Origin of the sequence: Caldovatus aquaticus, from assembly GCF_019458025.1 — a bacterium.
In the GTDB taxonomy this organism is placed as follows: domain Bacteria; phylum Pseudomonadota; class Alphaproteobacteria; order Acetobacterales; family Acetobacteraceae; genus Caldovatus; species Caldovatus aquaticus.
Genome location: NZ_JAHZUY010000025.1, coordinates 1 through 46497, shown reverse-complemented (window position 1 = coordinate 46497; position 46497 = coordinate 1). Strand labels below are relative to the sequence as shown.

Below are 46497 nucleotides of genomic sequence, written 5' to 3'. Positions count from 1 at the left end.
AGGCGGCGCCCGCCGCCGCCGGCGCGAAGGAACCGGCCGAACGCGCGCCCCGGCCCGAGCGCAAGCGGCCCGAGCGGCCGGCGGCGGCCGAGGGCGAGCGCGCCGGGCGCGGCCGCGGCGAGCCGCGCGCGGCGCCCGCGGCGCGCGAGGAGCGCGACCTCGGCCCCAGCGTCCGCGGCTTCGGCGACGCGGTGCCGGCCTTCATGACCATCCCGATCCCGCGCCCGCGCCGCGGCGCGGTGGAGTCGCCCGAGGCCGAGGCGGCCTGATCCGTTCCGCGGCGGTGCGGCGCCACCCCCGCCGCCGCCGGCCGCACCGGTCCGCGCGTTGCCAGACCTCGCCGGCGGGGGCATGTTCCGCGCCCGCCCGCCGCCCGAGACGCCGGACCGAGCGAGGAGATGCCGATGACCGACACCGCCGCCACCAGGCGCTCCGCCCCCGCCTTCGCCTGGGACGACCCGCTGCTGCTTGATGCCCAGCTGAGCGAGGACGAGCGGATGATCCGCGACTCCGCGCGCCAGTTCTGCCAGGAGCGGCTGATGCCGCGCATCCTGGAGGCCAACCGGCACGAGCGCTTCGACCGCGCGATCATGAACGAGTTCGGGGAGATGGGCTTCCTCGGCGCGACGCTCACGGGCTACGGCTGCGCCGGCGTCTCCTACGTCGCCTACGGGCTGATGGCGCGCGAGGTGGAGCGGGTGGATTCCGGCTACCGCTCGGCCTTCTCGGTGCAGTCCTCGCTGGTGATGTTCCCGATCCACGCCTACGGGTCGGAGGAGCAGAAGCAGAGGTACCTGCCGAGGCTGCGCAGCGGCGAATGGGTCGGCTGCTTCGGCCTGACCGAGCCCGATGCCGGCTCCGACCCCTCGGCGATGCGCACCCGCGCGCGCAGGGTGGCGGGCGGCTGGGTGCTCTCCGGCTCCAAGACCTGGATCACCAATGCCCCGATCGCCGATGTCTGCCTCGTCTGGGCCAAGGACGACGAGGGGCGGGTGCGCGGCTTCCTGCTGGAGCGGGGGATGAAGGGCCTCTCGACGCCGAGGATCGAGGGCAAGTTCAGCCTGCGCGCCTCGGTCACCGGCATGATCATGATGGACGAGGTGTTCGTGCCGGAGGAGCACCGCCTGCCGGGCGTGCAGTCCCTCGCCGGCCCGTTCTCCTGCCTCAACCGCGCGCGCTACGGGATCGCCTGGGGCGCGATGGGGGCGGCCGAGTTCTGCTGGCACGCGGCGCGCGAGTACACGCTGAACCGGAGGATGTTCGGCCGCCCCCTCGCCGCGACCCAGCTGATCCAGAAGAAGCTCGCCGACATGCAGACCGAGATCGCGCTCGGCCTGCAGGCGGCGCTGCGCGTCGGGCGGCTGTTCGACGAGGGCCGGGCGGCGCCGGAGATGATCTCGCTCGTCAAGCGCAACAACTGCGGCAAGGCGCTGGAGATCGCCCGCATCGCCCGCGACATGCACGGCGGCAACGGGATCGTGGACGAGTACCACGTGATCCGCCACGTCATGAACCTCGAGACGGTCAACACCTACGAGGGCACGCACGACGTCCACGCGCTGATCCTCGGCCGCGCGCAGACCGGGCTGAACGCCTTCGGCGGGTGAGCGGGGAAGGCGTCGAGCTCGCGATCGTCCGCCTCGGCGCCGCGGGGGACGGCGTCGCCGCGCTGCCCGACGGCACGCCGGTCTTCGTCGCCGGCGCCCTGCCGGGCGAGCGGGTGCGGGCGCGCCTCGCCGGCCGCCGCGGCGAGGGCCTGGCGGCGCGGCTCGAGGCGGTCCTCGCCCCGAGCCCCGAACGCGTCGCGCCTCCCTGCCCGCTGTTCCGCGCCGGCTGCGGCGGCTGCGCGCTGCAGCACTGGGCCGACGCGCCCTACGCCGCCTTCAAGCGCGCGCGCGTCGCCGAGGCGCTGCGGCGCGCGGGCTTCGCCGATCCGGCGGTGGCCGAGCCCGCCCGCACGCCGCCGCGGAGCCGCCGCCGCGCCGATCTCGCGCTGCGCCGGGCCGCGGACGGCAGCGTCGTCGTCGGCTTCCATGCCCGCGCCAGCGCCGCGGTCCTCGACCTCGCCGCCTGCGAGATCCTCGATTCGCGCCTGTTCGCGCTGCTCGATCCGCTGCGAGCGGCGTTGCGCGGCCTTGCCGCGCTGCGGCGCGAGGGCTCGGCGATCGTAAACCTGCTCGACGGCGGCCCCGATCTGCTGCTGCGCACCGACGCGCCGCTCGGCCCTGCGGACCGCGCCGCACTCGCCGCCTTCGCGCAGGCGCAGGCGATCCCGCGCATCGCCCACGCCCACGGCGCGGCGGCGCCGGAGACCGCGGCGCAGCTCGCCCCCGCCACCATCCGCTTCGCCGGGGTGACGGTGGCGCCGCCGCCCGGCGCCTTCCTGCAGGCGAGTCGAGAGGGCGAGGCGGCGATCGTCGCCGCGGTGCTCGCCGGCCTGCCGGAACGGCTGCCCCCGCGTGCCTGCATCGCCGACCTCTATGCCGGCGTCGGCACCCTCACCTTCCCGCTCGCGACGCGCGCCCGCACCGTCGCCTTCGAGGGCGCCGCCGAGGCCGAGGCGGCGCTCGCGGCGGCGGCGCGCCGCGCCGGCGCGCGGGTCGAATCGCGGCGCCGCGACCTCGCGCGCCAGCCGCTGACGCCGGCCGAGCTGGCCCGGTTCGCGGTGCTGGTGCTCGACCCGCCGCATGCCGGCGCGGCGGCGCAGATGGCGCAGATCGCCCGCGCCGGCAGCGGCGCTGCGCTGCCGCCGCGCGTGGTCTACGTCTCCTGCAACCCGGCGGCGCTCGCCCGCGACGCCGCCGTGCTGCGCCGCGCCGGCTATGCGCTGCTCTCGGCCACGCCGGTGGACCAGTTCTTGTGGTCGGCGGAGGTCGAGGCGGTCGCCGTCTTCGCGCGCGGCCGCGACCGCCGCGCCTGAGCCGCGGTCGCCGCCGCGGGCGCGCCCGGCCGAAGGCGGCGCGCGAGCCGCTTCCGCCCGCCTTTGCGCACGGCGAGGGCGCCGCTCCCTCGTGCCGGAAGCGGATGCACGCCTTCGGCCGTCTCCGATCCGTCCGCGCTCCGCTCTAGCGCGGCTCCGTCCGCGACAGGTAGAGCATCACCGCGCCGCCGCGGCCGAGGATCTCCTCCGCTGCGCAGGGCCGCGCGCGGCCGTCGCTGCCCACCACGCGCAGGGGGAAGCAGCGGGCGAACTCGCCGAGTAGGCCCGCCGGCTCCGTCACCCGGCGCGCGTCGAATTCCAGCAGCACGCGAAGCCGCGGCTGCCGCGCAAGCAGCCCCTGCATGCCGCGCCAGATCGCCTCCTCCGCGCCCGGCGCGTCGATCTTGACGAGATCCACGCGCTCCGCCGCGAAATCGTTCAGCGCGACGGTCGGCACCGCGTACGCCTCCCGCTCGCGGTCGGTGGCCGGTCCCGGCGGCGTGTCGGGCAGGACATGGCCCGCCTGGGGATCGGAGCGCGGCACGCTGAGCCACGCCCTGCCGCCGCCGCGCGCGCCGACCGCCGCGGCATGCGCGCTGACCTGGGACAGCCCGTTCAGCGCCAGGCTGCGCGCCAGCAGCGCATGCATCCTCGGGTTCGGCTCGAAGGCGCGCACCCTGCCTTCCGGCCCGACGAGATCGGCGAACAGCACGCTGTAGTAGCCGTAGCCCGCGCCGACGTCGAAGGCGGTCTCGCCGCGGCCGAGATTGCGGCCGACGAACTCCGTGACCCAGTATTCCCAGAACCCGTCGAGCAGCAGATGCGGCGCAAGGCCCGCGTCGCCGCCCTCGACGAGCAGCTTGTGGCGCGCGAGCACGCGGCAGAGCAGGGTGCCGTCGGGCAGCGGGAGGGGCTGGGCGTGGGCGCGGATCACCGCCTCCACCTCGCGCCTGTTGCCGAGCCGCAGCAGCTCGGCGAGCGAGAAGGATTCGCGCCGGCCGTGCGCGTAGCGGCTGCGGAGCAGGGCGAGCTCGGCGCGGATGTGGAACATCTCCTCGCGCAGCGCGGCGAGTTCCCGCCGCAGGCGGCGCCGTTCCGCCGCCCCCGGCCAGGCGCGCAGCACCCGCGCGAGGAGGCTCCTCGCGGAACCGCCGCGCGGGGGCCCGGCGGCGGGAACGACCGTCTCGAAGCGATGCGGGCTCTGGCTCGACACGCGCGGCGGGGGCCCCTCTCCGGATGGATGCCGTGGATTCCTGCGACAGCCGGGCAGGCGAGCGCGCAGCGGCTTCCGCGGCCCGGCCCGCGAACGGCCGGCGCCCGGGCGCGGCGTCTCTCCTGCTAGCCCAGCCTCGCCGGTCCCTCAATATCCCGCGAGGCGAGGGAGGAGGGCCCGGCGAGCGAGGCGGCCATGCCGGCGGAATCGCTTGTGATTCCCGCCGCCGCTCTTCCACCCTTGCCCGAGCCCAACATGCCTCGGGAGGATCAGCGATGACCGCTTCCGCCGCGACCCGCGCCGGGCGCCGTGCCCTGCTGCTCGGCTCCGCGAGCCTGCCATGGGCGATCGCGATGCCGGTGCCTCCGCGCGGCGCCGCGGCGCAGGAGCAGGCCGCGACGCAGGCGCCGGGCTTCTACCGCTTCAAGGTGGGCTCCTTCACCGTCACCCAGGTGCACGACGGCTTCTTCCGCCGCCCGGTGGAGGGGTTCGTCCGCAACGCGCCGCTCGCGGAGGTGCAGCGCGTGCTGCGCGAGGCCTTCCTGCCGACCGACCAGCTCACCATCCCCTTCACGGTCACCTTCGTGGACACGGGGCGCCAGCTCGTCGCCTTCGACACCGGCAGCGGCGGCCAGCTCGCGCCGACGGCGGGGCAGCTCGCGGCGAACATGCGGGCCGCGGGGCTCGATCCCGCGCGGGTCGGGCTGGCGGTGATCAGCCACTTCCACGCCGACCACATCAACGGGCTGACCACGCGCGAGAACGAGGTGGTCTTTCCCAACGCCGAGATCGTGGTGCCGGAGGCCGAATGGCGCTGGTGGACCGACCCCGGCAACGAGACCCGCAGCCCGGAGGGGCAGCGCGCCAACTTCGCCAACACCGCGCGGCGCTTCGGGCCCTACCGGGGCAGGGTGCGGCAGGTGGCGGACGGGGCGGAGGTGGCACCGGGCATCCGCGCCGTCGCCGCCCATGGCCACACGCCGGGCCATACCTGCTACCTGGTGGCCGACGGCAACGACCAGATGATGTTCGTCGCGGACACGACCAACCGGCCGGAGCCGCTGGCCCGCCGTCCCGATTTCCACCCCGTCTTCGACTTCGATCCGGTGATGGCCGAACAGACCCGGCGGCGCATCTACGACCAGGTGGCGACCGACCGGGTGCGCGTCGCCGGCTTCCACTTCCCCTTCCCCGCCACGGGCCACCTGGCGAAGGAGGGCAACGGCTACCGGTTCGTGCCGGCGGAGTGGTCGAGCGCGGTCTGATCCGCGGCGCGCCGCGCGCGGCGCGCCGCTCGCTTGAAACGCCGCCCCGGCTGCGCGAAAAGCCGGCTGCCATGGACGCGCTGATCGCCGGCTATCGCCAGTTCCGTGCCCGACGCTGGCCGCAGGAGCGCGAGCGTTACGCGGCGCTCGCGCGGCACGGCCAGCAGCCGCGCGCCCTGGTCGTGGCCTGCTCGGACAGCCGCGTGGACCCGGCGACGGTATTCTCGGCCGCGCCGGGGGAGCTGTTCGTCGTCCGCAACGTCGCCAGCCTGATCCCGCCCTACCGGCCGGACGCCGCCTACCACGGGACCAGCGCGGCGCTGGAATTCGCCGTGCGCGTGCTGCGCGTGCCGCTGCTCGTCGTCATGGGCCACGGCCAGTGCGGCGGCGTGCGCGCGCTGCTCGAGGGCGCGCCGCCGGAGGCGGCGGACTTCGTGGCGCCCTGGATGCGGATCGCCGATCGCGCGCGCGAGCGGACGCTGCGCTGCGCGCCGGCGGAGGCGCGCCAGGAGGCGTGCGAGCACGAGACCGTGCGCGTCTCGCTCGAGAACGCGATGACCTTCCCGTGGGTGCGCGAGGCGGTGGAGGCGGGGCGTCTTGCGCTGCACGGCTGCTGGTTCGGCATCGCCACCGGCACGCTCGCCGTGCTGGGACCCGACGGCGAGTTCGCGCCGGTCGCGCCCGCCTAGCGCCGATCGCGGACGCCGCCCGCCGGCCGCAACGGGCACCGGCCGAACCGGCGGGCCGGATGCCGCCGCTTGCAGCCCCGCGGCCTTTTCCGGCGCCCTGCTAGAACGCGACGCCGAGCCGCAGGCCGATGCTGTTCAGGCCGTCGTTGTGCCGCGCCAGGCCGGCGTTCGAATCGTGGTCGAGGACGATCGAGGCCGACAGGTGCCGCGTGATCCGGTAGCCGATCTCGCCACCCACCCGGAACAGCAGGTTTCCGCCCAGGCTCCGGCGATAGGGCGAGGCGCTGGCATGCTTCCCATCATTGACCGAGCCGCCGAAGAAGAGATCGAGCCACAGGCGGTCGCCCGGGCGCAGCAGGTCGTGCGCCAGCGGCGCCGTCCAGGTGAGCCCGAAATATCCCTTGCTCGTCCCGCCCCCGGTGTTGGCACTGAAGCCGAGATGCGGCCGCGGCGTGGCGAGCCGGCGCAGGAAGGGCGAGGCCCCTTCGGTCAGCCGGGCGGGGACCGGAGAGACGAACAGGATCTCGCCGTTGATGTCGGCGCCGCCCTCCCGCGCGCCGAAATTGTGCGCAAGGACGCCGAGGCGCATTTCGCTGAACAGGCCGCCCAGGCCCTCGGCCGCCCGCATCCGCGGCGAGCCGTCCTCGGCTCGTGCCGCCTGGCCGGCGAGGAGGACCGCTGCAAGGCACAGCCTGGCTCCGCGCACCGGCGCCGCTCCCCGCGCGACAGGGTGGGACAGGCCGCCATCCGTAACGGCACGGCGCTCGGCGCGCAACCGGCGCGGCCCGCGCCGTCCCTGCCGGGCGGGGCTCGTCCCTCGCGCGCTCCGCGGATCCCCGGACGCCGGGGGGCGGCCCGCCGCCGGGCGCCGCGCCGCCGCGTCAGACGTGGAAGCTCTCGCCGCAGCCGCAGCGGCCCTTCTCGTTCGGGTTGCGGAAGACGAAGCCGGCCGACAGCGGCCGCACCTCGTAGTCCATCACCGTGCCGACCAGGAACAGCGCGGCCTTGCGGTCCACGAGGACGGTCACGCCGTTGTCGGTCACCGTCTCGTCCCCCGGGCCCGGGGCGTCGGCCCAGGAGAGGTCGTAGGAGAGGCCCGAGCAGCCCTTGGTCTTGACGCTGACGCGGAGGAGCCGGCCGTGCTCGCCCGTGGCGTAGAGGGCGCGCAGCCGCTCGGCGGCGGCGTCGGACAGGCGCATCAGGGGGGGCAGGGCGCGCTGCGGGCGGGCTGGGGTGTCGGTGCTGGCGCTCATGGCGGAAATGCCTGCGTCCCTCAGTACATGTTCAGCGCGAGGCGGGCGTCCTCGCTCATCCGGCTCGGGTCCCAGGGGGGGTCCCAGACGACCTCGACCGCGACGTCGGTCACGCCGGGGACCATGCGCACCGCCTCCTCCACCTGGCCCGGCAGTTCCTGGGCGGAGGGGCAGGAGGGGGTGGTGAGCGTCATCTCGATCTTCACCTTCCCGTCGTCGGCGATCTCGATCGCGTAGATCAGGCCGAGCTCGTAGATGTCGACCGGGATCTCGGGGTCGAACACCGTCTTGAGCATCTCGACGACCTTCTCCTCGTCCACGCGCGCGGGCGCGGGCGGCGGGGCCTCGCCTTCCGGCGTCCAGGCGGCGTGGACGGGGGCGGCGGGCTGCTCGGTGGCGGCGGCCTCGTCACTCACTGGTCGCCTCCTTGCTCCCTTCGAGCGCGGCCTTCAGCGTGTGCCAGGCCAGGGTCGCGCACTTCACCCGGCTCGGGAATTCGTGCACCCCGGAGAGCGGCGCGAGCCGCTCCATGTCCTCGGCGAGCGCGCCGTCGCATTCCGGGCAGGCGCCGGTCATGGCGAGGGTGCGGACCTTCTCGCCGAGCGCCTTCGCCTGCTCGGGCGTCTTGCCCTTCACCGTCTCCGTCAGCAGCGAGGCGGAGGCCATGGAGATGGCGCAGCCGCGGCCCAGGAAGGCGGCATCGGCGATGCGGCCGTCCGGCGCGAGCTTGAGCCACAGCTCCAGCCGGTCGCCGCACAGCGGGTTGTCGCCGCGCGCGGCGCGGTCGGCGTCCTCGAGCCGGCGGAAGTTGCGCGGCCTGCGGCCGTGGTCGAGGATCACTTCCTGGTAGAGGTCGCGCAGGTCGTCGAACATCAGGCGAAGAACTCCCGCGCCCTGACCAGGGCGTCGGCGAGGAGGTCGATCTCCTCGCGCGTCGTGTAGAGGCCGAAGGAGGCGCGGCAGGTGCCGCCCTCCAGCCCGAAGCGGGCGTGCAGCGGCTCGGCGCAGTGCCGTCCGGCGCGCACGGCGATGCCGGCGCGGTCGAGCAGCGTCGAGAGGTCGTGCGGATGGGCGTTGTCAAGCACGAAGGAGAACACGCCGCCGCGGTCCCGGGCGCGGCCGAGCAGGGTCAGGCCCTCGACGCCGGAGAGGCGGCGCATCGCGTGGTCCACCAGCGCCCGCTCGTGCGCCTCGATCGCCGGCAGGCCGATCGCCGCCACGTAGTCGAGCGCGGCGTGCAGGCCGACGGCCTCGATGATGGGCGGGGTGCCGGCCTCGAACTTCGCGGGCGGCGGGGCCCATTCGCTGCGCTCCAGCGTCACGCCCGCGATCATGTCGCCGCCGCCGAGGAAGGGCGGCATGCGCTCCAGGTGCTCGAGCCGCGCCCAGAGCACGCCGATGCCGGTGGGGCCGTAGAGCTTGTGGCCGGTGAAGCAGTAGAAGTCGCAGCCGATCGCGCGCACGTCCACGCGCCGGTGCACCGCCGCCTGGCTGCCGTCGAGCAGCACCTTCGCCCCGTGCGCGTGCGCCAGCGCGACGATCCGCTCGGCGGGCGTGACGGTGCCGAGCACGTTCGACATGTGCGTGACGGCGACGAGGCCCACCTTCCCGTCGGCGAGCTTCGCCGCGAGGTCCTCGAGGTCGAGCTCGCCCTCGTCGGTGACGCGGCAGACGCGCAATTCGATCCCCCGGCCGTCGTCGCGCAGCATCTGCCACGGCACCAGGTTGGCGTGATGCTCCATCTCGCTGACCAGCACCGCCTGGCCGGGCCGCATCACGCCGCGGCCCCAGGAATGGGCGACGAGGTTGATCGCCTCGGTGCTGTTGCGGGTGAAGACGATCTCGCGCGGATCGGCGGCGTTGAGGAAGCGGGCGGCGGCGGCGCGCGCCGCCTCGTAGGATTCGGTCGCCACCTCGCTCAGGTGGTAGGCGCCGCGGTGGACGTTGGCGTAGGCCGTCTCCATGCAGCGCACCATCGCCTCGATCACCGCGCGCGGCTTCTGGGCGGAGGCGGCCGAATCGAGGAACACCAGCGGCTTCCCGCGCACGGTCCGCGCCAGGATCGGGAAGTCGCGGCGCACGCGCGCGACGTCGAGCGCCGGGGCGGGCTGCAGGGCGACGCTCATGCCGCGAGGCCCTCCTCCTGCCGCGCCCACCAGCCGGCCACGGCGGCGTCGAGCGCGCGCCGCAGCGGCTCGTCGGTGACGCCCTCGACCGCCTCGTGCAGGAAGGCCTCGACGAGCATCGCGCGCGCCCTGCCCTCCGGGATGCCGCGGCTGCGCAGGTAGAAGACCTGCTCGGGGTCGAGCTCGCCCACCGTGGCGCCGTGGCTGCACTTCACGTCGTCGGCGTAGATCTCGAGCTGCGGCTTGCTGTCCATCTCCGCCTCGGGCGAGAGGAGCAGCGCCCGGTTCATCTGGTAGCCGTCGGTCTTCTGCGCCGCCTGGCGGACCAGGATCCGGCCCTGGAACACGCCGCGCGAGCGGCCCATCAGCACCGTATTGTAGGTCTGCCGACTGGTGCAGGAGGGCGCGGCGTGCTCGAGCGCCGTCGTGGTGTCCGCGTGCTGCTCGCCGGCGAGGAGCTGGGCACCGTTCATGTGGCAGGCGGCGCGCGGCCCGACGAGCGCGACATGGATCTCGTTGCGCACCAGCCGGCCGCCGGCGTTGAGGGTGAAGTTGTCGTAGGTGGCGCCGGCGGCGACCCGCGCATAGACCGTCGCGAGCTGGAAGGCCCGCGCCGCCTCCTCCTGCAGGCGGCCGTGCGTCAGCCGCGCGCCCTCCGCGAGCTCGATCTCGAACACCGGGTTGTGCAGGTAGCGCGCGCCCTCGGGCGCGGTCGCGGCCTCGATCAGCGTCAGCCGCGCGCCCCTGCCGAGACGGATCAGGTGGCGCGGGTGGAAGGCGGCGGGGCGTTCGCTCGCCGTCGCCAGCGAGAGCAGCTCCAGCACGCCGCCGTCCGCGCCCTCCGGCAGTTCGAGCAGCAGCCCGTCCTCGAACAGCATGGTGTTGAGCGCCGCCATCGGCTCCTCGGCCGGCCGGGCGAGCGCGCCGAGGCGGCCGGCGAGGGCGTCGAGGCGCTGCGCGAGGGCGCCCGCCGCGAAGGGCAGCCCGTCCAGCGAGGAGAGGTCGGCGCGGAACCGTCCGTCCACGAACACCGCCCGCGCCCCGGCGCGGGCCGGCGGCAGGTCCAGCGCATCGTCCACCGGCGTCAGCGGCTCGTCGAAGCCGGCCGCCGCGACCGGCTGGAGATCGGTGTACTTCCACGCCTCGACGCGGCGCGTCGGGAAGCCCTGGGCGCGGAACGCCTCCGCCGCCTCGTCGCGCAGCGCGGCGAGCCAGGGCAGGCGCGCGCCCGGCAGGCGTTCGCGCAGCCCCTCGAAGCGGTGCAGGAAGCCGGCCGCGCCCTTCGCGTGCGTCACGAGGTTCATGCCGCCTGCGCCTGGAGCGCGGCGTAGCCCTCGCGCTCCAGCTCCCTCGCCAGCTCCGGCCCGCCCGAGCGCACGATGCGCCCGTCCACCAGCACGTGCACGCGGTCCGGCACGATGTGGTCGAGCAGGCGCTGGTAGTGGGTGATGACCAGCGCCGTGAAGTCCGGCCCGCGCATCGCGTTCACGCCGTCGGCGACGATCCGCAGCGCGTCGATGTCGAGGCCGCTGTCGGTCTCGTCGAGCACCGCGAGCCGCGGGCGCAGCAGCGCCATCTGCAGGATCTCGTTGCGCTTCTTCTCGCCGCCGGAGAAGCCGACGTTGACGCTGCGCTTCAGCATCTCCTCCGGCATCGAGAGCGCGCGCAGGCGCTCCCGCGCGAGCCGCAGGAACTGCATCGCATCCAGCTCCGGCTCGCCTCGCGCGCGGCGGATCGCGTTCAGCGCCGTGCGCAGGAAGGTGGCGTTGCCTACCCCCGGCAGCTCCACCGGGTACTGGAAGGCGAGGAAGAGGCCCGCGGCGGCGCGCTCCTCCGGCTCCAGCGCGAGCAGGTCGCGCCCGTCCCAGGTCACCGACCCGCCCGTGACCGCGTAGCCCTCGCGCCCCGCCAGCACGTAGGCGAGCGTGGACTTGCCCGAGCCGTTCGGGCCCATCACCGCGTGCACCTCGCCGGTCGGCACCGTCAGGTCGATCCCCTTGAGGATCGGCTTGCCCTCGACCTCGGCGGTCAGTCCCTCGATCTTCAGCATGTTCAGCCCACCGAACCCTCAAGCGAGATCTGCAGCAGCTTCTGCGCCTCGACCGCGAACTCCATCGGCAGTTCCTTCAGCACCTCGCGGCAGAAGCCGTTGACGATCAGGCCCACCGCGTCCTCCTCGGAGAGGCCGCGGCTGCGGCAGTAGAAGAGCTGGTCCTCGGCGATGCGGCTGGTGGTCGCCTCGTGCTCCACCTTCGCGCTCATGCAGCGGTTCTCGATGTAGGGCACGGTGTGGGCGCCGCAGCGGTCGCCGATCAGCAGGCTGTCGCACTGGGTGAAGTTGCGCGCGCCGACGGCCTTCGGGCTGATCCGCACCAGGCCGCGATAGGTGTTCTGCCCGTGCCCGGCGCTGATGCCCTTGGAGATGATCGTGCTCCTGGTCCGCGGGCCGAGATGGATCATCTTCGTGCCCGTGTCCGCCTGCTGGAAGTTGTTGGTGATGGCGACGGAGTAGAACTCGCCCACCGAATCCGACCCCTGCAGGATGCAGGACGGGTACTTCCAGGTGATGGCGGAGCCGGTCTCCACCTGCGTCCAGCTGATCTTGCTCCGCGCGCCGCGGCAGGCGCCGCGCTTGGTGACGAAATTGTAGATCCCGCCCCGCCCCTCGGCGTCGCCGGGATACCAGTTCTGCACCGTGGAGTACTTGATCGTCGCCTCGTCGTGCGCGACCAGCTCCACCACCGCGGCATGGAGCTGGTGCTCGTCGCGCATCGGCGCGGTGCAGCCCTCGAGGTAGCTGACGTAGCTCCCCGCCTCGGCGATGATCAGCGTGCGCTCGAACTGCCCCGTGCTCTTCGCATTGATGCGGAAGTAGGTGCTGAGCTCCATCGGGCAGCGCACGCCCTTCGGGATGTAGACGAAGGAGCCGTCGGTGAAGACCGCGCTGTTCAGCGCGGCGTAGAAGTTGTCGGCCGGCGGCACGACGCTGCCGAGGTACTTCCGCACCAGCTCCGGATGCTCGCGCACCGCCTCCGAGATGGAGCAGAAGATGATCCCCTCCTTCTCCAGCCGCTCCCTGAAGGTGGTGGCGACGCTCACGCTGTCGAACACGGCGTCCACCGCCACCGGCGCGCGCGGCGCCCCGTCGGGCGAGGTGGCGACACCCGCGAGCCACTCCTGCTCGCGCAGCGGGATGCCGAGCTTCGCGTAGGTCTTCAGCAGCTCCGGGTCCACCTCGTCGAGCGACTTCGGCCGCCGCTTCGGCGCGGCGTAGTAGTGGGCGTCCTGGTAGTCGATCGGCGGGAACCGCACCGCCGCCCAGCGCGGCTCGCTCATCGCCTGCCACGCCTTGAAGGCGCGCAGGCGCCACTCCAGCAGCCACTCGGGCTCGCCCTTCTTGGCGCTGATGAAGCGGATGATGTCCTCGTTCAGCCCCTTGGGGGCAAACTCCGTCTCGATCTCCGTCTCGAAGCCCCACTTGTAGGTGCCCTCGGTGACGGACCGGACGGTCTCGATCGTCTCGTTGACGGCTGGCATCGGCGATGACCTATGCGGTGGCGGCGATGGCCGCCGGACGGGTGGGCGGGGCCGCCGGCGGCGCGGCGGGCCGCGGCGCGGCGAGGTCGGCGACGGTGATGCCGGACAGCGCCTGCCGGATGGCGCGGTTGACCGGGTCCCAGCGGCCGCGGACCGGGCAGGTGTTCTCCGCCTCGCAGAGCCCGACCGCCGAGTCCACGCAGGCGGTGAGCGCGATCGGCCCGTCCACGGCGGCGATCACCTCGGAGAGCGGCAGCTCGGCGAGCGGCCGGCTCAGGCGGTAGCCGCCGCGGGCGCCGCGCAGCCCCTCGACCAGCCCGGCGCCGGCCAGGATCTTGAGCACCTTGGCCACCGTCGGCTCGGCGATGCCGGTCGCGGCGGCGAGGTCCGGCGCGGCCTGCACGCCCTCCCCCTCCAGCCGCGTCAGCAGGACGACGGCGTAATCCGTCAGTTTCGAGAGACGCAGCATGGGATGGGCCTCGCGGGCCGGCCTCCTCAATCCGTACTGTCCTGGTCCGGATTGCAGATGCGCCCGCCCCCGGGGGAAGTCAAGCGCCCCCGGCCGCTTGCCCGCGCGCGACCCGCCCCGCATGCTCGCCGCGTGCTCTTGCGCACCGGGAAGGAGAAGGACGGGCCATGCCGACGCTCCGCGCCGACGACGGGGTCGAGCTCTACTACGAGGAGGTCGGCTCCGGCACGCCGATGGTCTTCGTCCACGAGTTCGCGGGCGACCTGCGCTCCTGGGAGCCGCAGCTCCGCTTCTTCGGCCGGCGCTACCGCTGCGTCGCCTTCAACGCCCGCGGCTACCCGCCCTCCGCCGTGCCCTCGGACCCGCAGGCCTATTCGCAGGACCGCGCCACGGACGACATCGCCGCGGTCATCAAGGGGCTGAACCTGGCGCCGGCGCATGTGGTCGGCCTCTCCATGGGCGCCTTCGCGACGCTGCATCTCGGCCTGCGCCATCCGGAGCTCGCCCGCAGCCTGGTCGCCGCCGGCGTCGGCTACGGCGCGGAGCCCGGCAAGCGCGCGCAGTTCCGCGCCGAGGTCGAGGCCACCGCCGCCCGCATCAGCGCCGAGGGCATGGCGAAGATGGCCGCGGTCTATGCCCGCGGCCCGACGCGCCTGATCCACGCGGAGAAGGACCCGCGCGGCTATGCCGAGTTCCAGGCCCAGCTCGCCGGGCACTCCACGGAGGGTTCGGCGCTCACCATGCTCGGCGTGCAGCGCGAGCGGCCCTCGCTGTTCGACCTCGCGGACCGGTTCCGGGCGCTGCGCCTGCCGACCCTGGTCCTCTGCGGCGACGAGGACGACCCGACGCTGGAGCCGGGCCTGTTCCTCAAGCGCACCATTCCCGCCGCCGCGCTGATGGTGCTGCCGAAGTGCGGCCACGCGATCAACCTGGAGGAGCCGGACGCCTTCAACCGTGCCGTGCTCGACTTCGTCACGCTGGTGGATGCCGGCCGCTGGACCGCGCGCATCCCGGGCACCCTCGGCGGGACGATCATCGCCGCGCCGGAGAAGCGCTGAGGGCACAGGCCGGGACGCGGCCCCGCGCGGCCGTGCCCCCGCGCGGGACCGCGCCGCGCCGCCCGCCTCCCCGCTCTTCGCGCCGGCGGTGACGGTGCCGCCGATGGCGGCCGGCGGCCTGCCGGTCGGCATGCAAGCGTCGGGCCGGCCGCACGCGGGGGCGCGTGCCGGCGCTCGCGCGCCCGCTGCTCGGGAACGCGCGCCGGCGGCGGCGCAGCGCGGCGGGCTGCCGCGCCGGCACGCAACCGGAAGCGTCCGGCCGTGTTGCGGTGGCACCACGAAAGGACACTGCGCCATGAGGCCTTCGTCGGCTCTCGGAGCGGCGCTGCTGGCGGCGCCTCTCCTCTTCCTCGCCCCCGCGGCGGCCCAGCCCGAATCGGGGCTGGTCTCCTCCCAGTCTCTTGCCCCGGCGTCGGTGCGCCTGGTGCAGCAGCGCCTGCGCGAGATCGGCGTCTATCAGGGCGCCCTCGACGGCGTCTGGGGGCCGGACAGCCAGGCGGCGCTGGAGCGGTTCCAGCAGGGCCGCAGCCTGCGCGTCACCGGCCAGCTCAACCAGGCGACGGTCGCGACCCTCGGATTGCGGCCGGCGGACCTGCTCGCGGCCGGGTCCGGCGCGGCCGCGACCGGCGCCGACGCGGCCCCGGCCGCCATGGCCGCGCCGCTCAGCGCATTCGCCGTGCGCAACGTGCAGGCGCGGCTGCGCGCGATGGGGTTCTATCGCGGCCCGGCGGACGGGATCTGGGGTCCCGGCACGCAGGCCGCGGTGGAACGGTTCCGGCAGGGGCGCGGCCTGCAGGCGAACGGCCAGCTCAACCCGGAGACCGCCCAGGCGCTCGGGCTCGATCCGAACAACCTGGAGGCGCCGCCGATCCGGGTCCGGTGACGGGACCCGGCGCGGCCCGCTTCAGAGCCGCACCCGCTCCGGCGCCACCCGGCGCAGCGCCTCGGGCCAGATCACCGCGGCCGGCGTCACCTCGCGCCCGAGACGCCCCATGCCGCGGAGCTGATCGATCGCGAGCTGCACGTTCGCCGCCGTGTCCGGCGACAGCTCCAGCCGATGGTCCACCTTGGTCATCAGCTCCGCCACCAGTGCCCGGTCCTGGCGCAGGAAGCGCGCGACGTGGCGCACCGCCTGGTCGCGGTCGGCGCGGATCAGCTCGGTCGCCTCGATCATCGCGCGCAGGAAGCGCTCGGTCGCCGGGCGGTTCGCCTCCGCCCAGCCGCGGTTCATGTAGATGAAGTTGCGGATGATCTGGATCGTCTCGTTGCTGACCAGGATGCGGGTGTTGGGGATGGCACGCAGGCCCCGGGTCAGCCAGGGCTCCCACACCGCGTAGGCGTCGATGTTGCCGCGCTCGAGCGCGGCGACCATCTCCGGCGCCTCGACGTTGACGATCGTGTAGTCGGCCGGGTTGAGGTTGAGCTTGCTGACGACCGAGAGCCAGAAGGTCTCGCTCCCGGTGCCGCGCGCGACTCCCACGCGCCTGCCCTTCAGCTCCTCCATCGAGGCGATGTTGCGCCCGAGCACGCCGATCCAGCGCAGCAGCGCCACGCCCTCGGCGACCACCACCACGTTCGGGTCCACGATGTGGGCCGAGACGCCGGCCTGCTCGGCGCCGTAGGCGGCGTTGATCTGGTTGCCGATCAGGAAGGCGACCATGGCGCTGCCGGAGGGGCCGGTGTTGACCGTGACGTCGAGCCCGTTGCGCTCGAAGATCCCGCCCTCCCTCGCGACGTAGAACTGCGCGAAGGAGGGGTCCACGCCGGTGGCGATGGTCATCCGGATCGGCGCCTGGGCGCGGGCCAGGGCGGGCGCCGCGAGCAGCGGCAGGGCGGCGAGGGCCGATCGGCGGGTGAGCATGGCGGGCGTCCTCCCTTGTCGGTTCACATCGTCGGGTTGAAGCGCCCGGCGAAGGCGCGGATGGCGAGGCGGAACAGCCGGTCGGTGGCGAAGCCGAGCAGGCCGAGCGCGACGAGGGCGACGAAGATGTCCTCGATCTGCATGAACAGCCGCGCGTCCCAGAGCATCTTGCCGAGCCCGTCGTTGGAGGCCACCAGCTCCGCCGCGACGATGGTGACGAAGCTGTTGGCCATCGCGAGGCGCATGCCGGTGAGGATGTAGGGCACCGTCGCCGGCAGGGCGACCAGCCGGAACACCTGCAGGCGCGTCGCGCCGAGGCACTGCGCGGCGCGGATCTTGTCCCGCCCGACCGCGCCCACGCCGGCGGCGGTCGCGATGACGACGACGAAGACCGTGGTGTAGGCGATCAGGAAGACCTTGCTCTCCTCGCCGATGCCGAACCAGATCACCGCCACCGTGATCATCGCCACCGCCGGGATGAAGCGGAAGAACTCGGTCCAGGGCTCGAGCAGCGCGCGCACCGGCCGGAAGCTGCCGATGGCGAGGCCGATCGGGATGCCGGCGGCCGAGCCGATCAGGAAGCCCTGCAGGATGCGCCGCAGCGAGGCGCCGACCTGCTCCTGCAGGATGCCGTCCGCGATCAGCGCCGCCGCCCGCTCCAGCACCGGCAGCGGCGGCGGGAACAGGGCGGAGCGCACCAGCAGCGTCGCCGCCAGGTGCCAGAGCGCGAACAGCAGCGCGAAGCCAGCGAGATAGCCGGCGACGGTGGCGGCGCGGCCGTTCATGCCCGCACGATCTCCTCGTGGATCAGCGCGTGCACCCGGCGGAAGACGTCCATGAAGGCGTCGGAGGTGCGCTCGCGCGGGAAGGGCAGGTCCACCGGCAGCACCGCCTTGAGCGTGCCCCCGGGCCCGCGCGTCATCACGCCGATGCGCGTGGCCAGGGCGCAGGCCTCCTCGATGTCGTGGGTGATGAACAGCACGGTCTTGCCCGTCCCCGCCCAGATGCGCGAGAGCTCGCCCTGCAGCGTCGCGCGCGTCAGCGCATCCAGCGCGCCGAAGGGCTCGTCCATCAGCAGGATGCGCGGGTCGTTGGCGAGCGCGCGGGCGATCTGGATGCGCTGCTTCATCCCGCCCGAGAGCTCCGCGGGGTGCTTGCCCCCCTGCCCGGCGAGGCCGACCAGCTCGAGGAAGCGCTGCGCGTGCGCCCGCCGCGCGCGCCGCCCCATCCCGCGCAGCCGCGGGCCGAAGGCGACGTTGTCGAGCGCGCTCAGCCAGTCGTAGAGGCTGTCGTGCCCCTGGAAGACCACGCCGCGGTCCGCGCCGGGCCCCTTCACCTCCCGCCCGTCGAGCAGGATGCGGCCGGCGGTCGGCGGCTCGAACCCGGCGACCATGTTGAGCACCGTGGTCTTGCCGCAGCCCGAGGTGCCGAGCAGGCAGAAGAACTCCCCCTCCGCGAGGTCGAGGGTGAAGTCGCGCACCGCCTCCCAGGCGCCGCCGCGCCCGCGGTAGGTCTTGCCCACGCCGTCGAGGGAAACCAGCGCCACGCGCCCGCCCCCTTGCGTCCCAGGATGCACTGTAGGCGAAGGACGCGGGCCGGCAACCGGGCTTCACGCGCCCCCGGCGCCGGGTCTAGAACGGGCGGCGCAGCAGCAAGCGGGGAGAGGCCAGCATGATGCTCGAAGGCAAGGTCGCCGTCGTCACCGGCTCCGGCGGCGGCATCGGGCGGGAGATCGCGCTCGCCATGGCCGCGGCCGGCGCCAAGGTGATCGTCAACGACGTCGGCGCCAGCCTCTCGGGCGAGGGCCCGACCTCCTCCACCCCCGCCGAGCAGACGCGGGCGCTGATCCGCCAGCGCGGCGGCGAGGCCGAGATCTCGACCGACAGCGTCGCCGACTGGGCCAGCGCGCAGAAGATCGTCCAGGCCGCGTTCGACCACTTCGGCCGCATCGACATCGTGGTCAACAACGCCGGCATCCTGCGCGACCAGATCTTCCACCGCATGACGCCGGAGGAGTGGCTGGCCGTCATCGGCGTGCACCTGAACGGCAGCTTCTTCGTCAGCCGCGCCGCCGCGCCGCACTTCCGCCAGCAGCAGTCCGGCGCCTACGTCCACATGACCTCGACCTCGGGCCTGATCGGCAATTTCGGACAGGCCAACTACTCCGCGGCCAAGCTCGGCATCGCCGCGCTGTCGAAGTCGATCGCGCTCGACATGGCGCGCTTCAACGTCCGCTCCAACTGCATCGCCCCCTTCGCCTGGTCGCGCATGACCAGCTCGATCCCGGCCGAGACGCCAGAGCAGAAGGCGCGGGTCGAGAAGATCATGAAGATGGGGCCGGAGAAGAACGCGCCGCTCGCCGTGTTCCTCGCCTCCGACGCGGCGAAGGATGTGACCGGCCAGATCTTCGGCACCCGCCACAACGAGATCTTCCTCTTCTCCCAGCCGCGCCCCGTCCGCTCGATCCACCGCGCCGAGGGCTGGACGCCGGAGGCGATCGCCGAGCACGCCCTGCCGGCGCTGAAGCCGGCCTTCGTGCCGCTCGAGCGCAGCGGGGACGTGTTCAGCTGGGATCCGGTCTGAGGAGACGCGCCGCCCTCGCCGCCGCGCTGCTCCTCGGCGCCGCGGCGGAGGCGCCGCCCGAGCTGGTGCGGGCGGCGGAGCTGCTGCCGCCGAGCGGGGAGTTCGCGATCATGCGCCTCGCCGCCGTCTGCGCCTTCGCGCCGGGGATCGGGCATCTCGACCGGCTGCCGGCGGCGCAGCCCTGGACCCGCCCGGCCGCGCTCGTGCTGCTGGGCGGCCTGCCCGGGCAGCCGCCCGGCGTGCGCGCGGTGCTGATGCGCCCGACCCGCGAGGCGCTCGCCCGCCGCGCCGTGGCGGAGGCGATCGCCGCCGGCGAGGCGCGGCCGCTCGACCGCCGCCTGGCGCCGCTCGCCGCCGCCGAGGCCGCGCGCGCCGCCTATCTCGCGCTGTTCGTCCCGTCGCCGGCCGAGGCCGGCGCCACCGCCGCCTGCGCCCTGCCAGGACCACGCCCGTGACCAGTCCCGCCCCTTCCCTCGCCCAGGCCCTTCTCAACCCGCGCCGCATCGCCCTGATCGGCGCCTCCGGCGACCCCTCCCGCATCACCGCGCGGGCGCAGATCTACCTGCGCAAGCACGGCTTCGACGGCGCGCTCTATCCGGTGAACCCGCGCGCCGAGACGGTGCTCGGCGAACGCGCCTACCCCTCGCTCGCCGCCGTGCCGGGGCCGGTTGACTTCGCCTACATCCTGCTCGGCACCGCCCAGGTGGAGGAGCAGATCGCCGCGGTCGCGGCCAAGGGCGTGCCGGTCGCCTGCGTGCTCGCCGACGGCTTCGCCGAGGCCGGTCCCGAGGGCCGGGCGCGGCAGGAGCGGCTGGTGGCGGCGGCGCGCGCCGCCGGGGTGCGGCTGCTCGGCCCGAACTCGATGGGGGTGATCAACCTGCGCGCCCGCACCGCCCTCAGCGTCAACGCCGCGCTCGAGGCGGAGAGCCTTCCCGCGGGCCGCCTCGCGCTGGTCTCCCAGTCCGGCTCGATGATGGGGGCGATCCTCTCGCGCGGCGCGGCGCGCGGGATCGGCTTCTCGCACCTGATCGGCACCGGCAACGAGGCCGACCTCACCGCGGGCGAGATCGCCGCCCTGCTCGCCGAGGAGCCGGAGGTGGACGCGATCCTCCTGTTCCTCGAGGCGATCCGCGCCCCGCACCACTTCGCCGCCGCCGCGCGCCGCGCCCACGCCGCGGGCAAGCCGATCATCGCCTACAAGCTCGGGCGCAGCCCGTTCGGCGCCGAGCTCGCCAGCAGCCACACCGGCGCGCTGGCCGGCTCGGACGCCGCCGCCGACGCCTTCTTCCGCGCCCACGGCATCGCCCGCGTCACCACCTTCGAGGCGCTGCTCGAACTGCCGGCGCTGCTGATCGGCCGCCGCCCTCTGCCGCGGCCGCAGCGCGCGGTCGGCGTGATGACGACGACGGGCGGCGGCGGGGCGATGGCGGTGGACTGCCTCGGCGTCGCCGGGATCGAGGCGCGCGCGCCGGACGCCAGGGCCGCCGCGCTGCTCGCCGCCGAGAACCTGCCGCATCACGGGCGGCTGATCGACGTCACCCTGGCCGGCACCAGGCCCGAGCGCGTCGCCGCCGCGCTCGGCGCGCTGCTCGCGGCGGAGGACACCGATCTCGCGCTCTCCGTCGTCGGCTCCTCGGCGCAGTTCCGCCCGCACGACGCGGTGGCCGGCATCGTCCGCGCCGCCGAGGCGGCGGGGCGCGGCGGCAAGCCGGTCGCGGCCTTCCTGGTGCCGCAGGCCGACGCCTCGCTGCGCCTGCTCGCCGAGGCCGGCATCCCCGCCTTCCGCACGCCCGAGTCCTGCGCCGATGCGATCCGCGCCTGGTGCGAGTGGCGCGCGCCGCGCGAGGCGCCGCCGCTCGCGCCGGTCGCGCACGCCCTGCCGGCGGCGCCCGACGAGGCCGACGCGCGCCGCCTCTTCGCCGCCCTCGGCCTCGACACGCCCTTCGCCGTGGCGCCCGATCCCGAGACCCTGCCCGCCGACGCCCGCTTCCCGGTGGCGCTGAAGATCCTCTCCCCCGACCTCGCGCACAAGACCGAGGTCGGCGGCGTGGCGCTGAACATCCCCGACGCCGCGGCGCTGCAGCGGGAGGCCGCCGCCATGCTCGCGCGCGTGCGCGCCCGCGCGCCGGCCGCACGGATCACCGGCTTCCTCGTCCAGCCCATGGCCGGGGGGCTCGCCGAGGCGATCCTCGGCTTCCGCCGCGACCCGGAGGTCGGTCCGCTGGTGCTGCTCGGCGCCGGCGGCGTGATGGCCGAGCTGTGGCGCGACACCGCGCTCCGCCTCGCCCCGGTCACGGAGGCCGAGGCGCGGGAGATGATCGCCGAGGTGCGCGGCCTGCGCCCGCTCGCCGGCTGGCGCGGCCTGCCGCGCGGCGACCTCGAGGCGCTCGCCCGCGCCGTCGCGGCCTTCTCCCGCCTCGCCGCGCTGCCCGAGATCGCCGAGGCGGAGATCAACCCGCTGATCGTCGGCCGCGAGGGCGAGGGCGCCGCCGTCGCCGACGCCTGGGTGGTGCGCGCCTAGGGGGGGCCCTTCCCGCGCGCCGCGTCGGGTGCGAGGCTGCGCCTCATGGACCCCGTCGCCCTCCTCGCCGCCCGCTATGGCGCCGCCCCCTTCGCCCCGCCCGCCGAGCTGCCGGCGGCGCTCCTCGCGCTGCTGGACCGGCGCGTGACGCGGCGCTACCGGCCCGATCCGGTGCCCGAGCCGCTGCTCGACACGCTCCTCGCCGCCGCCCAGTCGGCGCCGAGCAAGTCGGACCTGCAGCAGTACAGCATCGTCGTCACGCGCGATCCGGCGAAGATCGCCCGGGTGGCCGACTGGATCGGCACCATGCCCTGGATCAAGGACGCGCCGGTGTTCCTGCTGTTCTGCGGCGACATGCGGCGCGGCCAGCGCCTGTGCGCGCTGCACGGGCGGGAGCACGCGAACAACGGCCTCGACACCTTCCTCAACACCGCGGTGGACGCGGCGCTCGCCATGGGCGCCTGCATCGCCGCCGCCGACGCCGCCGGGCTCGGCACCTGCCCGATCAGCTACGTGCGCAACCATCTCGAGAGGATCGCGCCGCTGTTCGGCCTGCCGAAGGGCGTCTATCCCGTCGCCGGCCTCACCCTCGGCTGGCCGGAGGCGCGCAATCCGCCCTCCGTGCGCCTGCCCCCGCGCGCCGTGATCCACCGCGAGCGCTACGACGACGCGGCGCTGCCCGATCTCGTGCGCGAGTACGACGCGCGCCGCCCGCCGGCGCGCCCGCGCTATCCCGAGATCCACGGTCCCGCCCCGGAAGGCTGCCGCTGGAGCGAGAACGCCGCGCGCCAGCTCTCGGTGCCGGAGCGCTACGGCTTCGCCGCCTGGCTGCGCGGCCGGGGCTTCGACCTTGCCTGACGACGCGCCGCGGCACGGCGCCCGCGAACCGCCCGCCGCCGACAACCCCGGGGGCGCCGACGCCGAGGGCACGCGCCCGCCGCGCGCGCGCCCGGTCCGGCCGCGCCATGCGGCGACGCTGATCCTCTGGCGCGCCACCTCCCGGGGGCCGGAGGTGCTGATGGGCCGCCGCCACGCGCGGCTGCGCTTCATGCCGAACCTGCTGGTGTTCCCCGGCGGCCGCGTGGACCGCGCCGACCACCGCGCGCCGGCGATCTCGGAACTGCGGCCGGGGACGCGCCGCCTGCTGGAGCTGCGCGCCCCGCCTTCGCTCGCCCGCGCGCTGGCCGTCGCCGCGGTGCGCGAGCTGTTCGAGGAGACCGGCCTCGCGCTCGGCGCGCGCCGCGGCGACGGGGTCGCCGCCGATCTCGCCCGTCTCGACTATCTCTGCCGCGCGGTCACGCCGGCGGACCGCCCCATGCGCTTCAACGCGCGCTTCCTGATCGCCCCCGCCGAGGCGGCGGAGGGCGCGATCGCCGGCTCCGGCGAGCTCGAGGCGCTGCGCTTCTACCGTCTCGACGAGCTGGCGGCGCAGCCGGTCGCCACCATCACCCGCCTCGTGCTCGCGGAGTTCCGCGCCTGGCTCGCCATGACGCCGCGGCAGCGCGCGCGGCGGCCGCCGATCGTGTTCAGCGGCCAGGACCGGCGGCGGCCGGAGCGGACCGGCCGGCGCTGAGCGCCCGGCCTACCGCGCCGCCCAGCCCGGCCCGTCGCGCACCACCTGGCCCTCGCGCTCGAGCTTGAGCAGATGCGCGAGCAGGCTGCGCGCGGCGCCGCGCACCAGGCGCGGGTCGAGCTCCGGCCCGTACACCGGGCCGACCAGCGCCTCCGCCGTCGCGCCCGGCCCGGCGCGGCGCAGCGCCTCGAGCACCATCGCCTCGCGCGCGCGCCGGTGCGCGGCGAGCGCGGCCAGGTAGGCCTGCGGCTCCGGCAGCGGCGGCCCGTGGCCGGGCAGGTAGAGCCGGTCGGCCTCGCCGCGCGCGGCGAGCCTGGCGAGGCTTTGCATGTAGGCCGCCATGTCCCCATCCGGCGGCGAGACGACGGTGGTGGACCACGCCATCACGTGGTCGGCGCTGAACAGCACGCCGGAGAGGCCCTCCGTCTCCAGCGCGAAGCACAGGTGGTTGGCGCAGTGGCCGGGCGTGTGCAGCGCGGTCAGGCGCCACTCCGCCCCCTCCAGCACCGCCCCGTCGGCGAGGCGCACATCGGGGACGAAGGCGCGGTCGCCCCCCTCGCCGCCCTCGCCCGCGGGCGTCGCGTGCGGGCCGAAGCCGTGCGTCGGTACGCCGCCGCCGAGCGCCGCGACCAGCCCCGGCACGCCTTCCGAATGGTCGCGATGCGTGTGCGAGACGAGGATGCGGGCGATCCGCTCTCCAGCGGTCGCGCGCAGGATCGCCGCGCGGTGCGCCGGCTCCTCCGGCCCGGGATCGAGCACCGCGACGTCGCCGCCGCGCCCGATCAGGTAGGTGTTGGTGCCGCGGAAGGTGAACGGCCCGGGGTTGGGGCAGAGGATGCGGCGCAGGCCGGGCGCGATCTCCTCCACCGCGCCGGGCGCGAGCGGGTCCTCGCGCCGGAATGGGATGCTCATGGGGCCTGTCCTTTCCTCTGCCGCGCCCGGACCAGCTCGCGGTGCAGGATGTAGAGCCCGGCGGCGACGATCAACACCGCGCCGAGCAGCGTGGCGAGCGTCGGCCGCTCGCCCCACAGCACCCAGCCGAGCGCCACCGACCAGAGGATCGAGCTGTAGGAGTAGGGCCCGAGGGCGGAGACCTGCGCGCTGGCATGGGCCTCGGTCAGCAGCACCTGGGCGACGCCGCCGACCAGGCCGATGCCGAGGATCAGCAGCACGTCCCCCCAGCCCGGCGTGACCCAGACGAAGGGCAGGGCGGCGGCGGTGAAGGCGGTCATCAGCAGCGACTGCCAGAGCACGATCGTCGCGCTGCTCTCGGTCGCCGAGAGCTGGCGCACCAGCAGCGTCGTCCCGGCCGAGAACAGGCCGTGCAGCACCGCGACGGCGACGCCGAGCTGCACCAGCGGCGGCATCGCCGCGCCGCCCTGGAACGCCCCCTTGCCGAGGGCGATCACCAGGATGCCGGCGAAGCCCACCAGCACCGCCGACCAGCGGTGGACGCCGACCCGCTCGCCGAGGAAGGGGATGGAGAGGACGGTGACGAACAGCGGCGTCGTGTAGGTGAGCGCCGTCTGCTCGGCGAGCGGCAGAACGGTGAGCGCGAAGAAGCTGCTCGCCATGGCGAGCGTGCCGGTGCAGGCGCGCAGCAGGTGGCCTGGGAAGCGCCGCGTGCGCAGCAGGGCGGCGATCTCCCCCGGCCGCCGCACGCGGCGCAGCGCGATCGCCATCACCACGGGGATGGCGAAGGCGTTGCGGAAGAACATCACCTCGACGAAGGGGATGCGGCCGCCGAGCTCCTTCACCATCGCCGACATGACGGTGAACAGCGCGGTGGCGGCGAGCATCAGGGCCGCGCCGCGGCGGATGTCGTGGCGGAGCGGGGAGGTCACGGCGCCGCCGCGCGCGCGCCACGGCCGGCGGCCGCCGCCGCGCGCCGTTCCTGCGACCGGCGCACCCGCTCGCGATGCACGGTGTAGAGCCCCGCGGCGACCACGATCGCCGCGCCGCCGAGCGTGGTCCAGGACGGCACCTCGGCCCAGATCAGGAAGCCCAGCACCCCGCCCCAGAGCAGCGGACTGTACTCGAAGGGCGCGAGGACCGAGACCGGCGCGAGCGCGAAGGCGCGGCCGAACAGCAGATGCGCCAGCGCGTTCACCGCGCCGAAGCTCGCGAGCGCCAGCGTCGCGCCGAGGCTCGGCACCCAGGCGCCCGAGGGCGGCGGCAGGACCGGCAGTAGCGCCAGGCCCGCCGGCACGTGCGCGATCATCAGCCAGAAGGCGATCGCGGCCGGCGTGTCGGTGCGCGCGAGCACGCGGGTCCAGATCCGCGTCACCGCCATCGCCGCCACCGCGGCGAGCAGCACCGGGGTCTCGACGCGCCAGAGATCGCCGCTCGGCTGCAGCATCACGAGCACCCCGCCGAAGCCGACCAGGGTCGCGCTCCAGCGCCGCCAGCCGACGCGCTCGGCGAGCATCGGGATCGCCAGCACTGTCATCAGCAGCGGCGCCGCGGCGGCCACGGCATAGGTGTCGGCGAGCGGCACGCCTCGCGCCCAGGCCCAGTACCAGGCGGCGGAGACGCCGGTGTGCAGCAGGCTGCGCGCCGCGAGCAGGCGGCGGTCGCGCGGGAACAGGCCGCGCCCGCGCGCCATCAGGGCAACGCAGGCCGCCCCGATCACGCCGCGCCAGATCATCGCCATCGCCGTCCCGACCTCGGGCAGCGCCCATTTCACCGCCGCGTCGGATGCGGAGATGATGAGGTAGGCGAGCGCCACCAGCGCGATGCCGCGCACCGCCTCCTCGGCGCGCGGCGGCGGCAGGGAGGCAGCGCGGCGGGCGGCCAGGGCGGCGCCCGGCCCTTCAGGCAAGCCGCGCCTCGACCTGCATGCAGGTCGCGCCGGTCTCGTCGCGCGTCTCGGCCCGCGCGGTGGTGCCTTCCAGCAGGCCCACCAGGTCGAGCCGCCGGTCGGCGAAGCACGGCCGCCGGCCGCGGAAGGAGAGGGCCGCCAGCCGCGCCCCCGCCGGCAGGCGGTCGAGCAGGTGGTGGGCGAGCAGCGTCGCCTGCAGCGGACCGTGCACGACGAGGCCCGGATAGCCCTCCACCCGCGTCACGTAGGGATGGTCGTAGTGGATGCGGTGGCCGTTGCCGGTCAGCGCCGAATAGCGGAACAGCAGCACCGCGTCGGGGACCAGGCTGGCGGTGAAGGCGCCGGGCGGCGGCGGGGGCGCCGGCTCGGCGGGCCGCACCGCGGCGCCTTCCGTGCCGCGATAGACGATGTCCTGCTCCTCGGTCAGCGCGAGGCCGCGCGGCCCCGAGATTTCGTGGCGCACGGTGACGAACACCAGCCGGCCGGAGCCGCCGGTCTTCTCCTCCACCTTCAGGATGGTCGAGATCCGCCGCACCCGGTCCTCGGCCCGCAGCGGCGCGGCGCCGAATTCGAGCCGCCCGCCGGCCCACATCCGCCGCGGCAGATCGTGCACCGGGGGGAGGAAGCCGCCGCGGCGCGGGTGGCCGTCCGGGCCGAGCTCCTGCGGCGGCCTCCAGTCCTGGAACAGCATCCAGTGCCACAGCGGCGGCAGGGTGCCGTCCGCCGGCGCGGCGCGGCCGAGCGTTGCCGCCATGCCGGCGATCAGCCGCGGGTCCACCCGGTCCTCGCGCGTCTCGCTGCGGCCGACGTATTCCTGGTAGGGCAAGGCGCTACTCCTCCCGCACGTACAGTCGGTATCCCTCGATCTCGCCGGCCGGCCGATAGCGCTGCCAGGTCTCGGCGAACAGGGGGTGGCGGGCGAAATACTCCACGAAGTCGAATTCCCGCCCGCACCACGGGATGCCGGGATTGCGCGAGACCAGCACGGCGGCCGGCAGCGTGCGCGCGAAATCCTCCGCCACCGTGCGATAGACGAAGAATTCGGCGCGGCTCATCTCCCACGTCTCGCGATAGCGGGCGCCGTTCTCCGGGCAGGTGCGATAGACGCCCTGCAGCAGCCACAGGTTCATGGTCCGCAGCGTGGAGCGCGCGTGCGCGTAGTTCAGCGCCGGATAGACCGGGTAGATGTCCGGGCTCAGCACCAGCAGGCGCTCGCCATAGGCCTCGCGCTTGACGAAGGCGGCGATGCGCCCGGCGCGGTCGCCGTGGAACCACAGCTCGCGCCACGGCGCCTCGCCGCCGCGCGCGGCGTAGAGGCCGAGGCCGAGGGCCGCGATCGCCGCCGCCGCCTGCGCCACGCCGGGGCGCGCGGCGACGCCCGCCGGCAGCACGCGGTCGAGCCAGCGCGCCAGGGCGGCGGCGGCCGCCCCCGCGGTCAGCATCGTCACCGGGACCGCGTGGTAGGTCCATCCCTTGTGCTGCACGACGGCGGAGGCGAGCGCGCCGCACGCGGCGGCGGCGAGCGCCTGGGCCAGCGGCCCGGCGCCGCGCCGCAGCGCCAGCGGCAGCACCAAAGCGAGCGCCAGCGCCGCCGGACCGAGGATCGGCGAGAACAGCACCTCCCAGGTGCCGAACTGCGCCAGGTCCAGGTAGTAGGCCCAGACCAGCGGCACCACGTGGCCGAAATAGTCCGGGAAGAGCAGCGGGATCGCCGCGAGATAGGCGAGCCAGACCGCCGCCATCAGCCAGGGCACCGGATCGCGCAGCGCGCGGGCCGGGCCGCGGCGCAGCAGCACCACCGCCTCGACCAGCGCCGGCACGGCGAGGAAATGCGGCTTCAGCGCGAAGCCGAGCGCGGCGAGGACCGCCACGCCGGCCGCCAGGCGAGCCGGCGGGGGCGAGTGGCCCTCGATGCGCCGGGCGGCGAGCGCGCAGTAGGGCAGCGCGACGACCGCCATCAGGTGCTCGCGCTGGCCGAAGTCGTAGCCGGCGACGACGCAAAGCAGCGGCACCATCGCCTCCAGCACCGCCGCCTCGACCGGACCCGGCCGCGCCGCGCCGGCCGCGCCGCGCAGCAGGGCGAGGGTCAGCCGCCAGCACAGCGCGCAGAGGCCGAGCGCCGAGAGCAGCAGCGCCTGCACCCCGTCGAGCGGCGTCCAGGCCGCCAGCGCCGCCGGCACCAGGTTCAGCACGAAGATCAGGGGCGGGTTGACGTCGATCAGGTCGCGGTAGAGGCGTTCGCCCGCGAGCCAGCGCTCGGCGAAGTCCAGCACCGCCGCCACGTCGTGGTTGAGCGGCGGCGCCAGGATCACGAGCAGGTAGAGCACCGCCGGCGCGAACGCCGCCCAGCGCAGCATCCGCGCGCGCGCGGCGGCGGCGAGATGGCGGCCCTCGAGCGCGCCGGCGTCCGCCCCCGCGAGGCCGAGCCCGGCGGCGACGGCGGCGCCCTCGTCGCGCGCGGCGAGGGCGGCGGCCTGGGGCTCGAGGCCCGGAGGGCGCTGGGGCGGGGTCATGCCGGCGATGGAATTTCCGCTGCGTGTCCCGGTGTGTGCAACCGCTTTGCGGCGCCGCGATGGCAGGGATCCGCCGCGGCCGGACGCCCCGGGGCCGGCCGCAAGCGGCCGTGCCGGCACCCGCGTCTTGTCCGCCGCCCGGACGGGTGCCACACACCCGCCCGTGGAGACGGCCGAATACGACCTGATGGACGCGGTCGAGGACCGGATGTGGTGGTATCGCGCCGTCCACGCCCGCGTGATCGACGCGCTGGCCCGCCGCCCCGGCGATCCGGCGCGGCCGCTGCTGGACGCCGGCTGCGGCACTGGCGGGCTGCTGCGCCGCCTCGCCGCGGCGCTCGGCGGGCGGCCGCTGGTCGGCCTCGAGTACCAGGAGTTCGCGGCGCGGCGCGCGCGGGCGAAGTCCGGCGCCGTCGTCGTGACCGGCGACGTCAACGCCCTGCCCTTCCCGGACGGCGCCTTCGGCGCCGCGGTCAGCGTGGATGTCCTGTGCCACCGCCTGGTCTCGCCGGAGCGGGGCCTCGCCGAGCTGCGCCGCGTCCTCGCCCCGGGCGGGACGCTGGTCCTCAACCTCCCCGCCTTCGAATGGCTGAAGAGCGCGCACGACCGGCGCGTGCACAACGCCCGCCGCACCACCGCCCGCGCCGCCCGCGCCGCGCTCGCCGCCGCCGGTTTCGCGCGCATCGAGGCGCGCTACTGGAACGCCCTGCTGCTGCCCCTGATGATCGTCCAGCGCAAGCTGCTCGCGGTGCGGGAGGAGGCGGCGAGCGACGTCGCCCCGTATCCGCCATGGTTGGACCGCATGCTGCACGGCGTCACGTCGCTGGAGCGGCGGCTCGCCGCGCTCGGCCTCCGCTATCCGGCCGGAGGCTCGGTCCTGCTGGTCGCGACACGGCCGTGAGGGAGGATGCCCGAAGCCATGACCATGCCTGACGCCGCGGGCGGCGCCGACCCGGCGCCCCCCGTCGGCCTCTCGATCGTCATCCCGGTCTATCGCGGCGAGGCGACGATCGGGACGCTGGTCGAGGCGCTCTCCGCGCTGCGCCCGGCGGGCGGGCTCGAGATCGTGCTGGTGAACGACGGCAGCCCCGACAATTCCGGCGCGGTGTGCCGCGCGCTGCGCGACCGCGCGCCGGTGCCCGTCACCTACATCGAGCACGCCCGCAACTTCGGCGAGCACAACGCGGTGATGACCGGCCTGCGCCACGCGCGCGGCGCCTACGTCATCACCATGGACGACGACCTGCAGAACCCGCCGGAGGAGGTGGTGCGCCTCTACGACCATGCGCGCCTCGGCGGCTGGGACGTCGTCTACACCCGCTACGCCGAGAAGATGCACGAGACCTGGCGCAACCTCGGCAGCCGCTTCGCCAACTGGGTGGCCGACCGGCTGCTCGAGAAGCCCAAGGGCCTCTACCTCTCCTCCTTCCGCTGCATGAACGCGCTCGTGGTGCGGGAGGTGACGAAATACCGCGGCCCCTACCCCTACGTGGACGGGCTGATCATGCAGGTGACGCAGCGCATCGATTCGATCGAGGTGAAGCACTACGCCCGCGCCGAGGGCCGCTCCAACTACACGCTGCGGCGGCTGGTGCGGCTGTGGCTGAACCTCGCGACCAATTTCTCGGTGCTGCCGCTGCGCCTCGCGGTCTTCGCGGGCGCGGCGATGGGCGTGCTCGGCCTGATCGGCGCGGCGATCGTGATCCTCGAGGGCCTCTCCGGCGAGACGCCCTCCGGCTGGGCCTCGACCATGACCATGATGCTGCTGATCGCCGGCGTGCAGTTCCTGATCCTCGGCGTGCTCGGCGAGTATGTCGGGCGCGCCTTCCTCTCCGCGAACGGCAAGCCGCAGGGCGTGGTGCGCGAGGTGCTGCCCCCGCGGCCGGCGGCGCCCGATGCCCCGCCCGCCGCGCCGCACCGCGCCGCGCCACAGCCGGCGCGCGATCCCGTGGGTGCGCCGTGAGCGCGGCGCTGCCCCACTGGCTCGCCCTGGCGGCCGCGATCGGCACCTCGCTGGTCGGCCAGGTGCTGCTCAAGGTGGGCGCCTCGGGCTCGGTCCGCGCCTCCGCAGGCTTCCTCGACCAGCTCCTCCGCTGGCAGACGCTGGTCGGGCTGGTGTGCTACGGCGGCGCGGCCCTGCTCTACATCGTCGCGCTGCGGCGGATCCCGATGTCGGTGGCGCTGCCCTGCACCGCGGCGAGCTACGTGGCGATCGCGCTGATCGGCCATTTCGGCTTCGCCGAGCCGATGGACGCCCGGCGGGTGGCGGCGATCGCGCTGATCTGCCTCGGCGTCGTGCTGCTCGCGAGCAGCGCCTGAGGACGGGGCGCGCCCCGGCAGGGCGGCCCGGTCCGGCCCGGGCGCGTGCCTTCCCGCGGGGCGCATCCGGCGCGGTGCGCGACCGGGCGCCGCGCCGGCGGGGAGGTCGCTCCGGTTGCGCCGCCCGCCCGTTCCGCAATACGATGCCGCGCAATTCCCGCTTGTCTCCCCGTCTCGGGATGCGAAACGCCGCGCCATCCGCGATCGCCGCCGCCTCGGCGTCCTGCACGGCGCAGGGGCGGCGCGCGTGCGGGTAGCGGTGGGCGTACGCGCGCGCTCCGCGAGAGGCCGGCCGGACCTCGGTCGCGGGGGGCGCTGCGGGTCCCGCATGGGCCCCGCAGGAGGGGCGGGAGCGGCCCCGCCGCGCCCCGCACACCGTCCCAGCCTGCCGGCGCGCGCGGCGGCGCTCCGCCGCCTCCGCGGGCAGGGCGGGGCGCTCGATGGGAAGGAGAGGGAAACCGCGCTGCGCCGCGCCGGCGCACCGGTCTCCGGCGGCGCCGCGGCCGGCCTCGCCGTCGCGCGTCCGGGCGCGGGCGGGATCGCGGCGCGGGTGCCGCCGGGGGCGGCCGCTGCGGAGCGGATCCCGCGCATGGCCGGCAACCCCGCGCGGCGCGCCGGGCGAGCGGAAGGAGCAGGACGATGGACGGCAGCGGCGGCGCGCGCACGACGATGAACGGCGCCGACATCATCGTGGACTTCCTGGTGAAGCAGAAGGTGCCCTACCTGTTCGGGCTGTGCGGGCACGGCAACGTCGGCTTCCTCGACGCCGCCTTCAAGGCGCAGAACCGCATCCGCACCATCAGCGTGCACCACGAGCAGACCGCCGGGCACATGGCGGACGCGTACTTCAAGGTGCGGCACGAGCCGGTGGCCACCTTCACCAGCTGCGGTCCGGGCTCGGCCAACCTGGTGGTGGCGCTGGCGGCGGCGATGATGGACAGCAGCGCCTTCCTCGCCATCACCGGCAACGTCCCGACGCAGCAGTTCAACCGCGGCCCGTTCCAGGAGACCGGCCGGTACTTCCAGGCGGACTTCCCCTCCGTGATCCGCCCCTACGTGAAGCGGAGCTGGCAGCCGACGCGGACGGAGATGGTGCCGCTCGCCGTGAGGCAGGCCTGGGACACCATGCTCTCCGGCCGCCCCGGACCGGTGAACCTCGACGTGCCGCTCAACGTCTTCGTCGAGGAGGCGGCGGTGACGGCGCCGCAACCGGCGCCGCGGGTGGCGAACGGCGCCCCCGGCAACCCCGCCGCGCTCTCCGCCGCGCTCGACCTGCTGCTCGGGGCCGAGCGGCCGGTGATCATCGCGGGCCAGGGCGTGCTGCTCGCGGAGGCCTCCGCCGAGCTCGCCGCGTTCGCCGCGCTCACGCGCATCCCCGTGGTGACCAGCCCGAACGGCAAGGGCGCGATCAGCGACCGGCACGAGCTCGCCTTCGGCGCGATCGGCCGCAACGGCGCCTACGCCGCCAACGATGCGACGAAGAACGCCGACGTCATCCTCGCCCTCGGCTTCTCCTTCGACGACCGTGCCACCAGCGCCTGGCTCGACGGCTACACGCTCCGCATCCCGCCCGCGCGGCTGATCCAGATCGACATCGACCCGGCGGAGATCGGCCGGAACTACCCGGCCGAGCTCGGCATCCTGGGCGACGCCAAGGAGAGCCTCGCCTGGCTGATCGAGGCGGCGCGCTCGCGCCTCGGCGGCACGGCGCGCGAGACCACCGCGGCCTGGCTCGCGCGCCTCGGGCGCGGGCGGGAGGTGTGGCGGGAGTACCACGAGGGCCTCGCCCGCTCCGACCAGGTGCCGCTGCGGCCGGAGCGGCTGCTGCGCGCCCTCTCCCGCGCCCTGCCGGAGGAGGCGATCGTCGCCTCCGACGTCGGCGTGCACCACAACTGGATCATCCAGCTCTTCGAGACGCTGCGCCCGCGACACCTGCTGCATTCCTGGGGCTTCGCGGCGATGGGCTTCGCCACCTCCGGCATCCTCGGCGCCAAGCTGGCGGCGCCGGAGCGGCCCTGCGTCGCGGTGGTGGGCGACGGCTCCTTCCTGATGACGCCGCACGCCATGCTGACCGCGGTGGAGCACGACATCCCCGTGGTCTGGGTGGTGTGGAACAACCAGGGCTATGTCTCGATCCGCGACATCCAGCTCGGCATGTTCGGCGGGCGCGAGCTGGCGACAAGCTTCCGGACCGAACGCGACCAGCGGCCGTTCAGCGCCGACTTCGCGCTGCTCGCCCGGGCGATGGGCGTCGCCTCGCACCGCGTGACGCGCGCCGACGAGGCCGAGGACGCGATCCGCGCCGCGATCGCCGCCAACCGGCCCTACCTCGTGGAGGTGCCGGTGGACCGCGAGATCCGGCCGATCGGCACCGGGAGCTGGGACCTGCCGCCGCTGCCGCCGCCGGAGCCGAACTTCCTCAAGGCGCTGGCCGAGCGCGGCCTGACGCTCTGAGCGGCGCGCACGGGCGGGCCGGGGGATGGCCGCGGGGCGGCCGCTGTCGCGGGGGACGCGGCGCCCCAAGCCGCCAGGCGCGCGCGATCGCGCCTCGCGGCGGCGCGAAAGCGAGGCGCGCGGCAAGGACCATCGGGCGGGGCCACGACCGCCGCCGCCGTCCCTCCCCGTGCCGCGACGCTTCCGGAGGCGTACACCGGACCGTGCGAGCATCCCGCCGCGGCCGCGCCCGGGCCGCGATCACCCGAGGGGACGCGCGTCCTCGATCACCTTGCCGTCGTTGGGCAGCGTGCCGGGCGGCACCAGCTCCACCGCGCCGCGCAGCTTGGTCGCCGCCTGCAGCGCGCGGGCCAGGCTCTCGGCGAGGCCTGGGTCGGGGGAGGCGGCCTCGGCGCGCAGCGTCATCGCGTCGCGCTCGCCCTCCAGCGTGACGACGAGGCGCGCGCGCCGCACGCCGGGATGGGCGCGCAGGACCTCGGCGACCTGCTCGGGGCGGACGAACATCCCGCGCACCTTGGTCGCCTGGTCGGCGCGGCCCAGCCAGCCGCGGATGCGCAGGTTGGTCCGCCCGCAGGGCGAGACGCCCGGCAGCACCGCCGAGAGGTCGCCGGTGGCGAAGCGGATCAGCGGGTGGTGCGGGTTGAGGGTGGTGACGACGACCTCGCCCACCTCGCCCTCCGGCACGGGATCGCCGGTGCCGGGGCGGACGATCTCCACCACCACGCCCTCGTCCACGATCATGCCCTCGCGCGCCTCGGACTCGTAGGCGATCAGGCCGAGGTCGGCGGTGCCGTAGGACTGCAGCACGGTCAGGCCGCGTGCCGCGTACCATGCGCGCAGGCTCGGCAGGTAGGGCCCGGCGGTGACGTGGCCGATGCGGATCGAGGAGAGGTCGAGGCCGAGCTCGTCGCCCTTCTCCAGGATCGTCTTGAGGAAGTCCGGCGTGCCCGCATAGCAGCGCGGGCGGAGATGCGCCGCGGCCCGCGCCTGCATCTCGGTGTTGCCGGTCCCGGCGGGGAAGACCGGGCAGCCGAGGGCGCGCGCGCCGCCTTCCAGCATCATGCCGGCGGGCGTGAAGTGGTAGGAGAAGCAGTTGTGCAGCAGGTCGCCCGGACGCAGGCCGGTCGCGAACAGCGCGCGGGCGTAGCGCCAGTAGTCGGGCGTGTCCCCCTCCGGCTCGTAGATCGGGCCGGGCGAGGCGAAGACGCGGGCGAGGCGGGCGAGCGGCGTCGCCACCACGCCGCCGAAGGGCGGAGCCTCGGCCTGGAGCGCGATCAGATCGGACTTGCGCGTGAGCGGAAGGCGCGCGAGCGCGGCGACGCCCGTGATCTCCCCCGGCTCCACCGCAGCGAGCAGCGTCGCGTAGTGCGGGGCGTGCGCCCTGGCGTGCGCGATCTGGCGCGGCAGCGCCGCGGCAAGCGCCGCCGCGCGCTCCTCGGCGCTGCGCGTTTCCAGCGCGTCGTAATGCCCGCCCGTCACAGCCAGCGCTTCCGCCGCTTGTAGGACTTCAGGTTCCTGAACGACTTCCGCTCCGCCCCGTGGCCGCCGAGGTAGAACTCCTTGACGTCCTCGTTGCCGGCGAGCTGCTCCGCGGTGCCGTCGAGCACCACCTTGCCCTGCTCCATCACGTAGCCGTAGCTCGCGACCGACAGCGCCATGCGCGCGTTCTGCTCGACCAGAAGGATGGTGATGCCGAGCTCGCGGTTGAGGCGGCGGACGATGCCGAACACCTCCTTCACCAGGAGCGGCGAGAGGCCCATCGAGGGCTCGTCCATCAGGATCAGCTTCGGCCGTGCCATCAGCGCGCGCCCGATCGCGAGCATCTGCTGCTCGCCGCCCGAGAGGTAGCCGGCGAGCCCGGTGCGCTCCTTCAGGCGCGGGAAGTACTCGAACACCATCTCGAGGTCGCGCCGCACCTCGGCGTCGGAGCGGGTGAAGGCGCCGAGGCGGAGGTTCTCGAGCGGCGTCATGTCGGCGACGATGCGCCGCCCCTCCATCACCTGGAAGATGCCCCTGCGCACGATCTCGTGCGCTTCGAGGCCGTCTATCCGCTCGCCCGCGAAGCGGATGTCGCCGCGCGTGACCTCGCCCTCCTCGGTCCGGAGCAGGCCCGAGATCGCCTTGAGCGTGGTGGACTTGCCGGCGCCGTTGGCGCCGAGCAGGGCGACGATCTCCCCCTTCGGCACGGCGAGCGAGAGGCCGCGCAGCACGAGGATGACGTCGTTGTACACCACCTCGATGTTGTTCACCGCGAGCAGCGCCTCGGCCGCCGCAGGGCCCTTCTCGCCCGGAGGCGGCGCGGCGGCTGCGGGGACGGCGCCGCTCACCAGCCGAGCCAGTCGCGGCGCCGCGCGAGCTCGATGGTGGCGACCGGCTCGATGCGCATGGTGCCGGCGCGCATCAGGTCGGCCACCGAGCCCTGCGAGGTGTCGCCGGTGACGACGGAGCGGTAGAGCGCGACGCGCATCGTGCCGCGGTGGTCCTCCGCCGCGTAGGTCACCGGGACGCAGACGCCTTCGAGGCCGCGCGGGACCCAGTTCTGCCGCGCGTAGAACCCGTCGCGGATGCGCGGGCCCGAGACCTCGCCGCCGTTCTGCGCGGCGTGCTCCATCGCCTCCACCATCAGCATGGCGGAGCAGACGCCGGCGAGGTAGTGCACCGGGCGGTAGGCGGTGCCGGCCTGGTCGGACTGGCGGCTGATCTGGCGCAGCGTCCGCATCCCCGGCGCCTCCTGGCCCCAGACGGCGGCGGTGCGCACCGGGAAGACCACGCCGTTCGCCGCGGTGCCCGCGGCCTTCATCGCGTTCTCGTCCATCCCCCACACGTTGCCGAGGAACTGCACCTGCACGCCCGCCGTCTGGCAGGCGCGCAGGACGGAGATGTTGGAGCCCGCGGTGTTGCCGAGGTAGGCGTAGTTGGCGCCCTGGTTCTTCAGCGTCAGGCATTGCGCGGTGTAGTCGCCGGGGGTCAGCGCGAACTGGATCGCCGGCAGCACCTCGAAGCCGAGCTCGCGCGCCATCGCCTCGCCGGCCTCCTTGGGCGAGTTCGGGTAGGGATGGTTGGCGCCCATGTGGACGTAGCGCGGGCGCCCCTGCTGGCCGCGGCGCTCCCAGTCCTGCTTCGCCCACTGCAGCATGGCGCGCAGCGCGTCGGAGTAGGACGGGCCGTAGAAGAAGTTGAACGGCGCGGCCTCGACGCCCTGGCGGCCGGAGCGCCCGGCGGCGTCGGTCAGCGCGGCGGAGTAGGAGGCGGAGATGTAGGGGATGCGGTCGCGGGTGACGAAGCGCACCAGCGCCTCGGTGTCCGCCGTGCCCCAGCCCTGGATGGCGACCACGCGCTCGCGGTTCACCCAGGCCTGGTACTGCGCGACGGCGCGCGGCGCCTGGTAGCCGTAGTCGAAGCCGAGCACGTTGAGGCGCCGCCCGTTGATGCCGTTGCGCGTCGCGTTCACCCAGGCGAGCGCGTCGGCGACGCCCTGGCCGTAGGGCACGCCGACGTCCGACGTCGGGCCCGAATTGTCCATCAGGTGCCCGACCGGGATCGGCTGGGCCGCGGCCGGCAGCGCGAAGCCGCCCGCGACCGCAAGCCCGAGGACGGTCCGCTTGATGCTCATCGCCATGTCTCCTCCCGAGGTCAGTGCGAGTAGGGGTAGAGCTTCCAGTAGGCCTTGATCAGCCGCCAGCGATGCGCGAGGCCGTCCGGCTCGAAGATCAGGAACAGGATGATGGCGGCGCCGATCGCCATCTCGCGCAGATAGGAGATCGAGGCGCCGAGCTTCAGCGCGCGGTCGATCGGGCCGCCGGCGAGCAGGTCGGCGAGGCTCTGCACCACCTCCGGCAGCAGCACCATGAAGGCCGCGCCCATCAGGCTGCCCATCACGCTGCCGAGGCCGCCGATGATGACCATGCCGAGGAACTGGATGGAGAAGAGGATGTTGAACGCCTCGACGCTCACGAACAGCAGGTAGTGGGCGTAGAGCGCGCCGCCGATGCCGGCGTAGAAGCTCGCGATGCCGAAGCTGAGCGTGCGGTAGTAGGCGAGGTTGATGCCCATCATCTCGGCGCTCAGGTAGTGGTCACGCACCGCGACCAGCGCCCGCCCGTCGCGCGTGCGCATCAGGTTGGCGGCGCCGAGGAACATGGCCGCGACGAAGGCGAGGACGACGTAGAAATAGGTCTCGTCCCGGTCGAAGCGCAGCCCGAACAGGCTGAAGGGCTCGGTCACGCGTCCCGCGACGCCGCCCGTGAACCACTGCGCGCGGGCGAAGAAGTCCTCCAGGATGAACTGCGCCGCGAGCGTCGCGATGGCGAGATAGAGCCCCTTGAGCCGCGCCGCCGGCGCGCCGAAGACGAGGCCGACGAGCGCCGTTATCAGCCCCGCGAGCGGGATGGCGAGCGCGACCGGCACGTGCAGGACCTCGTGCGCCCAGGCCGAGGCGAAGGCGCCGAAGCCGAAGAAGGCGGCGTGGCCGATCGAGATCTGCCCGGTGAAGCCGACCAGGATGTTGAGGCCGAGTGCGGCGATGCCGAGGAAGCCGATGTTGATCAGCAGGTGCAGCAGGTAGCGGTCGAGCACCAGCGGCGCCAGGCAGAGCAGCGCGATCCCCGCCCACAGCGCCACCCGGCTGCCGCGGGTCGGGAAGATCGTCATGTCCTCCCGGTAGCTGGTGCGGTAGTCGCCCGCCGGCATCATCACGGCCATGGCGGCGTCACACCCGCTCGATGGCCTCGGTGCCGAACAGGCCGTAGGGCTTGATCAGCAGGATCAGGATCAGCGCGTAGAAGGGAGCGATCTGGTACATGTTGCCCCAGTTCAGCACCTCGGCGTCGAGCCACTGCGCGAGGTTCTCCAGCACGCCGACGATCAGCCCGCCGAGCACGGCGCCCACGATCGAATCGAGCCCGCCCAGGATCACCGCCGGGAACACCTTGATGCCGTAGAAGGAGAGGGCGGAGGAGACGCCGTTCACCACCCCCACCACCACGCCCGCCACCGCCGAGACCATGGCCGAGATCGCCCAGGACATGGCGAAGACGCGGGGGACCGAGACGCCGAGCGAGGCCGCCACCTGCTGGTCGAAGGCGGTCGCGCGCATCGCAAGCCCGTGCTTCGAGTAGGTGAAGAACCACCAGAAGCCGATCATGATTGCCGCCGAGATGGCGAGCGAGAGCAGATAGACGCTCTGCACCTCGAGCCCCAGCACCCGCACGCGCTCCGCCGCGAAGATCGGCGGGAAGGGCTGGGCGAAGACGCCGAACATCCATTTCATCAGCGCCTGGAAGAAGATCGAGAGGCCGATCGTGACCATGATGACGCTGATCACCGGCTCCCCGATCAGCGGCCGCAGCACGACGACCTGCAGGATGACGCCGAACAGCGTCATGAAGGCCAGCGTGACGAGGAAGCCGAGCCAGAAGGGGAGCTGCCAGGCGGTGAGCAGCCACCAGCACACCCAGGCGCCGACCAGCAGGAACTCCCCCTGGGCGAAATTCACCACCTGCGAGGCCTTGTAGATCAGCACGAAGCTCATCGCCACCACGCCGTAGAGCGCGCCGACGATCAGCCCGTTCAGCAGAAGCTGCAGGAGGAAGCCGAGCTCCATCGCCCCTACTCCGCCGCCAGGGGAAGCGGCGCCTCGGCCGCGCCCGCATCGGCCGAGACCACCGTCAGCGTCGTGCGGATCCGCTGCTTCGTGCCGTCCTGGAAGGTGATGGTGGTGTCCACCGGGATGGCGCGGTCGCCGCGGTAGAGCGCCTCGATGATGTCGCCGTACTTCTTCGCAATGACGCCGCGCCGTATCTTGCGCGTGCGGGTCAGCTCCTCGTCGTCGGCGTCGAGCTCCTTGTAGAGCAGGACGAAGTCGCGGATGCACTGCGGCTCCGGCAGCGAGGCGTTCACCTTCCGGACCTCGGCGCGCAGCAGCTCGAGCACCTGCGGCTTCGCCGAGAGGTCGGTGTAGGTGGTGAAGGCGATGCGGTTGCGCTCCGCCCACTTGGCGACGATCGGGAAGCGGATGCAGATCATCGCCGCAAGATGCGGCCGCCCGTCGCCGAGCACCACCGCCTCCGCGACATAGGGCGAGAATTTCAGCTTGTTCTCGATGTACTGCGGCGAGAAGCGGTCGCCACGGCTGGTGGTGGCGATGTCCTTGATGCGGTCTATCACGACGAGGTGGCCGGCCTTGTTGAAGTAGCCGGCATCCCCGGTGTGCAGCCAGCCGTCGCGCAGGTCCGGGTTCTCCGCCACGCCGTGATAGCCGGCGAACATGTTGGGATGGCGCGTCACGATCTCGCCGACGCCGTTCTGGTCCGGCTCGTGGATGCGGATCTCGATCGAGGGGTCGAAGGGCACGCCGACGGTGTCGAAGTCCACCGCGCCGGGCCGGTGGATGGTGTAGGCGCCGAGCAGCTCGGTCTGGCCGTAGAGCTGGCGCAGCGGCACCCCCATGGCGAGGAAGAAGCGGAAAGTGTCCGGGCCGAGCGCGGCGCCGCCGGTCGCAGCGGATTTCAGCCGGCTGAAGCCGAGCCGGTCGCGCAGCGCGCGGAACAGCAGCGCGTCGGCCGCCGCCGAGCGCCGCCCCCGGTCCAGCGCCGCGAGGCCGAGTCGCATGCCGGTCTCGAACATCCGCTGCTTGAGCGGCGAGGCGTCCATCACCTTGGCGCGCACCTCGGCCGCGATCGCCTCCCACACGCGCGGCGCGAACAGCACGAAGGTCGGGCCGATCTCGCGGAAGTCGGCCATCGTCGTCTCGGGCTCCTCGACGAAGTTGACCTTCATCCGCGCGATCAGGCCCCAGCCGAGGGCATAGACCTGCTCCATGATCCAGGGCAGCGGCAGGACGGAGACGTACTCGTCCTCCGGCCCCTTGGGGTCGGCCTTGAGGTAGGCCTCGCAGTGCCGGATCAGCGCCCGCGCCTGCAGCATGGCGAGCTTCGGCCGCGCCGTGGTGCCGGAGGTGGTGCAGAGGATCGCCACCTCCTCGCCGTCGGTCGCCGCGACCAGCTCCTCCCACAGTGCGGGCCGCTCGCGCGCCAGCGCCTCGCCGCGCTCGACCAGCGCGCCCATCGGCAGCAGCCGGGGGTCGGCGTACTTCCGCATGCCGCGCGGGTCGCAATAGACGATGTGGCGCAGCGTCGGCACGCGGTCGGAGACGTTGAGCAGCTTGTCCACCTGCTCCTCGTCCTCCGCGATCACCGCCCTGGCGCCGCTGAACTCCAGCAGGTAGGCGACCTCCTCGTCGAGCGCGTCGCGGTAGATGCCGAGCGAGCGCGCCCCCAGCGCGTGCGCCGCGATCTCGCCCATCACCCAGTCGGGACGGTTGTCGCCGATCAGCGCCACCACGTCGCCGCGGCCGAGGCCGAGGGCGTGCAGGCCGAGCGCGATCGCGCGCGTGCGCGCCTCGTACTGCGCCCAGGTGATGGCGCGCCAGATGCCGAACTCCTTCTCGCGCAGCGCCACCTCCCCGGGGTGCGCGCGCGCGTTGCGGACCAGCAGCTTCGGCAGGGTGTCGGGCGTCGCCTCGGCCGTCCTCATGCCACCGCCTCCTCCGGCTCGGAGACCGCCTCGTCCGCCTCGCCGAGGTAGGCGCGCTTCACGTGCTCGTCGGCCAGCACCGCCTCCGGCGGTCCTTCGGCGATCTTCCTGCCGAAGTCGAGCACCATCACGCGGTGCGAGATGTCCATCACCACGCCCATGTCGTGCTCGATCATGAGCACGGTCATGCCCCACTCCTCGTTGAGGTCGAGGATGTAGCGGGCCATGTCCTCCTTCTCCTCGAGGTTCATGCCCGCCATCGGCTCGTCGAGCAGGATCAGTTTCGGCCGGAGCGCCACCGCGCGCGCGAGCTCCACGCGCTTGCGCAGCCCGTAGGGAAGCTGCCCGGCGATCGCCTTGCGCACGTGCTGGATCTCGAGGAAGTCGATGATCTCCTCGACCTCGCGCCGGTGCGCGATCTCCTCCTGCTGCGCGCCGCCGAGCCAGTACACCATCCCGCGCAGGAAGCCCGAGCGCAGCAGGTGGTGGCGCCCGACCATGATGTTGTCGAGCACCGTCATGTGCCCGAACAGCGCCAGGTTCTGGAAGGTCCGCCCGATGCCGAGTGCGGCGCGCCGCCGCGTCGGCACCCGCGTGATGTCCCGGCCCTCGAACCGGATGCGCCCCCCGGTCGGCCGGTAGCGGCCCGAAATGCAGTTGACCATCGAGGTCTTGCCGGCGCCGTTGGGGCCGATGATGGAGAAGACCTCGCCCCGCCGCACCGCGAAGGATACGTCGGTCAGCGCACGCACGCCGCCGAAGCGCAACGAGACGCGCTCGGCCTCAAGGATCGGCGCTGCGGGGTCCACGCGGGCGCTCTCCCATCCGATTTCCTGCCGGCCTCCCGGTCCGTTCGATCCGGACCTTGTCGCCAAAGCATAGGCCGCGCCTACAGACCGCGGCAAGCAGGCCACCGTGCGCCCGAACCGCGCGGGGCGGGCCGGCGGCGGGCGCGGCTCAGCCGCGCAGGCGGAGCGCGAGCGGCGGGTCGTCGGTCGCGAACACGTCCACGCCCAGGGCGAGCATGCGCCGGATGCTCGGCGCGTGGTTGGCACCCCAGGCGCCCACCGCGAGGCCCGCCGCCCGCAGCCCCGCCACCGCCTCCGCATCCACCAGCGCCTCCGGCAGCCCGATCTCGCCGACGCCGTGCGCGCGCGCCGCGGCGATCGCGCCGGCGAGGCCGAGCGCCCGCCACCACGGCGCCTCCAGCAGCCAGGCGACGCCGGCGAGGCCGCCCGCCCGCGCCGCCTCCGCCACGGTCGGCGCCTGGAAGCCGATCACCACCGCGCGCCCGCGCATCCCCGCCGCGTCGAGGACGGCGAGCACGCGCGGCACGATCCCCGGATAGGGCAGGCCGTCCGCGCCGGCCTTGATCTCCACCCGAAGCAGCAGCGCCGTCGGCCGGATCAGCGCAGCGAGGTCGGCGAGCATCGGCACGCCCTCCCCGCCGGTGCCCCGCACCCGCACGGCGCGCAGCTCCGCCGCCCGGCGCGCCGCGACCGGCCCGCACGCATCCGTCGTGCGGTCGAGCGTCGCATCGTGCATGATCACCACCTCGCCGTCGGCGGAGAGGTGCACGTCGCACTCCACCTGGTCCACCGGAAGGCGCGCGGTCTCGCGGAAGGCGGTCATGCTGTTCTCGGGCCAGAGGAAGGCCCCGCCGCGGTGGCTGGCGATCTGCGGGCGTCGCGGTCGGCTCGTCATGGCACGCGCGATCCTGCGCGCGCCGCGCGCTTCCGAAAAGCCTCGGTTCGGCCCCGCCCGCGCGCGGGCGCCGGACGCAGAACGGCCGCTCGGGGCCGGCCCGCCCCCGCGCCCGCCCCCGTTGCCGCGCCGCCCGGACCGCGCGAGGCTGGCGCCACCCAAGCAGCGGGAGGGAGGACGGCCCATGGGACGGCTGGACGGCAAGGTGGCCCTCATCACCGGCGCGGCCTCGGGGATGGGGGCGGCGATGGCGCGGCTCTTCGCCCGCGAGGGCGCGAAGGTCGCGGTCTGCGACCTGCTCGAGGAGGAGGGCCGCGCCGTCGTCGCCGACATCGCGGCCGCCGGCGGCACGGCGCGCTTCCTCCGGCTCGACGTCACCGAGGAGGCGCAGTGGGAGGCGGCGGTCGGCGCGGTGGTCGGCGCGTGGGGACGGCTCGACGTGCTGGTGAACAACGCCGGCATCTCCGGCAGCGCCGCCGGCGACCTCTACGACACGGCGCTGTGGGACCGGATCATGGCGGTCAACGCGCGCGGTGCCTTCCTCGGCGTCAAGCACGGCGTGGCGGCGATGCGGCGCACGGGCGGCTCGATCATCAACATCTCCTCGATCTCGGGCGTGGTCGGGCAGGAGCGCATCCACTGCGCCTACAACGCCTCCAAGGCGGCGGTGCGGCTGCTGACCAAGGCGGTGGCGGTGCAGGAGGGGCCGGCCGGCATCCGCGTCAACAGCATCCACCCGGGCGTGATGCCGCCGATGCGCACCTCCGGCGCCACCGCCGACCCGGCGTTCCGCGCGCGCCTGCTGCAGCACGTGCCGCTGGGCCGACCCGGCCGGGTGGAGGAGGTGGCCCATGCGGCGCTGTTCCTCGCCTCGGACGAGTCCTCCTACATGACCGGCAGCGAGCTGCATGTGGACGGCGGCTATCTCGCCTGCTGACGCCGCGCCGCGGGAAGCCGGGCGGCGGCGGCCGTGACCGGCCCCGCCGCCCCCGCGCCGAAGACGCTGCTGATCGTCTTCCACTCCCTCACCGGCGGCACGCGGCAGATGGCGGAGGCGGCGGCGCGCGGCGCGGCGGGCGAGGCCGGCGTTGCCGTCCGTCTGCTCGCGGCGCGCGCGGCCGGCGCCGCCGACGTGCTGGCGGCCGACGGCTACCTCTTCGCCACGCCGGAGAACCTCGCCGCCATGGCCGGGGTGATGAAGGACTTCTTCGACCGCACCTACTACCCGGCGCTCGGCCGCATCGCCGGCCGGCCCTACGCGACGCTGGTCTGCGCCGGCAGCGACGGCACCAATGCCGCGCGCCAGATCGCGCGCATCGCCACCGGCTGGCGCCTGCGCGCCGTGGCCGAGCCGCTGATCGTGATCACCCGCGCGCAGACGCCGGAGGCGATCCTCGCCCCCAAGACGATCGGCGCCGCCGACCTCGCCCGCTGCGAGGAGCGCGGCGCGGCCCTGGCAGCCGGGCTGGCGCTGGGCATCTTCTGAACCTCCGCCGCGATCCGCCGCCCGGCCGGCGTCCTCTTCCCCGCCGGGGCCTGTAGAATGCCCCGCCCATGCCCGCGATTCGCCTCCTCCCCGAGACCACCGCCAACCGCATCGCCGCCGGCGAGGTGGTGGAGCGCCCGGCCGCGGCGGTGAAGGAGCTGGTCGAGAACGCGCTCGACGCCGGCGCGACGCGCATCCAGGTCGTGCTGGAGGAGGGCGGCATCGCCCGCATCCTGGTCGAGGACGACGGCTGCGGCATGGACGCCGCCGACCTCGCCCTCTGCGTCGAGCGCCACGCCACCTCGAAGCTGCCGGAGGAGGCGGCGCTGTTCCGCATCGCCACCCTGGGCTTCCGCGGCGAGGCGCTGCCCTCGATCGGCGCGGTGGCGCGGCTCGCCATCACCTCGCGCCCGCGCGGCGCGGCGGAGGCCCACCGCATTGCCGTCGAGGCCGGCCGCAAGTCGGACGTCATGCCCGCCGCCGGCCCGCCCGGCACGCGGGTCGAGGTGCGCGACCTGTTCTTCGCCACCCCGGCGCGGCGCCGGTTCCTGCGCCACCCGCGCACCGAGGCCGAGCACGCGGTCGAGGCGGTGCGCCGCCTCGCCCTGGCCTGGCCCGAGGTGGCGTTCCGCGTCGTCAGCGACGGGCGGGAGGCGCTGGCGCTCGCCCCCGCCGCGGACCGGACCGCCCGGGTGCGCGACCTGCTCGGCGCGGAGTTCGCCGCCGCCGCGGTGCCGCTGGGCGGCGCGTGGAGGGACCTCGCGCTCGAGGGACTTGCCGCGCTGCCCGCCTACACGCGCGCCACCGCCGCGGAGCAGCACCTGGTGGTCAACCGCCGCCCGGTGCGCGACCCGCTGCTGCGCACGGCGCTGCGCGTCGCCTATCGCGGCCTGGTCGCCGCCGGGCGGCACCCGGTCGCGGCGCTGTTCCTCGACCTGCCGCCCGAGGCGGTGGACGTGAACGTCCATCCGATGAAGACCGAGCTCCGCTTCCGCGAGGCCGAGCGGGTGCGCGGCGCGCTGATCGCCGCGCTGCGGCGCGCGCTGGAGGCCGGCGCGGGCGCGGCGGCGCGCGGCGCGGCCGTTCCGCCGCCCCCGGGCAGGACGGCGGAGGCCGACGCGCGCGCGGCGGCCGCGGCGGACTTCGCCCTCGCCCCGCCCGCCTGCCCGGCCCCTGCCGGGTTCGCCGAAGCCCCGGCGCTGCCGCTCGGCTTCGGCAGGGCGGAAGCGGACCGGGACGGCGCCGCCGCACCTGGCCTGCTGCCGCGCGCGGACGGCGCCGCCGCGGGCCCGGCCGCCGCGCCGGCCGGGGATCGGCCGCTCGGCCGTCCGCTCGCGCAGATCCTGGAGACCTACATCCTCGCCGAGGCGCCGGACGGCGCGCTGATCCTCGTGGACCAGCACGCCGCGCACGAGCGCCTGACGCACGAGGCGCTGCGGGCGCAGCTTCTCGCCGGCGGCGTGCGCAGCCAGCCCCTGCTGCTGCCCGCGGTGGTCTCCCTGCCGCCCGCCGATGCTGCCCGCCTGCTCGCCGCGGCGGCGACGCTCGCGCGGCTCGGCCTGGAGGTCGAGGCCTTCGGCCCCGGCGCGGTGCTGGTGCGCGCCCTGCCGGCGCTGCTCGGCGCGCCCGACCCGGCGCCGCTGCTGCGCGACCTCGCCGACGAGCTGGCCGAGACCGATGCCGCGGGCGAGGCCCCGGCGCTCGAGGCGCGGCTCGACGCCGCCCTCGCCCGGCTCGCCTGCCACGGCTCGGTGCGCGCGGGGCGGCGGCTCAGCGAGGCGGAGATGGCGGCGCTGCTGCGCGCGATGGAGGCGACGCCGCGCGCCGCGACCTGCAGCCACGGCCGGCCGACCGTGCTGCGCCTCGGCCGCGGCGAGCTGGAGCGGCTGTTCGGGCGGCGGTAGGGCATCCGCCGCCGCACGCTTCCGGCCGCCCCCGCCCCCCGTCCTTGCCCGGCGCTGGAACGGGTCGCGGACGGCCGGGACCAGCCGGGAGCGCGAATCCGCGCGACAGGCAACAGGCCGGAGCCGTCGCCGTGCGCACGGTCGGGCGGAAACGGCTCTAGGCGGGGGCGCGGAAGACCCACAGCCGCGCCGCCCCGTGCGCGCGCTCCGCCAGCAGCGCGTATCCCGCCGGCGCCGCGACCTCCTCCCCCCGCCCCGTCTCCGCGCACACCACCGCCCCCGGCGCGATCCAGCCCGCCGCGCCGAGCGCCGCCAGCGCCCGCGGCGCCAGCCCCTCGCCGTAGGGCGGGTCGAGGAACACCAGCCCGCAGGGCGCCGGCGCGCGCGGCGGGCGCGTCGCGTCGGCCGCGAGCACGGTGGCGCGCGCCTGTTCGCGGCAGGCGGCGATGTTGGCGCGCAGCGCGGCGAGCGCGGCGGGGTCGGACTCGAGGAAGGTCGCGTGCGCGGCGCCGCGCGAGAGCGCCTCGAGCCCCGCGGCGCCGGTGCCGGCGAAGGCGTCGAGCACGCGCTGCCCCTCGACCGTCTCGCGCCCGCCCCAGGGCGCGTGCCAGAGCATGTCGAACAGCGCCTGGCGCACGCGGTCGGCGGTCGGCCGGGTGCCGGTGCCGGGCGGCGCGACGAGGCGTCGGCCGCGA

The 46497-nt window shown here is 74.7% G+C and carries 45 protein-coding genes and 1 pseudogene; 19 read left to right on the top strand and 27 right to left on the bottom strand.

The window, feature by feature from the left end:
- From K1J50_RS10705 to K1J50_RS10695, 3 genes and pseudogenes are all read left to right on the top strand, one after another.
- Positions 1-269: pseudogene (locus tag K1J50_RS10705) on the top strand (hypothetical protein); the annotation flags it as partial.
- 135 nt (positions 270-404) lie between these two features.
- A complete protein-coding gene (locus tag K1J50_RS10700; protein WP_255575175.1) occupies positions 405-1607 on the top strand; it encodes an acyl-CoA dehydrogenase in 1203 nt (400 codons plus the stop codon).
- Positions 1604-2920 (top strand): class I SAM-dependent RNA methyltransferase, encoded by a 1317-nt coding sequence (locus K1J50_RS10695; protein WP_220117706.1) that lies wholly within the window; start codon positions 1604-1606, stop codon positions 2918-2920. The genes K1J50_RS10700 and K1J50_RS10695 overlap by 4 nt, the downstream gene beginning before the upstream one ends.
- Before the next feature lie 145 nt (positions 2921-3065).
- Here the strand turns inward: K1J50_RS10695 and K1J50_RS10690 are convergent, their stop codons facing one another.
- Positions 3066-4043 carry an FkbM family methyltransferase gene (locus K1J50_RS10690; protein WP_220117705.1) on the bottom strand — a complete coding sequence of 326 codons (978 nt, stop codon included), beginning with the start codon at positions 4041-4043 and terminating at the stop codon, positions 3066-3068.
- 365 nt (positions 4044-4408) lie between these two features.
- Between K1J50_RS10690 and K1J50_RS10685 the strand changes: the two genes are divergently transcribed.
- Together K1J50_RS10685 and K1J50_RS10680 are read left to right on the top strand one after the other, a co-directional pair.
- Positions 4409-5398: an MBL fold metallo-hydrolase gene (locus tag K1J50_RS10685; protein ID WP_220117704.1), complete on the top strand. Its 990-nt coding sequence runs from the start codon at positions 4409-4411 to the stop codon at positions 5396-5398.
- 71 nt (positions 5399-5469) lie between these two features.
- Complete coding sequence (locus tag K1J50_RS10680) at positions 5470-6087, top strand: carbonic anhydrase (protein WP_220117703.1); 618 nt, start codon at positions 5470-5472, stop codon at positions 6085-6087.
- 100 nt (positions 6088-6187) lie between these two features.
- Here K1J50_RS10680 and K1J50_RS10675 read toward each other — a convergent pair whose 3' ends face one another.
- The 9 genes from K1J50_RS10675 to K1J50_RS10635 form a co-directional block, all read right to left on the bottom strand.
- The gene (locus K1J50_RS10675; protein ID WP_220117702.1) at positions 6188-6793 is read right to left on the bottom strand and encodes an acyloxyacyl hydrolase; all 606 of its coding nucleotides are present in this window, start codon (positions 6791-6793) and stop codon (positions 6188-6190) included.
- A 175-nt stretch (positions 6794-6968) separates the two neighbouring features.
- On the bottom strand, positions 6969-7340 hold the full coding sequence (locus tag K1J50_RS10670) for a HesB/IscA family protein (RefSeq protein WP_220117701.1): 372 nt from the start codon (positions 7338-7340) through the stop codon (positions 6969-6971).
- A gap of 20 nt (positions 7341-7360) precedes the next feature.
- Positions 7361-7756, bottom strand: coding sequence for an SUF system Fe-S cluster assembly protein (locus tag K1J50_RS10665; RefSeq protein WP_220117700.1), 396 nt, complete (start codon positions 7754-7756; stop codon positions 7361-7363).
- Positions 7749-8213: a Fe-S cluster assembly sulfur transfer protein SufU gene (gene sufU / locus K1J50_RS10660; RefSeq protein WP_220117699.1), complete on the bottom strand. Its 465-nt coding sequence runs from the start codon at positions 8211-8213 to the stop codon at positions 7749-7751. Before sufU ends, K1J50_RS10665 begins: the two co-directional genes overlap by 8 nt.
- Positions 8213-9466 (bottom strand): aminotransferase class V-fold PLP-dependent enzyme, encoded by a 1254-nt coding sequence (locus tag K1J50_RS10655; RefSeq protein ID WP_220117698.1) that lies wholly within the window; start codon positions 9464-9466, stop codon positions 8213-8215. Before K1J50_RS10655 ends, sufU begins: the two co-directional genes overlap by 1 nt.
- Positions 9463-10770, bottom strand: coding sequence for a Fe-S cluster assembly protein SufD (sufD, locus tag K1J50_RS10650; RefSeq protein ID WP_220117697.1), 1308 nt, complete (start codon positions 10768-10770; stop codon positions 9463-9465). Before sufD ends, K1J50_RS10655 begins: the two co-directional genes overlap by 4 nt.
- A complete protein-coding gene (sufC, locus tag K1J50_RS10645) occupies positions 10767-11516 on the bottom strand; it encodes a Fe-S cluster assembly ATPase SufC (protein ID WP_220117696.1) in 750 nt (249 codons plus the stop codon). Before sufC ends, sufD begins: the two co-directional genes overlap by 4 nt.
- Positions 11517-11518: 2 nt before the next feature.
- Positions 11519-13003 carry a Fe-S cluster assembly protein SufB gene (gene sufB, locus K1J50_RS10640; protein WP_220117695.1) on the bottom strand — a complete coding sequence of 495 codons (1485 nt, stop codon included), beginning with the start codon at positions 13001-13003 and terminating at the stop codon, positions 11519-11521.
- Positions 13004-13013: 10 nt separating this feature from the next.
- Positions 13014-13472 carry an SUF system Fe-S cluster assembly regulator gene (locus K1J50_RS10635; RefSeq protein ID WP_220117694.1) on the bottom strand — a complete coding sequence of 153 codons (459 nt, stop codon included), beginning with the start codon at positions 13470-13472 and terminating at the stop codon, positions 13014-13016.
- 167 nt (positions 13473-13639) lie between these two features.
- On the opposite strand from K1J50_RS10635, the gene K1J50_RS10630 reads away from it, so the two are divergent.
- Complete coding sequence (locus tag K1J50_RS10630) at positions 13640-14530, top strand: alpha/beta fold hydrolase (protein WP_220117693.1); 891 nt, start codon at positions 13640-13642, stop codon at positions 14528-14530.
- A gap of 295 nt (positions 14531-14825) precedes the next feature.
- Entirely contained in the window at positions 14826-15413 is a 588-nt protein-coding gene (locus tag K1J50_RS10625) for a peptidoglycan-binding domain-containing protein (RefSeq protein ID WP_220117692.1), read from the top strand.
- 21 nt (positions 15414-15434) lie between these two features.
- On the opposite strand, the gene K1J50_RS10620 is transcribed toward K1J50_RS10625, so the two are convergent.
- From K1J50_RS10620 to K1J50_RS10610, 3 genes are read right to left on the bottom strand one after another with little or no spacing between them, the layout of a single operon-like run.
- Positions 15435-16391, bottom strand: a complete 957-nt coding sequence (locus tag K1J50_RS10620; RefSeq protein ID WP_220117691.1) for an ABC transporter substrate-binding protein — start codon at positions 16389-16391, stop codon at positions 15435-15437.
- Positions 16392-16414: 23 nt separating this feature from the next.
- Entirely contained in the window at positions 16415-17176 is a 762-nt protein-coding gene (locus tag K1J50_RS10615; RefSeq protein ID WP_188903627.1) for an ABC transporter permease, read from the bottom strand.
- Complete coding sequence (locus K1J50_RS10610) at positions 17173-17937, bottom strand: ABC transporter ATP-binding protein (protein ID WP_220117690.1); 765 nt, start codon at positions 17935-17937, stop codon at positions 17173-17175. Before K1J50_RS10610 ends, K1J50_RS10615 begins: the two co-directional genes overlap by 4 nt.
- A gap of 125 nt (positions 17938-18062) precedes the next feature.
- On the opposite strand from K1J50_RS10610, the gene K1J50_RS10605 reads away from it, so the two are divergent.
- From K1J50_RS10605 to K1J50_RS10585, 5 genes are all read left to right on the top strand, one after another.
- Positions 18063-18974 carry an SDR family NAD(P)-dependent oxidoreductase gene (locus tag K1J50_RS10605; protein WP_220117689.1) on the top strand — a complete coding sequence of 304 codons (912 nt, stop codon included), beginning with the start codon at positions 18063-18065 and terminating at the stop codon, positions 18972-18974.
- Between the two features lie 65 nt (positions 18975-19039).
- Complete coding sequence (locus tag K1J50_RS10600; RefSeq protein ID WP_220117688.1) at positions 19040-19429, top strand: hypothetical protein; 390 nt, start codon at positions 19040-19042, stop codon at positions 19427-19429.
- On the top strand, positions 19426-21495 hold the full coding sequence (locus K1J50_RS10595) for an acetate--CoA ligase family protein (RefSeq protein ID WP_220117687.1): 2070 nt from the start codon (positions 19426-19428) through the stop codon (positions 21493-21495). The genes K1J50_RS10600 and K1J50_RS10595 overlap by 4 nt, the downstream gene beginning before the upstream one ends.
- A 45-nt stretch (positions 21496-21540) precedes the next feature.
- Entirely contained in the window at positions 21541-22353 is an 813-nt protein-coding gene (locus K1J50_RS10590) for a nitroreductase family protein (RefSeq protein ID WP_220117686.1), read from the top strand.
- Positions 22346-23068 carry an NUDIX domain-containing protein gene (locus tag K1J50_RS10585; protein ID WP_220117685.1) on the top strand — a complete coding sequence of 241 codons (723 nt, stop codon included), beginning with the start codon at positions 22346-22348 and terminating at the stop codon, positions 23066-23068. Before K1J50_RS10590 ends, K1J50_RS10585 begins: the two co-directional genes overlap by 8 nt.
- 9 nt (positions 23069-23077) lie before the next feature.
- On the opposite strand, the gene K1J50_RS10580 is transcribed toward K1J50_RS10585, so the two are convergent.
- The 5 genes from K1J50_RS10580 to K1J50_RS10560 are packed head-to-tail and all read right to left on the bottom strand — an operon-like array spanning position 23078 to position 28402.
- The gene (locus K1J50_RS10580; RefSeq protein ID WP_220117684.1) at positions 23078-23980 is read right to left on the bottom strand and encodes an MBL fold metallo-hydrolase; all 903 of its coding nucleotides are present in this window, start codon (positions 23978-23980) and stop codon (positions 23078-23080) included.
- Complete coding sequence (locus K1J50_RS10575) at positions 23977-24912, bottom strand: DMT family transporter (protein WP_369413573.1); 936 nt, start codon at positions 24910-24912, stop codon at positions 23977-23979. The genes K1J50_RS10580 and K1J50_RS10575 overlap by 4 nt, the downstream gene beginning before the upstream one ends.
- Complete coding sequence (locus tag K1J50_RS10570) at positions 24909-25889, bottom strand: DMT family transporter (protein ID WP_255575174.1); 981 nt, start codon at positions 25887-25889, stop codon at positions 24909-24911. The genes K1J50_RS10575 and K1J50_RS10570 overlap by 4 nt, the downstream gene beginning before the upstream one ends.
- Positions 25882-26715, bottom strand: a complete 834-nt coding sequence (locus K1J50_RS10565) for an FAS1-like dehydratase domain-containing protein (RefSeq protein ID WP_255575173.1) — start codon at positions 26713-26715, stop codon at positions 25882-25884. Before K1J50_RS10565 ends, K1J50_RS10570 begins: the two co-directional genes overlap by 8 nt.
- 4 nt (positions 26716-26719) lie before the next feature.
- Positions 26720-28402, bottom strand: coding sequence for a hypothetical protein (locus K1J50_RS10560; RefSeq protein ID WP_220117683.1), 1683 nt, complete (start codon positions 28400-28402; stop codon positions 26720-26722).
- 163 nt (positions 28403-28565) lie between these two features.
- Between K1J50_RS10560 and K1J50_RS10555 the strand changes: the two genes are divergently transcribed.
- The 4 genes from K1J50_RS10555 (at position 28566) to K1J50_RS10540 (ending at position 33175) form a co-directional block, all read left to right on the top strand.
- Positions 28566-29303, top strand: coding sequence for a class I SAM-dependent methyltransferase (locus K1J50_RS10555; RefSeq protein ID WP_220117682.1), 738 nt, complete (start codon positions 28566-28568; stop codon positions 29301-29303).
- An 18-nt stretch (positions 29304-29321) separates the two neighbouring features.
- Positions 29322-30365 (top strand): glycosyltransferase family 2 protein, encoded by a 1044-nt coding sequence (locus K1J50_RS10550; RefSeq protein ID WP_220117681.1) that lies wholly within the window; start codon positions 29322-29324, stop codon positions 30363-30365.
- Positions 30362-30721 (top strand): DMT family transporter, encoded by a 360-nt coding sequence (locus K1J50_RS10545; RefSeq protein ID WP_369413572.1) that lies wholly within the window; start codon positions 30362-30364, stop codon positions 30719-30721. The genes K1J50_RS10550 and K1J50_RS10545 overlap by 4 nt, the downstream gene beginning before the upstream one ends.
- A gap of 639 nt (positions 30722-31360) precedes the next feature.
- The gene (locus K1J50_RS10540) at positions 31361-33175 is read left to right on the top strand and encodes a thiamine pyrophosphate-binding protein (protein WP_220117680.1); all 1815 of its coding nucleotides are present in this window, start codon (positions 31361-31363) and stop codon (positions 33173-33175) included.
- A 240-nt stretch (positions 33176-33415) separates the two neighbouring features.
- On the opposite strand, the gene K1J50_RS10535 is transcribed toward K1J50_RS10540, so the two are convergent.
- The 8 genes from K1J50_RS10535 to K1J50_RS10500 form a co-directional block, all read right to left on the bottom strand.
- Entirely contained in the window at positions 33416-34654 is a 1239-nt protein-coding gene (locus tag K1J50_RS10535) for a phenylacetate--CoA ligase family protein (protein ID WP_220117679.1), read from the bottom strand.
- A complete protein-coding gene (locus tag K1J50_RS10530; RefSeq protein ID WP_220117708.1) occupies positions 34651-35433 on the bottom strand; it encodes an ABC transporter ATP-binding protein in 783 nt (260 codons plus the stop codon). Before K1J50_RS10530 ends, K1J50_RS10535 begins: the two co-directional genes overlap by 4 nt.
- Before the next feature lie 65 nt (positions 35434-35498).
- Positions 35499-36788 carry an ABC transporter substrate-binding protein gene (locus K1J50_RS10525; RefSeq protein WP_220117678.1) on the bottom strand — a complete coding sequence of 430 codons (1290 nt, stop codon included), beginning with the start codon at positions 36786-36788 and terminating at the stop codon, positions 35499-35501.
- A gap of 20 nt (positions 36789-36808) precedes the next feature.
- Positions 36809-37876, bottom strand: a complete 1068-nt coding sequence (locus tag K1J50_RS10520) for a branched-chain amino acid ABC transporter permease (protein WP_220117677.1) — start codon at positions 37874-37876, stop codon at positions 36809-36811.
- Between the two features lie 7 nt (positions 37877-37883).
- Positions 37884-38777: a branched-chain amino acid ABC transporter permease gene (locus K1J50_RS10515; protein WP_220117676.1), complete on the bottom strand. Its 894-nt coding sequence runs from the start codon at positions 38775-38777 to the stop codon at positions 37884-37886.
- A gap of 5 nt (positions 38778-38782) precedes the next feature.
- Positions 38783-40708, bottom strand: a complete 1926-nt coding sequence (locus K1J50_RS10510) for a long-chain fatty acid--CoA ligase (RefSeq protein ID WP_220117675.1) — start codon at positions 40706-40708, stop codon at positions 38783-38785.
- Positions 40705-41517: an ABC transporter ATP-binding protein gene (locus tag K1J50_RS10505; RefSeq protein WP_220117674.1), complete on the bottom strand. Its 813-nt coding sequence runs from the start codon at positions 41515-41517 to the stop codon at positions 40705-40707. Before K1J50_RS10505 ends, K1J50_RS10510 begins: the two co-directional genes overlap by 4 nt.
- Positions 41518-41665: 148 nt before the next feature.
- Positions 41666-42412: a glycerophosphodiester phosphodiesterase family protein gene (locus K1J50_RS10500; protein ID WP_220117673.1), complete on the bottom strand. Its 747-nt coding sequence runs from the start codon at positions 42410-42412 to the stop codon at positions 41666-41668.
- Positions 42413-42596: 184 nt separating this feature from the next.
- On the opposite strand from K1J50_RS10500, the gene K1J50_RS10495 reads away from it, so the two are divergent.
- From K1J50_RS10495 to mutL, 3 genes are all read left to right on the top strand, one after another.
- The gene (locus K1J50_RS10495; RefSeq protein WP_220117672.1) at positions 42597-43349 is read left to right on the top strand and encodes an SDR family NAD(P)-dependent oxidoreductase; all 753 of its coding nucleotides are present in this window, start codon (positions 42597-42599) and stop codon (positions 43347-43349) included.
- A 33-nt stretch (positions 43350-43382) separates the two neighbouring features.
- Positions 43383-43898: a flavodoxin family protein gene (locus tag K1J50_RS19125; protein ID WP_220117671.1), complete on the top strand. Its 516-nt coding sequence runs from the start codon at positions 43383-43385 to the stop codon at positions 43896-43898.
- A gap of 68 nt (positions 43899-43966) precedes the next feature.
- Positions 43967-45802 (top strand): DNA mismatch repair endonuclease MutL, encoded by a 1836-nt coding sequence (mutL, locus tag K1J50_RS10485; RefSeq protein WP_220117670.1) that lies wholly within the window; start codon positions 43967-43969, stop codon positions 45800-45802.
- A gap of 157 nt (positions 45803-45959) precedes the next feature.
- Here mutL and rsmD read toward each other — a convergent pair.
- Positions 45960-46497, bottom strand: a 538-nt coding sequence (gene rsmD / locus K1J50_RS10480) for a 16S rRNA (guanine(966)-N(2))-methyltransferase RsmD (protein WP_220117669.1), incomplete at its 5' end; no start/stop codon positions are given.

Coding starts and splice junctions, on each gene's coding strand:
- K1J50_RS10700 (WP_255575175.1), top strand. CDS start 405: ATGACCGACACCGCCGCCACCAGGCGCTCCGCCCCCGCCTTCGCCTGG.
- K1J50_RS10685 (WP_220117704.1), top strand. CDS start 4,409: ATGACCGCTTCCGCCGCGACCCGCGCCGGGCGCCGTGCCCTGCTGCTC.
- K1J50_RS10680 (WP_220117703.1), top strand. CDS start 5,470: ATGGACGCGCTGATCGCCGGCTATCGCCAGTTCCGTGCCCGACGCTGG.
- K1J50_RS10670 (WP_220117701.1), bottom strand. CDS start 7,340: ATGAGCGCCAGCACCGACACCCCAGCCCGCCCGCAGCGCGCCCTGCCC.
- sufU (WP_220117699.1), bottom strand. CDS start 8,213: ATGTTCGACGACCTGCGCGACCTCTACCAGGAAGTGATCCTCGACCAC.
- K1J50_RS10655 (WP_220117698.1), bottom strand. CDS start 9,466: ATGAGCGTCGCCCTGCAGCCCGCCCCGGCGCTCGACGTCGCGCGCGTG.
- sufD (WP_220117697.1), bottom strand. CDS start 10,770: ATGAACCTCGTGACGCACGCGAAGGGCGCGGCCGGCTTCCTGCACCGC.
- sufC (WP_220117696.1), bottom strand. CDS start 11,516: ATGCTGAAGATCGAGGGACTGACCGCCGAGGTCGAGGGCAAGCCGATC.
- sufB (WP_220117695.1), bottom strand. CDS start 13,003: ATGCCAGCCGTCAACGAGACGATCGAGACCGTCCGGTCCGTCACCGAG.
- K1J50_RS10635 (WP_220117694.1), bottom strand. CDS start 13,472: ATGCTGCGTCTCTCGAAACTGACGGATTACGCCGTCGTCCTGCTGACG.
- K1J50_RS10630 (WP_220117693.1), top strand. CDS start 13,640: ATGCCGACGCTCCGCGCCGACGACGGGGTCGAGCTCTACTACGAGGAG.
- K1J50_RS10625 (WP_220117692.1), top strand. CDS start 14,826: ATGAGGCCTTCGTCGGCTCTCGGAGCGGCGCTGCTGGCGGCGCCTCTC.
- K1J50_RS10620 (WP_220117691.1), bottom strand. CDS start 16,391: ATGCTCACCCGCCGATCGGCCCTCGCCGCCCTGCCGCTGCTCGCGGCG.
- K1J50_RS10615 (WP_188903627.1), bottom strand. CDS start 17,176: ATGAACGGCCGCGCCGCCACCGTCGCCGGCTATCTCGCTGGCTTCGCG.
- K1J50_RS10605 (WP_220117689.1), top strand. CDS start 18,063: ATGATGCTCGAAGGCAAGGTCGCCGTCGTCACCGGCTCCGGCGGCGGC.
- K1J50_RS10590 (WP_220117686.1), top strand. CDS start 21,541: ATGGACCCCGTCGCCCTCCTCGCCGCCCGCTATGGCGCCGCCCCCTTC.
- K1J50_RS10580 (WP_220117684.1), bottom strand. CDS start 23,980: ATGAGCATCCCATTCCGGCGCGAGGACCCGCTCGCGCCCGGCGCGGTG.
- K1J50_RS10560 (WP_220117683.1), bottom strand. CDS start 28,402: ATGACCCCGCCCCAGCGCCCTCCGGGCCTCGAGCCCCAGGCCGCCGCC.
- K1J50_RS10550 (WP_220117681.1), top strand. CDS start 29,322: ATGACCATGCCTGACGCCGCGGGCGGCGCCGACCCGGCGCCCCCCGTC.
- K1J50_RS10540 (WP_220117680.1), top strand. CDS start 31,361: ATGGACGGCAGCGGCGGCGCGCGCACGACGATGAACGGCGCCGACATC.
- K1J50_RS10525 (WP_220117678.1), bottom strand. CDS start 36,788: ATGAGCATCAAGCGGACCGTCCTCGGGCTTGCGGTCGCGGGCGGCTTC.
- K1J50_RS10520 (WP_220117677.1), bottom strand. CDS start 37,876: ATGGCCGTGATGATGCCGGCGGGCGACTACCGCACCAGCTACCGGGAG.
- K1J50_RS10515 (WP_220117676.1), bottom strand. CDS start 38,777: ATGGAGCTCGGCTTCCTCCTGCAGCTTCTGCTGAACGGGCTGATCGTC.
- K1J50_RS10510 (WP_220117675.1), bottom strand. CDS start 40,708: ATGAGGACGGCCGAGGCGACGCCCGACACCCTGCCGAAGCTGCTGGTC.
- K1J50_RS10500 (WP_220117673.1), bottom strand. CDS start 42,412: ATGACGAGCCGACCGCGACGCCCGCAGATCGCCAGCCACCGCGGCGGG.
- K1J50_RS10495 (WP_220117672.1), top strand. CDS start 42,597: ATGGGACGGCTGGACGGCAAGGTGGCCCTCATCACCGGCGCGGCCTCG.
- mutL (WP_220117670.1), top strand. CDS start 43,967: ATGCCCGCGATTCGCCTCCTCCCCGAGACCACCGCCAACCGCATCGCC.